The sequence below is a fragment of the Bacteroides sp. NSJ-48 genome, from assembly GCF_014287405.1.
GTDB classification, from domain to species: domain Bacteria; phylum Bacteroidota; class Bacteroidia; order Bacteroidales; family Bacteroidaceae; genus Bacteroides; species Bacteroides stercoris.
Window position 1 is genome coordinate 1 of the sequence record NZ_JACOOD010000019.1, and the last position, 57,671, is coordinate 57,671.

Here is a 57,671-nt window from a genome sequence, read left to right on the forward strand (position 1 = left end):
TTGATACGCAAATCGGTGACAAACGGTGCAATAGCATCTCTCATATGTTAAATCTTACTCTTTCACGGGTAATGATTTGCAAACCATTCTTCTTCTTAAATCCGCTTTTCTTTGCGTTTTCCGATTTTTCGGCTTGTCATCATTTGACATCGTAACGACTCTGATATTAAGTCATTTAGCGTCATTTCTCCCGTTTTTCGAGGTTATTCCAGAGATTTTTCTTATTTTTGTATAATTGTCTATATTTCTTCATTCCTTCAAGCATTTCCATTACAAATAAGTCAGGAACGCTTTTTTTCATTTCATTGTTTATTAAAAAAGAGAGTTCTTCGTGATAAACACTAAAATCAAGCGATAAAGAGTGTACGCCACTTAACAACATGGAAGTGCGAAAATCAGGTAGGCTTACATATCCAAATATTTTTTTTTGAACAAATGACGGAACTATGTTTTGCTTGAAGTCTATCTGATTAATATCTCCCTTGCCTATAAATTCCCATATTTCATAGTCTATATTCTCTAAGCCGGTATTTATCGCATTTAGCTGGTAGGAATATTCTTGCGGTGTTCGCATTGGCTTATAAGTTTTCATAATATTTTGTAAGGAGTAGCGGTTTTCTATTTTTCATTTCTTCTTTCTTGTATTGCTACATAGCCGATTTTATTGCAATTAGGTAGTTTTTTTTTCTTTTCTGCTAATTCTGTAAGAGCCAAATAAATATCGTCAAGTTCCTTGCGGGTGTCCTCTGATAGGTCGTTGATGGCCGCTAAGGTGTCTTCACTGCTTTCCTCTAATTCTTTGACACGTTGCTTTAAGTCCTCTATTTCCTGCGTTGGATTGTTTGCTGATAAGAGGTATTGCCGTACTGCTACAAAGGCTCGCATAATACCTATGTTTACTTGTATAGCTATTTTGGAGGTTAGCACAGAACTAAGCATTGCTACTCCAAGTTCCGTAAACGCATACGGATTTCGTCTTAGTCCCATCTTTATAGAATTGGTGGTCACAATCTGTGACTTCCAATTCTGCGTTTCTTCTGTGGTAAGTTGAAACATAAAGTCTTCGGGAAAACGTTCTATATTACGCTTTACAGCTTGGTTTAGAGCCTTTGTTTGCACTCCATACATTTCAGCTAAATCACGGTCAATCATTACTTTCTGACCTCTTATCTCGTAGATTTTGTTTTGGATTACTGCTATTTCCATGATAATATCGGTGGTGTTAAAAAATCAATAATGTATCTTCAAGCTCTCAAATTGTGACCTTGAATTTTAATCAATGAGTGAAACTACTTTTTTCTTTGTGTCCTTATCAATGGCTCGGTAGCGGGCAAAAGCTTTGCTTCCCTCTGCGTGTCCGCTCATGGATGCAATCAGATTGGGGTCTTGGACTTTTTGATACAGATTGCCGACAAAACATCTTCGTGCCATGTGGGATGAGGCTACTTCATTGATAGGTCGCTGAACTTCTTTCCCGGTAATGCTATCTACTACCGTAACATTACGGGTAACACCGCATATCGTGAATATCTCTTTGATAGCGTCATTGTACTTCTGTGAGCTGATAAAAGGCAGGATTAGCCCTTTCTTGGTATTCCCTTTGTAGCGGTTAAGTATTTCCATTGCTCTGTTGTTAAGGGGTACGCTGACCGTCTTTTGGTTTTCCCCTTTTGTTTTGGTAGGAATGTATTCCACCGCCCCATCAATGATGTTGCTTTCGGTAAGCCTCATCAAATCAGACACACGGCAACCGATGCAACATTGAAAAATAAAAATATCTCTTTGGGTAGCCAATGCAGGACGAGCGGATAAATCAAAGTCGGCTATTTGATTACGTTCCTCCAGCGTAATGTAATAGGGTGTGCCGTACTTTTCCGATGTTACACCCTCATAGCTCTTAAATGGGTCATTTGCGGTCTTTCCCTTTTCAATTGCCCAATTATAGAACGCTTTTAATTTGTTGAATAGGGCACAAATTGTATTGTTCCCTCTTGGTTGAGGCTTCGGGCTTTTACGCTTGGTGTCGGTATTTGCAGGGAACTTTGCAAAGATATTGGGGTATTCCTCTAACAAAGTATGTTCATTTCTTAAATAGCTTTCGATGTCCTCTAAGGTTTCTTTATCCATTGTATCAATATCCAAAGCGAAGCCTTTGCGCTTACAGTCTGATAAGCGGATAAAGTATTCATAGCGGTGCAATGCTCGTACCAATACATCAAAGTTCTTTTTCCATACGTCTGACTTGTCACCCTCACGCTTACCGTTCACTTTCTTCTTGGCATTATCCCGAAAGTCGTTCATGCAGTCGAAGAAAGAGGGTTTATTTGGTTGCTCGTCTTTTGGAATATATTTTTCAGGATGGTGGAATTTATCAATAACCATTTGTAGCCAATCACTTGATACTGCATCTTTATCTGCGATTTCATAACTTTCAAGGATGATTTGTTTTAATTCTTCAATCTTCTTTTTGGCATTGTCGTGATAGGTCTTATCTTCTGATGCTATTCTATTCCGAACAAACACATCACCACGTTCAAAAACTACATATCCATTTTTTACAGCTTCTTTCATTGTTACGGAAGTAGCCTTTTCAGGGACACTTACACCGTTTAAAAAGGTTCTCTTTCTGTCAATGAAATATTCAAAGTGTTCAGCTGTAACATAAACTCCACTTTTGGCACGAAGATTTAGTTTGCTACCTTGAAACAGGCGAAGAAGAATTTCACTGCGCCCTGTTTCCTTTTGGATTTTCGGGGATAATCTTAGTTCTATTGTTGCCATAATACCTTATGTTTTAAAACGCATTGCAAAGATATAAAACAATCACGCCAAATCTAAACTTTTGGCGTGTTTTTGGCGTGATAATTGCAATTTACTAAGATTTTATGCAATCAGTCTTAACTTTTCAAAAATATAAATAACTGATAATCATTTGAATTATAATGAGGTTTATTTTATGGCATTTTATACTTGATAATCCCGCTTCGAGTACTCATTTAAGGCTTTGTAAATCATTGATTTATGAAGCTTTTTTTATGCTCTTTATCTAAATCGGAAATCTTATTTTTTTTCGGACCGCTCTGTTTTTCAGCAAAAATAGAGTCGCATTTTACCTTGAATTATGCCGCTCATGTAAACCAAGATGTAAACCGAAAAAGTATATACGTTAGCTGTTTCAGTTGGAATCCCCTGTAAGAAATATCGTTGTCCATAGTGTATTATGTCGTAAAGGAGCATTGTAAATGCAGCTGTATATCAGCAAAAACCTCGTTTTGCAATTGCGGGCTCTACGGTTGCCAATTGCGGGCTGTACAGCCCGCAGATGGAAACTGTATGGTTCGCAGCTGCAAAACGGAATTTATCATGAGCTATGACGGCATAATATAAGGTGCAACGCAAGAAAAAGAACAAGGAGAAAGTGTATTTTCCTTGTGCATTTTGGGACAAAATGTAAGGGGTTGGGGTACTTTTTTCCCTTAATATGGGCAGAATGCCGCAAAATATGATGAGATGTGTATTATTGGGTAAAGTGACAGATAATTAAATAGTTATAGAAGATGAAATGCTGAAAAAGCGGATATTTTAGTGATGACCGATAGTTTCTCGTCACCGGTCGTCACACTTCTCGTCACCTCTGTATCGCCCTCTGGTAAAGGGATACGGGCAATAGGTGACGAGTGACGACCAAAAAACAGTTTTCTTTATTTCAATATCAGTTCATAATCTGCTACATCCAGCCATTCTCCGAACTTCATTCCTACTTCCTTGAAGTGGGAAACTTGTGTAAAGCCAAGTTTGCTGTGTAAGGAACAACTGGCCGTATTACAAGCGGTAATACAAGCTATCAGTGTGTGATAATTATGTTGCCGGCATTCTTTGATGAGAACCTGCATCAGCAGTTTGCCGAGTCCTTTTCCTCTATGTCGGGCAGACAGGTATACTGTCGTTTCGAGGGTATATCGGTAAGCCGTCCGTTGTTTCCAGGGATGTGCATAGCAGTATCCCACAACTTTATGGTCTGTTTCGCATACGAAAAAGGGAAAGTGGGGAAAAATTTCTGCTATACGCAGGCGCATCTCATCTTCGGATATCGGTTCTGTTTCGAATGTATAGGTACTGTTGAGGATGTACTCATTATAAATATCGGTGATGTACTTGACATCTTGAAGTTGTATAGGTCTAATCATACCGAAAAATCATTGTTTGGATAATTTAAGCAGGTAAGTGCTTGCTAATTAACGATACAGCCGGGGACGCCTGTTATTAAATCGATACCCTATACCCAGCATCAGATAGTTGGGCTCGTGGAAATCCTTCAGGTTGTAGCCGACATGCAGGAATGTGTCGCGGGTCATATCTATTTTGAGCGCCAGGATTTGGTAGAATGATTGCAAGTCGCCCCCGCCATGCAGGATATTGGCTCCGAAACCTATGCCCACGGTAAAGTAGGGCATTACCCATTCTCCGCGTGCCGATACACCCAGAGAGAGTTGTTTGCGAAGCGGGGGAGTGCCGAATGCCTCTTCCTCGCTGGCACCGTCGAGCTGGGTAGCGTAATCCTTTGTATAAATGTTGGCGCTGGCATCATAGACACCGTCTAGGGATACTCCTGCACGGAATTTATATCCGAAGTTATACATCGGAGCGAAACAGAACCCGGCTACGCCGTATTTGCCGGGAGCGGGGACTTGTCCGCCGGGAACGTCAACGGCTTTCCGTCTCCACGAACCGAACAGCATAAGGTCATAGCTGACATGCCGGGGGAATGCCGGAACCGGAATTTGCTGCAACGGTTGCAAGGTTTTGTCAATGTCCCGGTTGAAATTATATGCCACTCCGATTTTAAAATCTATCGTGTTCAGTCCGGTGTTGGGGTACCGGGTATTGCCGTTGGAGAAATGTACTGCCATTGCGCCGATATTGAGGTCGAACCGCGGGGAAAGTATCCAGTTCAGGTGAATGCCTGCGCTGAGATAGGCGTTCACTTTACTTCCCATTACAGTATTGTTGGGATTGCTGAGGTAGTCATACGGCTTCCAGCCGAAAGATGCGCCGAACCCCCATTCGTAGTTAAGCGACAAGCGGGGAGTGATTCCGGTGATGCGGGCGCCTTGGAAGGCGTAGAGAGCAACGGGAGTTCCCATTTCCCTGCGGTTGCCGAAATCGAAATAGCCCAATCCTATTCCCTGATAGGAACTTCCGTATACCCGGTCGGCGGAAGTACCCGGTGGCAGCCGGAATGAGTACTTCAAGTGGGCGGAGCAAGCGGACCTCATTATTTTGCGCATATCGTTTTCACCCCGCAGAAAGGAGCTGGTGGGGAAAATATATCCCGCCCGGCCTTCAATGCCGAGACGGTGGATATAAGCATCTTGTGCGCATATATTATCGGACAGGAACAGTATAATCATTAAGAGAATCATATCTCTTCCGGTCCGCATTTTACTATTCATGATGTCGTGGCGTTCTCTGAATCTTGTGCAAATATAGTCCTTTTATCTTTTTATTTGCATGAAAATCTTATATTTGCAAGGTTAATAATTCATCATCTATGTTATTCAAGAAATTTATGACTGCAATCTTTGCAATCTCTGCGCTTGCGGGGCAGGCACAGGAGAAACAGTTTGACATCATTCCCGAACCGGTGGAGATAACCGCTGCCGGAGAGGGTACGGTCTTGATTGAAAGAGACATGCTTGTCCGCGTGTCCGATTCTTCTCTAATCGCATCGGCTGATTTTCTTGCCGGTTATACAAACCGTTATTTAGGTATTCCCCTGCAGGTTGATGTGCCGAAGAAAGGCAAAAAACGCACGACAGCCAATGCGGTAAACAGTATCGTGCTGGTCAATCGGAACAACGGTGAAATTTCCGGCGGCTATCGGTTGGAAGTTATTCCCGGTACGGGTATCCGCATCGAGGGAAACGATGCGGCAGGCGTATTCTATGGAGTGCAGACCTTGATTCAGATGCTGCCTGCCCGTGCCGGAGTATTGCCGATTCTTGCGGCGGTAAAGGTAGTGGATTATCCCCGCTTTGCCTATCGGGGGATGCACTTGGATGTGGTACGCCATTTCTTTCCGGTAGAGTTTATCAAGAAATATATAGATTATCTTGCCTTACACAAGCTGAATTATTTTCATTGGCATCTTACGGATGACCAGGCTTGGCGTGTGGAGATGAAGTGCCGGCCCGAACTGACGGCAAAAGGTTCTGTGCGCGAAGGGGAAATAGAGGGACTGTATCCGGGAAAGTACCGGCCGCTTCCTTACGGCGGTTACTACACCCACGAGGATGTCCGCGAAATTGTGCAGTATGCTGCCGAGCGGTACATCACCGTCATACCGGAGATTGACATTCCCGGACATTGCATGGCTGTGCTTGCCACCTATCCCCAATTCAGCACTACGCCGGATGAACCGAAAAAGTGTGCGCTTACCTGGGGAATCTTCAATAAGTTCAATAATGTACTGGCTCCGAAACCGGAAGTTTTCGACTTTCTGAAAGACGTGTTTTCGGAATTGTGCGATTTGTTTCCCGGACAATATATCCATGTAGGCGGTGACGAGTGTGCCAAACGCTGGTGGCAGGAATCCGGGGAAACGCAGCAGTTCATGCGCGACCATGGCTTGGCTGACGAGAAAGCCTTGCAAAGCTATTTTATTCATTATGTACAGGATGTGGTCAATGCCAAAGGAAAAACGCTTGTCGGCTGGGACGAAATATTGGAAGGCGGCATATCCGAGGATTGCATTGTCATGAACTGGCGCCGTCCGGACTATGGCGTGAAAGCGCTGAAAACCGGACACCGTACCATATTTGCCTGCTCGTCGTGGTCGTATTTCAATACGAAAGAAAGCCGTACACAATCCGAGATAGGACCGAAAGGACCTTTGTCATTGGAGAAAGTGTATGAGTACCGGATTGTTCCTGATTCGCTGACTGCCCGACAGACTGAATTTATCTGGGGTGCTCAAGGATGCTTATGGACAGAGTATATCCCTACTACATGGAAAGCGGAGTTCTCACTCTTTCCCCGCATGGCGGCATTGGCAGAGAATGTGTGGTCGCCGGCAGAGAAGAAAAGCTGGGACAACTTTTCGCGTAAGGTGGAAACGCAGTGTGAAAGGTACGAATTGTGGGGAGCACGTTACTCGGATGCTTTTTTCCGTTTGCAGGATATAGTACGGAAGCTGTAGGCTTTATTCCAAAGAACAGGACAGCGGTTGTATCAATTATAGAATGACAGATAATACGTCAGTCATCATTTTGATACAACCGCTGTCTCTTTTACAAGCCATCTATGCTTCTGCTTATTCCGAAGCGGTTATTTCTCGTCGTTCTTCCGGATTTCCACACGGCGTATCTTACCGCTGATGGTCTTGGGAAGTTCGTCAACGAACTCTATGACACGGGGGTATTTGTAAGGAGCGGTCACTTTCTTTACGTGGTTCTGCAACTCCTTGACCAGTTCCTCGCCGGCACGGTTCTTATAGTCTTTGGACAATACGATGGTGGCTTTCACCACTTGTCCCCGTATTTCATCGGGAACTCCGGTGATGGCACATTCTATAACTGCGGGATGCGTCATCAGGGCGCTTTCCACTTCGAACGGGCCGATGCGGTAACCGCTGCTCTTGATAACGTCGTCGGCGCGGCCTACAAACCAGAGGTAGCCGTCCTCGTCCTTCCAGGCAACGTCGCCGGTATAATAGATGTTGTCGTGCCATGCTTCGCGGGTGCGGTTGGCATCGCGGTAATATTCCTTGAACAGACCGAGCGGCTTGCCTTTGTCGGTACGGATTACAATCTGTCCTTGTTCACCGGCCTCTACCGAACGGCCGTCATGGTCTATCAGGTCTACGTCGTATTGGGGATTGGGCAATCCCATGCTGCCCGGCTTGGGCTGCATCCACGGCATGGTGGCTACGGTAAGGGTGGTTTCGGTCTGTCCGAAACCTTCCATGAGGCTGATGCCTGTCAGTTTCTTGAATGTATCGAATACGGCGGGGTTCAACGCTTCTCCGGCAATGGTGCAATACTGCAATGAAGAGAGGTCGTACTTCGTCAGGTCTTCGTGAATCAGGAACCGGAAGATGGTAGGCGGTGCACAAAGCGAGGTGACGTGATAGTCCTGTATCTTTGTCAGAATATCGGCAGGAGTGAATTTCTCGTGGTCGTATACAAAGATGTTGGCTCCGGCTATCCATTGTCCGTACAGTTTGCCCCATACGGCTTTACCCCAGCCCGTATCGGCAATGGTGAGGTGCAGGCTGTTTTCGTGCAGGTTGTGCCAGAAACTTCCGGTAACGATGTGCCCCAACGGATACGTGAAGTCGTGCGCCACCATTTTGGGTTCGCCGGTAGTGCCGCTGGTGAAGTACATCAAAGAAATATCGTCGTTGCTGTTGGGATGCTCCGGTCGTGCGAAAGGGGCGGCATCGGCAATGCCTTTGTGGAAGTCCTCAAAACCTTCGGCTATCTCCGGGCCTACGCTGACCAGCTTCTTTACACTCGGAGAGTCGGGCATGGCAGCCGTGATGTGGTCGGTAATGACGCTTTCGCCGGCACAGACAATCATCTTGATGTCTGCGGCATTGCAGCGGTATACAATATCTTTCTTGGTAAGCAGGTGTGTGGCGGGGATAACGACGGCTCCCAGCTTATGCAGTGCGATGATGCTGAACCAGAACTCATAGCGGCGTTTCAGAATGAGCATTACCATATCGCCGTGGCCGATGCCGAGGCTCTGGAAATAGGAAGCCGTCATGTCCGTATAGCGTTTCATGTCGGCAAATGAGAACTGGATGTGCTCGCCCTTGTCATTGGTCCAGAGCAGTGCGGGCTTGTCGGGATGTTCGGCCGCCCAGGCATCCACTACGTCATAACCGAAATTGAAATTCTCCGGTACGTTAATCTTTAAATTCTTGATGAAGTCCTCTTGAGATGTAAAGGACGTTTGCGATAAAAATCTTTCTACCATAACTTTTGGAATTTCTTCATTCACCGTTCTTCATTTATGTGTTGTTACATGATTACGGCAAGGAAACGTACTTTCTTTCCGTCCAGTGCTTTCATGCCGTGAGGCAGTTTGGAGTTGAAATACAAACTGTCTCCTTCGTTTAAAATCAAGTCTTTGCCGTCGATGCTCAGCATCATGCGGCCTTCCAGTACAAGGTTGAATTCCTGTCCGGAGTGACTGTTGTAGTGTATCGGCTCGTTATCCGGTTTGGGTTCGACGGTGACGATGAACGGGTCGGCGTTGCGGTTCATGAAGCCGGCAGCCAGTGACTGGTATTTATAGGCTTTTGTACGCTCGATGCTGGTTCCCTTGCCGGCACGGGTAAGGAAGTAGCTGCTCATCTTCGGCTCTTCGCCGAACATCAGGGCATCTAGTGCGATGCCGTAACGGCGGGCTATCTTTTGCAGCATGCTTACGGAGATGTCGAATTCTCCCGTTTCGGCAAGACGGTACTCTTCTGCCGGGATGTCGCAATCGCGGGCGATGTCTTCGGCATTCAATTCCAATACGTCGCGCAGTCCGCGCAGGCGTTCGGCTATTTGTTTAATCTGTTCGTCCATGTGGTTTTTATTAAGTGGATTAGTACGGTTATTTACTTGCTTTGATGGCATTGATAATGGCGGAAGAGAATCCCTGATGCTCCAGCTCGTTGATACCCTTGATTGTAATTCCGCCGGGAGTGCATACCTTGTCAATCTCTATGGCGGGATGCGTGTCGTTGTTCAGAATCAGTTCGGCGGCGCCTTTTACCGACTGGGCTATCATGCGCATGCCGTCCTTGGGGTAAACGCCCAGTTCTATTCCGGCCTGCATGGCTGCCTGGATATACTTCAGTACATAAGCGATGCCGCAGGAAGTCATGGCGGTGGTTGCCGCTATCTTATCTTCGGGAATCAGCATGGCAAGTCCCATCTGGTTGAAGATGTCGAGCAAAAGCTGTTCCTGTTCCTTGCTGGCGTTACGGCTTGCAATGAGCGTCATGCTTTCCATCTCGCTGATGGCGGTGTTGGGGATGAGGCGGAACATGGTCATCTCCTTGTCTGCCACGTAGTGTGCCAGTTCTTCGAAAGGGATGCCGGCAGCTACGGAGATAAGTATCTGTTTGCTTTTGAGCTTGAGTTCGCTTACCACCGGTTTTATCAGCCACGGTTTGACGGCGAGTATGATAAGCTCGGCGCCGGTAACGGCTTCCTGATTGTCGCGTGTGGTTTGCAAAGCGGGGAACTCAGCCTTTAACGCATCCAGTTTGCCTTGCGTGGGATTAGAAACAATGATGTCGCTGGCGGGGATGATGGTTCCTTTTGCCAGACCGCGGGCGATGGAGCCGCCCATATTTCCTGCACCGATAATTGCTGTTTTCATATCATCTTGTCATTTAAAAAGTTGTCTTCGGGCAAAGGTAAAGATTTTAATGAAAAAACGACCGAAACAGGAAGGTATTCTTCTTTCGGTCGTATCTTTTGCCGGCTGATTATCCGTAAATTGTCAAAGTGCTTTCTTAAAACGTTCCAGGAAGAGGTTCGCTTCGTCCATGCCGAGACACAGGGGCGGCAACAGGCGGAGTACGTTCGTGCCGCTGACACCGGTAAAGACATGCTGTTCTTTCAGTAACCTCAAACGCAGTTCTTTGACAGGCTCTTCAAATTCGAGGCCAATCATCAGTCCGCGTCCGCGCACTTCCTTGATTTGCGGGAATTTCTTCAGCTCTTCCATCAGGTATGCGCCTACTTGGGCGGCATTGTCTACAAGAGCTTCCTGCTCTATGACATCCAGTACGGCAAGCGCAGCGCTGCAAGCCAGATGATTTCCGCCGAAAGTGGTTCCGAGCTGGCCGTAAACGGGAGTAAACATCGGACTGATAAGTACGCCCGCCATCGGAAATCCGTTGCCTATGCCTTTGGCTACGGTGATGATGTCGGCTTTGATACCGTTGTACTGATGGGCGAAGAACTTGCCGCTACGTCCGTAACCGCTTTGGATTTCGTCCAGAATCAGTACCGTATTGTGCTCTGTACAGGCCTTGCGCAAGGCTTGCATAAACTCATCGGTGGGCAACTGTATGCCGCCCACTCCCTGAATGCCTTCGATGATTACAGCGCATACATCGCCTTTCGCCAGCTCGGCTTTCATTGCCTCTGTATCATTCAGCGGGAGATAGGTAACGTGTCCGCAGTTGTTGATGGGAGCAATGATTTTGGGATTGTCGGTTGCCTCTACCGCCAATGAAGTACGTCCGTGGAAAGCTTTCGAGAAGGATACCACGCGGGTCCGTCCGTTATGGAACGAAGCGAGCTTCAACGCGTTTTCGTTGGCTTCGGCTCCGCTGTTAATAAGGAAAAGGGAATAATCATCGTATCCGCAGACCTTTCCCAACCGTTCTGCCAGTTGCTGTTGCAGTTCGTTGATAACGGAGTTGGAATAGAATCCAAGCGTGGCTACTTGCTTGCCGAGCATCTCTACATAGTGCGGATGTGCATGTCCGATAGAGATTACTGCATGACCGCCATAGAGGTCGAGGTACTCCGTACCTTTATCGTCCCATACATGGCAGCCTTTTCCTTTGACAATATTGATGTCAAAAAGGGGATATACATCGAATAGTTTCATTCTTTCAGTAACTGATTACAAATTAAAGATACTTTAGAAAGCACTGGGTTTCAGTCTCAAACCGACAGTCTCTTCCAGATTGAACATCAGGTTCATGTTATGTACGGCTTGTCCGCTGGCTCCTTTCAGCAGGTTGTCTATGCAGGAGATGATAAGGAGCTTGTCGCCGTGCTTTTCCAAATGGATAAGGCATTTGTTGGTGTTGACAACCTGCTTCAAATCGATGTTCTTGTCGACGATATGCGTGAAGGAGTCTTTGGCATAATACTCTTCATACATGCGGACAATCTCTTCCAACGCCACTTTGGTCTTTATCACGATAGTGGTAAAGATGCCGCGGGGAAAATCACCGCGATAAGGGATGAAATCAATGTCCGAATCGAAACTGTTCTGGAGCTGTTTGAGCGATTGCTTGATTTCGGGCACGTGCTGGTGCTCGAAAGCCTTGTACACACTCAGGTTGTTGTTGCGCCAGCTGAAGTGGCTCGTAGCTCCCGGCTTGACGCCTGCACCGGTGCTGCCGGTGATGGCATTCACCATAATATCGCCGTTCAGCATCAGATGCTTGGCAAGCGGAAGCAGGCCCAACTGGATGCAGGTGGCGAAGCAGCCGGGGTTGGCAACATGCTTTGCCGTGCAGGTGGCACGGCGGTTCAGCTCGGGAAGGCCGTAGATGAAGTCATGGTCGTCGCTCTTGATGCGATAGTCCATGGAGAGGTCGATTATCTTCAGGTCTTCCGGTACGTTGTGGCTTTCCATGAATTTTCTGGTGTCGCCATGCGCCGTGCAGAAGAAAAGCACATCGATTTCGTCCAACGGAAGTTCGTCGGTAAACGTTAGATCCGTCTCTCCGTACAGCCCTTCGTGTACGTCGGTTATTTTGTTGCCGGCATTGCTCGAACTGTTTACGAATACGATTTCCGCTTCGGGATGGTTCAGTAACAGGCGTATCAGTTCGCCTGCCGTGTATCCGGCTCCGCCGATGATTCCTACTTTAATCATGTTGATAATATCTATTGGGTTCTTCTGGTATTATAACTAATAGTATGATATATATAAGTGTACCTGCAAACGCAGTGAAGATCGTAGCAAAAACGTAGATGATGCGTACCAGTGACACGTCGAGTCCGAAAAAGTTTGCCAGTCCTGCACATACGCCGGAAAGCATTTTTCCGTTTCGGGGGCGCGTTAATTTTTGCTTCCGGTTCATCATTTAGATTTCTTCGTCTTTGTGGTTTGAGTAATAGGCACGCAGTGCGGTAGAAGTCACCTTAATGAAACCTTTGGCGTCTTCCGCAGTCCAGCCTTTCTGCATTTCACCGTATTCGCCGAATTTGTTCTTTACAAGGTCGTCGTCGCTTTCCACGCCTACGGTAGAGAAACAGAGCGGATGAAGTTCGAGAATCGCAGTACCGCTTACATTGCGTTGCGAGGACTCCAGCATGGCTTCGATGTCGCGCATTACCGGTTCCAGGTACTGGCTTTCGTGCAGGAACATACCGTACCAGTTGGCTACCTGGTCTTTCCAGTATTGCTGCCATTTGCTTAATGTGTATTTCTCAAGGAACTTGTGTGCGCCGATAATCAGCATGGGAGCGGCTGCCTCGAAACCTACGCGGCCCTTGATGCCGATAATCGTATCGCCTACGTGCATATCACGGCCGATGCCGTAAGCCGCACCGATTTCCTCTACCTTCTGGATAGCCTTGATGGGGTCGTCGAATTTTTCATCGTTGACCGCTTTAAGCTCACCCTTCTCGAAGGTCAGGCGCAACTGTTCGCTGCCTTCTTTGGTGCAATGTTTCAGATAGGCGCTTTCGGGAAGTCCCTGTGCGGAGTCCAGAATCTCACCGCCGCAAATGGAAGTACCCCACAGACCTACGTTATAGGAATATTTCAGTTTGGCGAAGTCGGCTGCAAAGCCGTGCTTGTTCAGATAATCTATCTCTTCCTGGCGGCTCAAAGCCATGTCGCGTGTCAGCGTGATAATTTCCACGCCCGGAGCCATGACAAGGAAAGTCATGTCGAAACGAATCTGGTCGTTACCCGCACCGGTCGAACCATGTGCAATGGCGTCTGCGCCGATTTCGTTGGCGTAGCGTGCAATGGCCAGCGCCTGGAATATACGTTCGGAGCTTACGGAAATAGGATAAGTACCGTTACGCAATACGTTGCCGAATACCATGTATTTCAAGCTCTTTTCGTAATATTCCTGCGTTACGTCCAAAGTAATATATTTTACAGCACCCAGTTTGTAGGCGTTCTCTTCGTTTGTCTTCAGCTGTTCGGGGCTGAAACCGCCGGTATTGGCACAAGCCGCATATACCTCGTATCCTTTCTCTTTGGCCAGATACATAACTGTGAATGAGGTGTCCAGACCACCGCTGAATGCAACTACTACTTTTTTCTTCTTTTCCATAATACTTATGAATTTTGAATGTTGAATTATAAATTGGGAATCAGGCTTGTAAACGAGTCTGTGTGTTCCCATTCATAATTCAAAATCTATAATTAATTATATTTTATCTTCCTCGTGTAACTTCGGGTCGTAAAGCATTGCCGTGCAAATGCAGAACTTCCGGTTTTTGGCTACCAGTATGTCATGGTTGATACAGCCCTCGCAGCCTTTCCAGAAAGCCTCGTCGTCTGTCAGTTCATTGAAAGTAACCGGTACGTAGCCCAGTTCGGTATTCATTTTCATAACGGCCGCTCCGCTGGTCAGACTGAATATCTTGGCTTTGGGCCACCGCAGGCGTGCCAGGCGGAAAGAAGCCGTCTTGATACGTTTGGCCAGTCCCAAGCCGCGGTAATCGGGATGTACGATGAGGCCCGATGTTGCCACATACTGCTTGTTTCCCCAGCTTTCTATGTAGGTGAAACCTGCAAATTCGTCTCCACATAAAGCTATGATAGCTTTTCCTTCTTTCATTTTAGTCGCCACATATTCGTGTGTGCGTTCTGCGATGCCCGTTCCGCGCACCTTGGCAGCTTCTCGGATGGTATCCAAAATCTTATCCACGTAAACTTCATGTGAGGCGTCGGCCACCATCACATCAATCTGTTTCGAATCCATTTCTTTTATTTCGTTATATATTCGTTGTAATATAGTTGTACAGGTTTACTTTATGTTAGGAATGATTTGTGACAGAAACATACGCACCTCTTCGTGGGATGCAGCCTCGTGCAGAACCATCATGATTGTATCGTCGCCGGCAATGGTGCCCAGTACGGCGGGACATTCGCGGTTGTCGATGTCATAAGCCATGCTGCTGGCATAGCCGGGCCGGGTGCGGATGACGGCAATGTTCTTGGAGAAATGGAGGGAAATGAAGCCGCTGGTCATCAGCATTTCGCTTGCACTCTGGTCGTTGCTGCGCTTGTACATGATGTTGTTGGGAAGAACATATACATATTTCCCGTTCATGTTGGCCGCTTTGGCTACTTTCAACTGTTTCAAGTCGCGTGACAAGGTGGCTTGTGTCAGCTCAAAGCCCTCTTTGCCCAAAGCCTGCAACAGCTCTTCCTGAGAACTGATGTCTTTGCTTGAGATAATCATCTTGATGGCATCTAACCGATTGGCTTTCTTTTTCATGTTTCTGTATAATTATTCTTAGGTTGGTGCAAAAGTAGGGAATATTTTGGAAAGAATATACAGAAATGGGATTTTTTTATTCTTTAATATGCAAAAAACGTAAAAAAGACGGTATATGTATGCAGGTTCGGAATATAATTAAAAGCCTTTTATCGGAAATCTTTTAATTATATCTTTGCGACAACTTCAGACAGGTAGCCTGAAAAACTCAGTGTGGGGTAAGTGCAAGCTGTCTGCGTGCGGTTTGTTCCTGGCTGCCGTAAGAGAAACGGCAAGTATAACCGTGTCTTGGGCGGGGTGGAGTTGGTGATAAACGACAAAAACAATAAGAGAACTGCCAAAAGGCTCAGAGTCCGTTTGCCGTGAAGCTCTTATTTTTGCAATACAGAATAAAGTTCATTTCTTAATTCTATTAAAACTATCAAAGGCACATGAAAAAACTACTTGGATTAATTTCCTTTCTTTTAGTATTGGCAGGTTCCGTTTCTGCCAAAGTGGTACTTCCGGCTATCTTTTCCGACAATATGGTATTGCAGCAAAACGCGCAAGTCAATCTGTGGGGAAAGGCAACGCCCGGTGAACGGGTTTCGGTAAAAGCGTCATGGACGGATAAAACCGTGACAACCAAGGCTGCGGCTGACGGCAAATGGACTGTGAAGCTGAAAACGCCTGCGGCTGCAAAAGGGCAGTCTGTTACGGTGAGCGGTGAGAATACGATTACTATTAATAATGTACTGGTAGGTGAAGTATGGCTCTGTACCGGACAATCCAATATGGAATATCCGGTTTGCAAGCATCCCGATAAAAAATGGATGACCGGTATGATAACGGAAGCCGAGGAGATGAAGGACGCGGATTATCCGGAACTTCGTCTGTTTCGGGTGGAACATCAGTTGGCTCCCGACGGTGAAATGGATGACTGTCAAGGCCGGTGGCTGGTGTGCACGCCGAAAAACCTGTATGACTTCTCGGCTGTGGGATTCGTTTTCGGACGCCGGTTGCATAAGGAATTGAATGTGCCGGTAGGTATGATACAGTCTACATGGGGAGGCACGCATGCGGAATCGTGGACGAAAATGAGTGTTATGAAGAACAATCCGCTCTATGCAGATGTACTTGAAGATTTTGCTTTGAAGAATGTGAAGCAGGAGAAGGGATATTGCAAGGTCCCCGCTACGCTTTGGAACGGTATGATTCATCCTATTCTGGGATATACGGTGAAAGGAAATATCTGGTATCAGGGAGAATCGAATGCCATTCGTCATGAAAAATATCAGCAGGTATTCACCAATATGATTAACAGTTGGCGGAAAGAATGGAAGCAACCCGACATGCCGTTCTATTTCATGCAGATTGCTCCGCATAAAGGACAGCCGGCCGGTATTCGTGAAGCACAGCTCAAAACATGGCAAAGCGGGCTGAAGAATGTGGGCATGGCGGTCGTTACGGATGCGGCGGATTCTACGGATATTCATCCGCGTAATAAGCGCGTGGCGGGTGAACGCATGGCTTTGTGGGCGCTTGCCAAACAATATGGGAAGGATGTGGCATACTCCGGCCCGCTCTTCAAAACGATGAAAGTCAGCGGCAATAAGGCTGTATTGAGTTTTGAATATGCCGAAGACGGTTTGATGACACCTGAGAATGCTCCGGTCAAGGACTTTCTGGTTGCGGGAGCCGACCGGCGTTTCTATCCGGCGGTGGCTGTGATAAAAGGCAGCCGGCTGGAAGTTTCCGCTCCGCAGGTGGCGGAGCCGGTTGCCGTACGTTACGGCTTTTGTAACTTCTTCCGTGTAAATCTTTATAATAAGTCGGGTTTGCCCGCAGTGCCTTTCCGTACGGATACATGGGAACAAGGCTCGTATGCGCGTTGGTTTGCCGACTCCGAGATGATGCGTTTCCCGCAGGCTTACCGGTTGGATCACGGCAAGCGCCTGTTCTTCGGTTATGCCCAGGGAGTGGGTTGCTGCGCCATGTTGCAGATGTGGAAAGCAACGGGCGAACGTCGTTACTATGATTATGTGAAGCAATGGGCCGACTCTCTGATTAATGAAAAGGGAGAAATCCATCTGTATGATAAGTCCACTTATAACCTGGATTTCATTAACTCCGGAAAGGTGCTGTTTGACCTTTACCGTGAAACCGGCGACCAACGATATAAAGCGGCAATGGATATCCTTATCAAACAGTTGAAGAACCAGCCCCGTACTTTGGAAGGTGGATTCTGGCATAAACTGATTTATCAGCATCAGATGTGGCTGGACGGACTGTATATGGCTTCTCCGTTTATGGCGCAGTATGGTGCGGAATTCAATAAACCGGAATGGATTGATGAGGCGGTGAAGCAGTTCCGTCTCTGCCATAAACATACCTATGATGCCAAGACAGGACTGTATCATCATGCGTGGGACGAAAGCAAGAGCCAGCGTTGGGCGAACCCGGAAACCGGACATTCTCCCAACTTCTGGGGGCGCAGTATAGGCTGGTGGTTTATGGCGCTGGTAGATGCTTTGGACTATATACCCGAAAATCATCCGGGACGTGCCGACATGATTGGCTATATCCGCGGATTGGCGGAGACATTGCCGAAATATCAGGATAAGGCGGGACTTTGGTATCAGGTTATCGACCAACCTAAACGCAAGGGTAATTTCCCTGAGGCATCCGTGACCACCCAATGTATGTATGCTTATGCAAAAGCAGTGAATAAAGGATATATCGATGCCAGATACCGCGCTGTAGCGGAAAAGGCTCTGCAGGGCTTGAAAGATAAATTGCTGGTGGAGAAACAGGACGGAACGCTGACTCTGACCCGTTGTTGCCAGGTTGGCGGTTTGGGCGGTCATCCGTATCGCGACGGAAGTTTTGAATATTACATAGGTGAAAAGATGAGGGATAATGACGCCAAAGCAACGGGACCGTTCATTATGGGATGTCTGGAACTGGAGAAAATAAAATAGGTATGAATCGATTGTTTTGTATTGCCATGTTTGCATTTTGTGCAGGTTTTTTGTCTGCACAAGATGTTTCGTGGCCGGAGATTGGTTTGGATGCCAAACCGGCTGCACGCTGGTGGTGGATGGGAAGTGCGGTGGATAAGGAAAACCTGACCCGTAATCTGGAAGCATATGCTGCGGCGGGAATGGGTACGATGGAGATTACTCCGATTTATGGCGTACAGGGAAATGATGCGAAGGATATTCCGTTTCTCTCCCCCCGATGGATGCAGATGCTGCAATATACGGAAAGTGAAGCGTCCCGTCTGGGCATGCAGATTGATATGAACACCGGTACCGGCTGGCCTTTCGGAGGCCCTGAAGTGGGGATAGAGGATGCCGCCTGCAAACTGTTTGTTACGGAATATCGGTTAGAAGGCGGGAATACGCTTGATAAGAGAATTGAGGTTGCCGATAAAAAACAAAAGCCTTATGCCAAACTGGAACGTCTGATGGCCTTTTCCGATATGGGGAAGTGTCTGGATTTGACGGATAAGGTAAAAGACGGAATGTTATGCTGGAAAGCTCCGAAAGGTAGCTGGCGTTTGATTGCCGCCTTTTGCGGCAAGACTTTGCAGAAGGTGAAGCGTGCGGCACCCGGCGGTGAGGGGTATGTGATGAATCATTTCTCGGCCCGTGCCGTGAAAAACTATCTCGGACGCTTTGAACGCGCTTTTGACGGAAAGTTCAAGGATACGGCAGGTGGTGCTACAGCTTATCCCCATAATTTCTTTAACGACTCCTATGAGGTTTACGGGGCGGACTGGTCGGAAGGACTTTTTGATGAGTTCCTGGCGCGTCGAGGTTATAAACTGGAAGAGCACCTGCCGGAGTTTCTGGCGGCAGGGGAGCGTTCGGACAAGACCCGGCGTATCATCTCCGATTATCGTGAAACTCTCGGTGAACTGTTGCAGGAGAATTTCACCCGTCAGTGGACGGAGTGGGCGCATCGGCACGGAGCTAAAACAAGAAATCAGGCTCATGGCTCGCCGGGAAATCTGATAGACCTTTATGCTACGGTGGATATTCCGGAGTGCGAAGGTTTCGGTTTGTCTGATTTCGGTATACGGGGATTGCGTAAGGATTCGCTGACGCGTCCCAATGATTCCGACCTCTCCATGTTGAAATACGCATCTTCGGGCGCTCATATTGCCGGTAAACCTTATACCTCTTCGGAAACTTTTACTTGGCTGACGGAACATTTCCGCACTTCTCTATCACAGTGCAAGCCGGATATCGACCTCATGTTCGTTTCCGGTGTCAACCATACTTTTTTCCATGGTACGACTTATTCTCCTGCTGAGGCTGCCTGGCCCGGCTGGAAGTTTTATGCTACGGTGGATATGAGTCCGACGAACAGCATCTGGCGTGATGCGCCTGCTTTCTTTCAATATATATCCCGTTGCCAGAGTTTTTTGCAGATGGGACAGCCGGATAATGACTTCCTTGTGTATTTGCCGGTATATGATATGTGGCAGGAGCAGGACGGACGTCTGCTGATGTTTGATATTCATAAAATGGCACGGCGTGCTCCGGGCTTTATAGAAGCGGTGCACCGCATTAACGATGCCGGTTATGATATGGATTATATTTCCGATAACTTCATTCGTACGGCCACTTGCCGTGATAAGAAAATTGTGACGTCAGGCGGAACAGCTTATAAAGCGTTGGTTGTTCCCGGTGCACGTTTAATGCCTGCGGACGTACTTGCCCGCCTGCTCGAATTGGCAAAAGAGGGGGCGACCGTTGTGTTTCTGGACCGGTATCCGGAGGATGTTCCGGGGTATGCCAGGTTGGAACAGCGCCGTACGGACTTTAAGGGTACTCTGGAGCAGGTAAAGAAATTAGGAAATAAGCAAGGTAAAGGTAAGACGGTGTTCTTCGGTACGGATTATGTCCGTACACTGGCGCAGACTGTTGCTATACCGGAAGCGATGAAAACTTCTTTTGATTTGAGCTGTATCCGTCGGAAGAATCCGGAAGGTTATCATTATTTCATTTCCGCACTGACCGGAAAAGATACGGAAAGTTGGATACCGTTGGCTGTGCCTGCACGTTCGGCCATGCTTTATAATCCGATGAACGGCGTTTCCGGCAAGGCTCGCTTGCGTCAGAAGGATGGAAAGACGGAAGTTTATTTGCAATTGGCTTCCGGAGAATCTGCCATATTGAAAACTTTTACGGAAGCTGACGTACAGGCTCCGGAATGGAAGTATCAGACTGCTGCACGGGGAGCTGTCGAACTGTCCGGCTTATGGAACCTGCGGTTTGTGGAAAGCGCTCCTGCGGTACATAGTGTGCCGGATTCCGTTGCTTTGGGCTCATGGACGGATTTATCCTTTGAAGGTGCTAAAACGGTGATGGGAACAGGCTGTTATACAACCACTTTTGTGATTGAAAATCCGGCCTCGGCCCAGGACTGGTTACTCTCACTTGGCGATGTCCGTGAAAGTGCCCGTGTACGTATCAATGGCCGGAATGTTGCCACTTTATGGGCTGTACCCTATTGTTGCTCCGTCGGGCAATACCTGTGTCCGGGAAAGAATACTTTGGAAATAGAAGTAACCAACCTTCCTGCCAATCGCATAGCCGATATGGATCGCCGTGGAGTGAAGTGGCGCATCTTCAAAGATATAAATATTGCAGCGCTTGGTTATAAAAAAGGGACTTATGCCGGCTGGGAACCTGTGCCAAGCGGATTATTAGGCCCTGTACGTATTATACCGCTGAAGATAACTAAAAACGAAATGCAATGAAAAAAATCAGTCTGGGCGGAGTAGCGCTTGTTTGCGCTTTCTGCTCCTTATATGCTCAAGACCCGCGTGAACGAAACTATTTCTATGAAATCCTTGATCCTAAGCATGAACCGAAACCGTTGGTAGAGGGATTTGCCCAAGAGCGGATTACTGAAAATTTAAATCGCGGACTGGCGGTTGCCCCTTCCCGGGACGGCAAATCCGTGTATCTCAGCTGGCGTTTGCTGGCATCGGATGCTCCCGCTACGGCTTTTCATGTATATCGTGAGGTGGGCGGAAAGGTTTGTCGCCTGACGAAAAAGGCCGTTGCCCGTACTTGTGACTTTGTGGACACCGCTCCTCATGCACAAGCCGTCTATTGGGTGGGAGCTGTTGCAAAAGGACAGAAGCCGGTTGTATCGGAAAAACGGAAGGTTGTGTTGTCCGATTTGAAGCCTTATACTTCTATCCGCTTGAAAGATAATGCAAAAGCAGGAAAGATAGCATTGGCCGACCTGAACGGGGACGGAACTTATGATTATATCGTCCGTACTCCCGAAACGAACGTAGATCCGGGCATGCCGGGTGATACTACCGGGAAAACGTATAAAATATCCGCTTATTTGAGTGACGGTACTTACCTATGGACATACGATATGGGACCGGGGATTGAACCGGGTATCTGGTACTCGCCTTTCATCGTATACGATTTCAATGGTGACGGTAAGGCTGAGGTGGCGATTAAAACAGCAGGCACTGACTATGTGAAAAACGAGAAAGGACGTGTTTGCGGCGGGAGTGAATATCTTTCCGTACTGGACGGCATGACCGGACAGGAGATAGACCGGGTGGATTGGCCTGAGCGCAATGACCGTTACGGAAATCTGATTCGTCAGAATCGTAATCAGATGGGGGTTGCCTATTTAGACGGAAAGACGCCGTTTATATTGGCGGCACGCGGCACTTACAAGCTGATGGTTGTGGATGCCTGGATGTTGAAAAACGGTAAATTGGAACGTGCATGGCGTTGGGACGGTGATGAGGAGAATCCTGTTGTCCGTAGTATGGGTGCGCACAGCATGGTTACTGCCGACGTGGACGGTGACGGCCGTGATGAGGTTATGTTAGGTTCCTGTATGCTGGATGATAACGGAACACTTTTGTGGTCTTCGGGCTTGGGACATAGCGACAAGGCATATCTTTGCAAGTTGCATCCCGATAGGGAAGGTATGCAGGTGTTTATGGTAAGTGAACCCAAAAAGGAAGATGGCCGTGGCGTTTCAGTAGTGGATGCGGCTACGGGTAAATTGATATGGAGCATCGGTCATACTACTTATCATGTAGGTGACGGTATGGTAACGGATTTTGATCCTGCTCATCCCGGTTTGGAGTGTTTTGCCAGCGAAGACCGTAAGGGGGGAAGTACCGACAGATATTTGCTTACTGCCGACGGGAAGAAACTGCAAGTAGCTCAAGATGAGATTCCCGGCTGCCGTAACTGGATATGGTGGGATGCTGATTTGTTGCGTGAGACATTTAAGGGAGACAATAACCGTTGGGGAGCAGGCTCTTCTTCCGGTGGACGTAGCCAGAGCATCTGGAAATGGAAAGGTGAGATATTAACGGAAAATATCAAGGGGGATATATTACTGATGGCTGATATGGAAGGTGACTGGCGTGAGGAACTGATAACGGCTTTGCCCGGCGAACTGCGTATTTACCGCACCGATATTCCTGCGACAGACCGTAGGGTAACGTTGATGCAGGACGCTTTGTACCGTAGTTATGTGGCTCATCGTAGCATGGGGTATCCTCAAGCACCCGTACCGTCTTATTATTTAGGAGATAATTAATACATGTATCGGAATAAGATGTTCCGGTATGTTTGCTAACTTTAAAACGCTATTAAGAATGACAAAATCATTGTATGTAATTGCTGCTGTTTGTTTATGGATATTCAGTTCTTGCCAGTCTGCGGACTATAAGTATGAAGCTGTCTATCGTAACCTGCCTTTTGACATGCCTCGTGTGGAAGCGCCGAGATTTCCCGACCGTACGGTCAATCTGAAAGAGTTTAATGCCGTCGGTAATGGGGAAACTCTATGTACATCGGCTTTTGCCGATGCAATCAATGCCCTTTCCGAACAAGGGGGAGGACATCTTGTTGTTCCTGCCGGTGTTTGGCTTACAGGGCCGATCGTATTGAAAAGCAATATTGACTTGCATTTGGAAAAAGGGGCTGTTATCCTTTTCTCTCCTGATGTGGATCTCTATCCTTTGGTGGAAACAGTATTTGAGGGGTTGGATACCCGTCGTTGCCAGTCTCCGATTTCCGGCCGTAACCTGGAAAATGTAGCTATAACCGGCGAAGGGGCAATTGACGGAAACGGTCATTACTGGCGTCCGTTGAAGCGTGAGAAGGTTACGGAGAGCGTCTGGAAGCAGACAACAGCCCGTGGCGGTGTATATAAACGTCCTACCTACTGGTTCCCTTATCCTGAAACTTTGAAAGGGGATACTATCAGCAATATGAATGTCCCCCAAAATCTGAAAACGGAAGAAGAGTGGCAAAGTGTCCGTCATTTCCTTCGTCCGGTGATGGTGAGTATGATAGAGTGTAAGAATGTGTGGTTGCAAGGGGTGATTTTCCAGAACTCTCCGGCATGGAACCTGCATCCGCTGATGTGTGAGAATGTGCTGGTTGAAGATGTGCAGGTGCGTAATCCGAGCTATGCGCAGAACGGTGACGGACTGGATTTGGAATCTTGTAAAAACGCGCTGATTGTGAATTCTACCTTTGATGTGGGGGATGACGGAATCTGTCTGAAAAGCGGTAAGGATGAAGATGGCCGCCGTCGTGCACGTCCTTGTGAAAATGTAGTGGTAGATGGCTGTACGGTATTTAAAGGCCATGGCGGTTTCGTTGTCGGCAGTGAGATGAGTGGCGGGGTACGTAATGTATCCGTCAGCAATTGCCAGTTCCTGGGAACGGATGTGGGACTGCGTTTTAAGAGCAAGCGCGGTCGTGGCGGTATTGTTGAAAATATATGGATTACCAATGTGTCTATGATGGATATTCCGACCGAACCGATTACTTTCAATCTTTATTATGGTGGAAAATCTGCCGTTGAAGTGTTGGAGAGCGGTGAAAAAGTTCCGGCTAAAGTAGAGCCTCTTCCTGTGGATGAAACAACTCCTTGTTTCCGGAATATTCATGTGAAGAATTTGGTATGCGCAGGCGCCCGTCGTGCATTGTTCTTCAACGGTATCCCGGAAATGCCGATTGAGAATGTGGTTTTGGAAGATGTTGATATAACTTCCCGATTGGGAGCTGAATTTGTTTATAGCAAGGCCGTTACGATGAAGAACGTAACCATCCGGAATACGGAAGGCGAGCAGATTGTCACCCGTTTTTGTGAGGATGTGAAATAGAAGACCGGATGTGGTAATAGCGGATGAAACGGATTGTCAAATCTGACACCCTTTCAGTCAAAATAAGTACAAGGAATAGGGGATGATTCCCCTATTTTTGTATCATGAAATAGCGACTAAAACTAATTACCATGAAACAATGTTTTTTTGCGGTCGATTTGGGAGCTACCAGCGGCCGTACCATCTTGGGAACTTTCACACCGGAAGGATTGGAAATGGAAGATGTGAATCGGTTCCCGAATCATCTGATTGAAACCGGCGGACATTTTTATTGGGATATATATGAACTTTACCGGCATATTATCGAAGGACTGAAAATAGTCGCTCAGAAGAAGGATGTGGAAATTACTTCCATCGGTATTGATACATGGGGAGTGGATTTTGTCTGTGTAGGTAAAGACGGCGGATTTCTTCGTCAGCCTTATTCGTACCGTGATCCTCATACGGCCGGAGCGCCTGAGGCTTTCTTTAAAAAGATTGCCCGCAAGCAGGTCTATGAGTGGACGGGTATTCAAGTGATGAATTTCAACTCTTTGTTCCAGCTTGATACATTGAGACGTAATAATGACAGTGCATTGGCTGCTGCCGATAAATTGCTTTTTATACCGGATGCTTTGAGTTATATGCTGACCGGTGAAATGGTAACGGAATATACCATTGCCAGTACGGCGCAGTTGGTCAATGCAAACACCCGTAAACCGGAAGATGCTTTATTGCGCGAACTCGGACTGACGGAAAGTAATTTCGGTCGTTTTGTTTATCCCGGTGAGAAAATAGGAACATTGACAAAGGAAGTACAGCGCATGACCGGATTGGGAGATATACCTGTAATTGCAGTTGCCGGGCATGATACGGCTTCTGCTGTGGCTTCGGTTCCTGCAATGAATCCTGATTTTGCCTATCTGAGCAGCGGAACCTGGTCTTTAATGGGAGTGGAAACGAAGGGACCGGTTATTACAGAGGAAACCGAATCTTTGAATTTTACGAATGAAGGCGGTGTGGATGGCACTATCCGTCTATTGAAAAATATTTGTGGGATGTGGCTGTTGGAACGCTGCCGTGCGGCGTGGGGACAGACATCTTATCCGGAACTGATAGCCGAAGCGAATGCCAGTGAGCCGTTCCGCAGTTTGATTAATCCTGACGATGTCCTGTTTGCCAATCCGGCCGATATGGAACAGGCTATACAGACGTACTGTTCGGATTCTCATCAGCCTGTTCCGCATACACGGGGGCAAATTGTACGTTGTATCTTTGAGAGCCTCGCTCTGCGCTATCGTCAGGTTTTGGATAATCTTCGCACTCTTTCTCCTCACCCGATAGAGACACTTCACGTTATTGGCGGAGGAAGCCGTAATGAATTATTGAACCGTTGGACAGCCAATGCAGTCGGTATTCCTGTTGTGGCAGGCCCGTCTGAGGCTACGGCAATCGGTAATATCATGATTCAGGCATTGGCGGCGGGAACGGCAAAGGATATTGCTTCCATGCGCCAGTTAATCAATCGTTCTATTTCTTTGGAAACTTTCTATCCGGAAGATACGGACGTGTGGGATGCCGCATATTTACACTTCAAACAGGTGACAATGAATCATTAATGTTTAAAATCATATTAAATAAATCAGTATCATGAAAGAAGAACTAATAACAAAGGCTTATGAAGTGGCAAAGGAACGTTATGCTGCTCTTGGGATAGATGTGGGAAAGGTAATGGAACAGCTCCAGAAGGTTGCAATCTCCATGCACTGCTGGCAGGCCGATGATGTTATCGGCTTTGAGTCGGGCAGCTCGCTGACCGGCGGTATCCAGACTACAGGTAATTATCCCGGTAAGGCCCGTAATATGGAAGAATTGCGTAGCGACATCTTAAAGGCCGCTTCTTATATACCGGGCAAACATCGCTTGAACCTGCATGAAATTTACGGTGATTTCGGCGGTACGTTTGTTGACCGTGACCAGGTGGAAGTGAAACATTTTGAAAGCTGGATGCAATGGGCGGCTGAAAACGGGATGAAACTGGATTTCAACTCGACTTCTTTCTCACATCCTAAAAGCGGTAACTTGTCTTTAGCCAATCCGGATAAAGGCATCCGTGATTTCTGGATTGAACATACCAAACGTTGCCGTGCCATTGCGGAAGAGATGGGACGTCGTCAGGGCGATCCTTGCATCATGAATCTTTGGGTACACGACGGTAGCAAGGATGTTACGGTAAACCGTATGAAATACCGTGAACTGTTTAAAGACTCTCTCGACCGGATTTTTGCTACGGAATATAAAAATATGAAGGACTGTCTGGAATCTAAAGTATTCGGTATCGGTCTGGAAAGCTATACAGTGGGCTCTAATGAATTCTGTGTAGGTTATAGCGTGCAGCACCAGAAACTGATAACAATCGATACGGGTCACTTCCATCCTACGGAGAGTGCTGCTGATAAAGTTTCGTCCATGTTGTTGTTCGTACCCGAACTGATGCTTCATGTAAGCCGTCCGATACGTTGGGATTCCGACCATGTGACTATTATGGATGACCCGACTCTCGAACTCTTCCAGGAGATTGTCCGTTGCAATGCCTTGGACCGTGTACACATCGGTCTTGACTATTTCGATGCTTCCATCAACCGTATAGGCGCTTATGTCATCGGTACCCGTGCCGCACAGAAATGTATGTTGCGGGCATTGCTGGAACCGTTGGCTAAACTTCGCGAGTATGAGGCTGCCGGTCAGGGCTTCCAGCGTCTTGCCCTGTTGGAAGAAGCTAAAGCTTTGCCTTGGAATGCCGTTTGGGATATGTTCTGTTTGAAGAATAATGTTCCGGTAGGTGAAGAATTCATTGCTGAAGTAGAGAAATACGAAGCTGAGGTTACATCCAGACGTAACTAAGTTTATCAGAGTTAGTGATAGTGTTTAGCGGGGAAAGCATATCTTTGCCCGCTACTTTCATTACTTATAGAACATTAACCGTTGATTATCATGAATACACTAATAGGATTATTAATTATCGCTGTGGGAAGTTTTGGGCAGAGCAGCTCGTATGTACCTATCAATAAAGTCAAGGGTTGGTCCTGGGAAAACTTCTGGTTGGTACAGGGCATTTTTGCCTGGCTCGTCTTTCCGTTGCTCGGTGCTTTACTTGCCATTCCTGCCGATGGCAGCCTGATAGAACTTTGGGGAGCCGGTGGTGCATTGTCGGCTATTATTTACGGTGTCCTTTGGGGTGTCGGCGGTCTGACATTCGGATTGAGTATGCGCTATTTGGGCGTTGCTTTAGGACAAAGTATAGCTTTGGGTACCTGTGCCGGTTTCGGAACTCTGTTTCCGGCTCTGTTTGCAGGGAAAGATTTGCTGCACGGTGACGGTCTGATGCTCCTTATTGGTGTTTGCATCACTTTGGCGGGAATTGCCATTATCGGTTATGCGGGCAGCCTACGCTCCAGAAATATGAGTGAGGAGGAAAAAAAGGCTGCCGTGAAAGATTTTGCGTTGACAAAAGGGCTGCTGGTTGCTTTGCTGGCAGGTGTGATGAGTGCCTGTTTTGCTCTCGGCCTGGATGCCGGAACGCCTATTAAGGAGGCGGCGCTGGCAGGTGGGGTGGCTCCGTTGTATGCCGGACTTCCTGTTATCTTTCTGGTAACTTTGGGCGGGTTCTGTACGAATGCGGCTTATTGTATCCAGCAAAATATAAAGAATAGGACGGGCAAGGAGTATTTGTCGGTTAGCGGCGATGTCCTTGTGAATAATGTTTTGTTCTGTGCTCTTGCCGGAGTATTATGGTATTCGCAATTCTTCGGTCTGGAAATGGGTAAGAGTTTCTTAGGCGGTAGTCCGATATTGCTTGCATTCTCCTGGAGTATACTGATGTCGCTGAATGTTACATTCAGTAATGTCTGGGGAATCCTGCTGAAAGAATGGAAGGGATGCGGTTCCCGTACAATAGGTGTATTGATATTGGGGGTGGCCGTTCTCATCGCTTCTATCATTGTAGTGGCGATGGCGCAAGCATAAAAATAATATCTAATAAACTGTAATTAAATAGACACATGAAATCAATTCTTGAAAATCGTCCCGAATTGGCTTATGAAGTCAATCAGGCGGCAGAAGTGGCCGGTTATCTTTGGCAAAAAGGTTGGGCGGAACGTAATGGTGGTAATATAACTTTAAACATCACTGAATATGTAGATGATGAAATCCGGGCTTTGCCGGCTATCAGCGAAGTAAAACAGATAGGAAAGGTACTCCCTTATCTGAAAGGTTGTTATTTTTATTGTAAAGGTACTCAGATGCGTATGCGTGATTTGGCACGTTGGCCTATGGCAAACGGTTCAATAATTCGTATTCTGGATGACTGTGCCAGCTACGTAATTATAGCAGACCAGCCTGTAATGCCTACATCGGAATTGCCTTCTCATCTTGCCGTGCATAATTATCTGCTTGAAAAAGGTTCTCCTTACAGAGCATCCTTGCATACACATCCTATCGAATTGATTGCTATGACCCATAACAAGAAGTTCCTGGAGAAGGATGTGGCTACCAATCTGCTTTGGAGTATGATTCCGGAAACAAAGGCGTTCTGTCCTCGTGGATTGGGTATAATTCCTTATGAATTGCCAAGTTCGGTAAAATTGGCTGATGCTACTATTGAGGCTTTGAACGATTATGATGTAGCTATGTGGGAAAAGCATGGAGTCTTTGCTGTAGATGTGGATATTATGTCTGCTTTTGACCAGGTAGATGTGTTGAATAAATCTGCACTGATTTACATTGCAGCTAAAAACATGGGCTTTGAACCGGACGGAATGAGTCAGGAACAAATGAAAGAGATGACTGTGGCTTTTAACTTACCCAAATAAGAGTGAAGTATATGTACAGAATGATATTGAACGAAACCTCTTACTTCGGAGCAGGATGTCGGGAAACAATTGCGGTGGAAGCCATGCGTAGAGGTTTTAAGAAAGCGTTCTTTGTGACAGATAAAGACCTGATCCGTTTTAAAGTCGCAGACAAAATAATTGAAGTTTTTGAAAAGAATCGTATTCCTTATGAGCTTTTCAGTGATGTAAAGGCAAATCCGACGATTGCGAACGTACAGAATGGCGTATCCGCTTTTAAAGCATCCGGTGCTGATTTTATTGTAGCGCTGGGCGGTGGCTCTTCCATTGATACGGCAAAAGGTATCGGCATTGTAGTGAATAATCCGGATTTTGCGGATGTGAAGTCATTGGAGGGTGTAGCTGAAACCCGTCATAAGGCTGTCCCGACTTTTGCATTGCCTACAACGGCTGGAACAGCCGCTGAAGTCACTATCAATTATGTGATAATTGATGAGGGTGCAAAGAAGAAGATGGTCTGCGTAGACCCTAATGATATTCCGGTTGTGGCGATTGTAGACCCGGAACTGATGTATTCCATGCCGAAAGGGCTGACTGCTGCAACAGGAATGGACGCTTTGACGCATGCCATTGAAAGCTATATAACACCGGGCGCCTGGGCGATGTCCGATATGTTTGAGTTGAAAGCCATCGAGATGATTGCCGCTAATCTGAAAGCTGCGGTAGACAATGGCAATGATACCGCAGCTCGCGAAGCGATGTCACAGGCTCAGTACATTGCCGGTATGGGTTTCAGTAATGTAGGTTTGGGTATTGTTCATTCTATGGCGCATCCGTTGGGTGCTCATTATGATACTCCGCATGGAGTTGCCAATGCATTGCTTTTGCCCTATGTGATGGAATATAATGCAGAGTCTCCGGCTGCTCCCAAATATATTCATATAGCTAAAGCTATGGGAGTAGATACGGTGGGTATGACCGAGGCTGAGGGAGTTCGTGCGGCTGTGGATGCAGTCCGGAAGCTGTCATTGAGCATTGGCATTCCTCAAAAGCTACATGAGATAAATGTAAAAGAGGAAGATTTGCATCAATTGGCTGTTGATGCTTTCAATGACGTTTGTACGGGCGGTAATCCTCGTCCTACTTCTGTCGAAGATATTGAGACTTTGTATCGTAAAGCTTTTTAATTATAATTTGAATTACCATGAAGAAAACTATTATTTCATGTGTGCTGTTTTTAACAGCTGTCACTGCTTTTTCGCAAACACCAATGAAGACGGCAGCAGAAGCTAAGCTTTCGGCTTCTGACCTTGCTGTGAAAATAGCAGACCGTATCCTTGCAACTACTACTTATGAGTTTAAGAATACCAAGACCGGTAAAACCTATAAGTCTGTCAAGAACTTGCCTTTGGATATGAATGTCAAGGTTGCATGTAAGTACAATAATTGGCATTATACCAATGGAGTAACCCATATCGCTTTAATGGAATTGGCCGATAAAACGGGAGCGAAGAAGTATGATGATTACGTTCTTAAAAATATGAATTTCGTATTTAACGAGGGTAATCTTGACTTCTTTAAGAAGCAGTATGAGCAGGCAATGAAAAATGAAGGATGGTATGGCGTTCGTAAGTTGAGTTGGCACATGATATTCCGTGGAAAGCGTTTGGATGATAACGGTCCTATGGGAGCCAGCCTGATTGACCTGCAGATAAAGCATCCGAATAATTCTTTCTTGAATTATATTAATGAAACAGCCGAGCACTTGAACTATGGCGAGCCTCGTTTGGCCGACGGTACTATTGCCCGTATCTGGCCTCATGAAAATACCATCTGGGCAGATGATGCTTTCATGGCTATCTCTTTCCTTGCACGTATGGCTAAGATGACCGGTGACATGAGTTATATCAATGATGCTGCCAATCAGGTAATCAAATATCACAAATATTTGTGGTGTCCCGAAAAACGGATTCTCTATCATTGCTATCATACGGATACGGACGAGCACGGTGTTGCTCATTGGAGCCGTGCCAACGGTTGGGTTTTCATGGCAACTGCCGATTTGCTTGCAGTGATGCCGCAGAATCATCCCATGCGTCCTGAGGTTCTGGAGTGCTTCCGCCGTCAATGTAGCGGTGTAGTGCGTTATCAGGGTAAGAACGGTCTTTGGCATCAGCTTCTTGACAAGGAAGATTCTTATGAGGAAATTACGGGTACGGCCATGTTTGTGTTTGGTATCGCACGTGGTGTAAAGCATGGTTGGCTGCATCCTGATTTCATTTATGCTGCCGAGCAGGGGCTGAAAGGAATGATGACACTGATGTCCGACAAAGGCGATGTGACCAAAATCTGTGTTGGAACGGGTATCATGCCGTCGCCTGCATACTACTACAACCGTCCTACCCAAGAGAATGATCCGATGGGTGAAGGACCTGTTCTCCGCGCATTGATTGAAATGATGGATGCGCCGAAGTATACAGAGATTAAGGCTGAACAGCAATACGATAAAATTGTAGTCAAAAAGTAATAATCCTTTTAGATAGTATGTTAATCCCGTCTGGAAACACAAAGATACTTCCAGACGGGACTTTTTTTATTAAATCTTCCATAGGTATCTCTTATTTCACAAATATTTCCTATTTTTGTCCCGAACCCATCATGAAGGACACGTGGTATGACTAAGAATTACAATGATTTAGGAGTGGAATTTAAGTATCTTATCGTAAATGACATGGACCAAAAGTTTGGTCTGTGGGTAAATACTGTCGGCTTTCAATCCATTCAGCCGGACTCTCCGTATCCATTGAAGGATCATCCTTCCGGTTATTTCTTTAATGCCCAGAAAGGACGTGTCTTGCGTGAGTATCAATTGGTTTATATCACGAAAGGACGGGGATTGTTTTCCTCGGAAACAACACCGGAAAAGCAGGTCTGCAAAGGACGTCTGATGGTATTGTTTCCCGGTCAATGGCATACTTATCACCCTTATCGCCAAACCGGATGGAACGAGTATTATATCGGTTTTGAAGGTCCTGTCATTGATAATCTGGTGAAAGGCGGTTTCTTGTCTAAAGACAATCAAGTGCTTGAGGTGGGTTTGAATGAGGAGTTGGTCTCTCTTTTTTCCCGTGCTTTGGAAATAGCGGAAGCGGATAAAATATCTTCTCAACAGTATCTTGGCGGTATAGTGCTGCACATAGTAGGTATGATACTGTCCATTTCTAAAAATAAAATTTTTGAGGTGGGCGATGTTGATCAGAAGATTGAGCAGGCCAAGATTATAATGAATGAGAATGTCTTTAAGGATATTGATCCTGAAGAGTTGGCTATGAAATTGAATATCAGCTATTCCTGGTTCCGGAAAGTATTCAAGGACTATACAGGTTATGCACCGGCTAAATATTTCCAGGAGTTGAAGTTGCGTAAAGCCAAACAATTATTGGTTGGTACTTCTCATTCCGTTAAAGAGATTTCTTTTATGCTCGATTATAAATCTACCGAACATTTCTTTTCATTATTTAAAAAACGCACAGGGTTTACCCCATTGGAATATCGTTCTTTTGGTCGGGAGACTGAGGTGGAGAACGAGGATTTTGATTAATGTCAAAAAGAATAGTCTACTATCAAAATTGTTATAAAAGCTTTGATTGTCAGATTTTTATTGGGTGAAAAGCTTCTTTTTTCTTAGGAGAAAGTCAAAAAAGAAAGTATTTGTGTCAGCAGTTATATTTTTGTAAGGTATGATTGTATTTATTTTTGCGCTTACAAGTTCGATACTCAATAATAGTTGTATCGGGCTGTTAATCTTGAATTAATTAATCAACCAATTTATATTAATAGTCTATGAGAATTTTACACAAAAAACTATGCTTGTTGATGCTTCTATTAATAAGCTTTCCTTTTAGTCTTTTTGCTCAGAACAAAACAATTACAGGTACAGTTCGTGATGCAGTGGATGTCGTGATTGGCGCTTCTGTTATGGTAAAAGGCAATACTGGTGTTGGTACTATTACTGACATGGATGGTAAATTTACTCTCTCTTTGCCAGCTTCTGCAAAGGAACTGGTCGTTTCGTTTATCGGTTATGATAACCAAACAGTGGTGATTGGCAACAAAACCCACTTTGACATTACATTGAAAGAATCTTCAGTAATGTTGGAAGAAGTGGTTGCAATTGGCTATGCAAAGGTAAAGCGTAAAGAATTAACAGGCTCTTCCGTTTCTGTGGGTAGTAAAGAATTGGCTATGGCTCCCGTTACAACTGCTGCACAGGCATTGGCAGGTAAAGCTGCTGGTGTTAATATAGTTCAGCAAAGTGGAGCTCCGGGTGCTGAAGTTAATATTACTGTACGTGGTGGTACATCTATAACACAAGGTACACAACCGTTATATATTGTAGATGGTTTTCAAATGGAAAACGGTCTTCAAAATGTTGACATAAATGATATTGAGAGTATTGATGTGATGAAAGATGCTTCTGCTACAGCTATTTATGGTGCTCGTGGTTCAAATGGTGTTGTTTTAATTACTACGAAATCTGGTAAATCGGGAAAAACCGAAGTTTCTTATAATGGATTTGTTAGTTTTGACCGTCTCGGCAAGAAATTAGATTTGCTGGGTGTAGAAGATTATGTAAAGTACCAGTATGAGTTTCAGTTGCTTCGCGGCAATCAAAGTAGTTTTGCCAATCTATTTGGAGGAAATATCAATGATGCAGATTTTTATACGGGTGCTTATAGCCGTATTGCTCAAGAATATGGTAATCGCGCAGGTATTGATTGGCAGGATGAAGTTTTTGGCTCTACAGGTGTTACGCAGAATCATAACGTAAACATAACCGGTGGTACTGAAAAGACTAAGTATATGTTAAGTTATAATTATACTGGTGAAGATGGTATTATGGATAAGCATGGCTATCAGAAGAATAGTATCCGTGCTAAAATCAATCACGAATTGTGGAAAGGTGTACGTTTTGATTTTTCTTCAAGTATGCAGATGACTAAAGTTGAAGGTGGTGGCTCTTTAGGTGGAAAATTGAAGCAGACTATTTTGCAACCAATTACAGGTGGTGTGAAGTTTACTGAAGAAGAAATGTTGAATAAGGATTTGTCTGACGCGTATTCTGATATGCCGGGTGCTGATAATTATGATATTAATAATCCTTTGTTGGACAATATGGCTATTGCACAAGAAAAGTATACCCGTATGGCTACTGTAAATGCAGGATTGGAAATTGATTTAATGAAAGATTTGACATTTCGTACGGCCGCTAGCTATATGTGGCAACAGATTCGCGAGGATTATTGGGATGACGGCTCTACCAGACAGGCTGATGCAAATCAAAGTCCTTATGGATATGGTTATCGTAATAACGGTGAAAAGTTTTCTTGGCAGGTTACGAATACATTAAACTATTCGTTTAATTTGGATGATAATAAACATAACTTTAGCGTTTTGTTGGGACAAGAGACTTATTATCAAGAGAAAATGAATTTAGATAATGAGTACCGTAAATTTCCTTCTGGTAATTTTGAGCTAAACGATGTGGCTATGGGTACTCCTTATGAATGGAAATCAGGAAAGAATAAGGAAGGTTTGGTTTCTGTTTTTGGTCGTTTGTCATATAATTTTAAGGAACGTTATTTATTTACAGGTACATTACGTGCTGATGGTTCATCCAAGTTTGCAAGAGGAAACCAATGGGGTATTTTTCCCTCTGCTTCAGCTGCATGGCGTATTTCAGAAGAGGAATTCTTGAAAGATGTTGATTTCTTGAATAATTTGAAATTACGCGTAGGTTATGGTACGGCCGGTAATAATAACATTGATGATAATATGTATACTACGGGCTATGGTTCAGGTCATTACGGTATAGCAGGTCAAGATTATATCACATTTGTTCCAGGTTCAACATTGGGAAATAAGGATCTGAAATGGGAAAAAACTACTACTACTAATGTAGGTTTGGATATTTCGTTATTCAACAGCCGTGTAAACTTAGCTTTGGACTGGTATAATAATGAGTCTTCTAATCTTTTGATTAAAAATAAAATTCCTACTACTACAGGTTATGCAGACCAATATCAGAACTTAGGTTCTATTCGTAACCGTGGATTTGAAATAGTATTGAATACAACCAATATTCGTACTAAGGATTTTACTTGGAGTACAGATCTTAATATTGCTATCAATCGCTCTAAAGTATTGGAACTATATGGAGATGAGAGTTTGGATTATTTTATACAAGACTATGAGTCGCGCATGGGGTATAAGATTGAGGTAGGAAAACCATTGGGACAATACTATGGACTTCTGTATGACGGAGTATATACAACTGATGACTTTAACCAGCAGGCTGATGGTACTTATAGAATAAAAGACGGTGTCGCTTCTTTGAAAGGACTTGATCGTAAGAAAATTAAACCGGGCGATGCCAAGTACGTTCCTACAGCTGGTGAAACAGATAGCAATGGTAATCCTGTATGGTCAACAAACGATCGTACTGTGATAGGAAATGCAGCTCCAAAATTTACCGGTGGATTGAATAACACTTTTACCTACAAAGGTTTTGACCTTTCTATTTTTATGAATTTTGTAGTAGGAAATGATGTTTTCAATATGAGTACACAACGTTTTATAGGCCCTTATCTGTCTAATCAGAACTCATTGGCGATTATGAAAAACCGTTTTACATTGGTTGATCCGCAAACAGGTAAGGAAACTACAAATTTGGCTCGTTTGGCAGAGTTGAATCCTGGGCAATTTGGCAAAAATGTAATGTGGAATATTTCAGAGAATAATAAGACTGCTATCAGTGATCATAGTAGCTATTATATTGAAGATGGTTCTTATTTACGTTTTAGTACAATAACTTTAGGGTATACGTTCCCTAAACAATGGATACAAAAAGCAAAATTAAGTAATGCACGTATTTATTGTACATTGAATAATATTGCTACAATTACAGGTTATAATGGTTACGATCCGGAAGTATCCGCTTCAAGTAGTGCATTGACTCCTGGCATTGACAATTCGGCTTATCCCCGTTCAAAGAGTTGGGTTTTAGGCGTTAATTTAACATTCTAATTATCGAAATGAAGGTCATGAAAAAAATAATAACTATTTTAACTGCGTCAGCATGCTTGTTGACATTTACTTCTTGTCAGGACTGGCTGGATATGCCTTCCGAATCAAAAGCTGATAGTGAGACACTGTTTGAAAATCTTGGACGTGCAGAAATGACTGTAGTTGGTGCTTATCCTAGCTTGTTTACTCAAGAATTAGGTTATCAACTATTAGAAGGAACAGATGAATCTAGTTCTTCAGAAACTAATTCTAAGTATAATGTTTCCAATTATGATTATACTTCTACTTCTTCGATGTTGAATTCTACATTTTCAAGTATGTATAAGGCAATAGAATACAGTAATGTCTGTATTAAAAATTTGCCGTTAATGAATGTGGCAGAAGGAGAAAAAAAGAAACGTGATGCTCTTTTAGGCGAAGCATTGGCTATTCGTGCCTATGCTTATTGGAATTTGGTACGTTTTTATGGTGATGTTCCTTATTCTAACATACCTACTTCTGAGTTGAATAGTTATAGTTCATCTCGTGTAAGTCGAGATGAAATTTGGGATAACTGTGTGAAAGATCTGCAAGATGCAATAGAATTGTTGCCTTGGAAAAGTGAAGGAATGGTAAGCACTCCGGAACGTTTCACTAAAAATTCTGCTTATGGTATTTTAGCGCGTGTGGCATTGTATGCAGCCGGATATTCTTTGCGCTGGGATTTGAATACTGTGCCCTATGATGCAGCAACTGTTAGAATAGCACAACGTGATGATCAAAATCGCATCAAAGAACTTTATCAGATAGCTGCTGATGCTTGTTACGAAATAATAAAGCAAAAGGAAAATGATTTGTTGGATAGTTATGAAGAGGTATTTCGTGATTTAGCAACCAAAGAGTATAATAAAGAAACGATGTTGGAATATGGTTGGTATGGTGCAAATTCGTCGGATGTACGTACTGGTTATGTAAATGGTATTCCTACAAATGGTTCTGGTGGCACTTTTGGTAAAGGTGGTGCACAAATGATAGCAATGCCTACTCTTTATTTTGAATATGCCGATGGTGACCAACGTCGTGATGTTTCTGTATGTAATTATGGCATTTATACAGATGGCAAGTATCAAATGAATACATATATTGGCGCAGGGGTAGGTAAATATCGTATCAATTGGTGTAAAGACAGAGGTACTTCCGATAGTCGCCGCGATATTAATTTCCCGTTATTGCGTTATTCGGATGTACTGTTGATGTATGCAGAGGCATTGAACGAATTAAATGGATATGCTACTCCAGATGCCGTTGATGCTTTGGAAAAAGTCCGTTTGCGTGCTTTTAAGAAAGATGCAAGTAAGATTAAGCCTATACCTACGGAGTATACAGCTTTCAAGAATGAAATTATTTTAGAACGCAAGTTGGAACTGTCTAATGAATCTTTGCGTAAAACAGATTTAACGCGTTGGGGAATTCTTTATGATCATTTGATGGCTGAAAAAGATAAATTATACCAGTTGGCAAGACGTGAAGGTAAATATGCAGATGTTGATGTCTACCGTGCCTATAAAGGCGGTAAAGCTGTTTACCAAGATCCTACAGTCGCTTTGCCTTATATTACATTAAAGGAATCAGATTTTTCAAAATTTGGTTTAACTAACGATGAAATCAAAACGCTGAAAATCCAAAATGATGGAGTAAACGGTGGTTTTGTAGAAAAGGAGATTTATGAGGATGTAAATGGCAATATTTATTTAACAAAAGATGACATGCCTGAGGCGCAGCAGGAGAATGCTACTGCCGTAACTTATACTATTTTAAATATGTTCGGTTGTCACACGATTAAAAACAAGGGTGGACTTTCTGTTGAGCAGGTGGAAGGTATAAGTGATGTAAATAACTTCATTACTAATATGTTCTATGGTTTGGAAAAGAATAAAGTAGAGATTCTTCCGTTCAGTACAACAGCTATTATTGATGTTAATCCTGGTTTAAAAGATCAGCAACATCCTTGTTACTAAAAGTAATGATTGGATATTAGATTAGTAAAGAGAAAAGGTGGATACTCGGTACTTGAGTTCCACCTTTTCTATATTATATTTAACCCAAAAACGGAATATACTTTATGCCTTTTCAATAAAAACTTGTTTTATGAAGAAAGTTTGTTTTAGCATTATCTTGCTTATTGTAGCTTTTTCTGTGCAAGCGCAATCTCTTGCTTTTCCTGGTGCAGAAGGTTATGGCAAATACACTACTGGCGGGCGTGATGGACGAGTGTTAATAGTAACCAACTTGAACGACAGCGGCGAAGGAAGTTTGCGGCATGCTGTAGAGCAAACAGGAGCGCGCATCGTAGTCTTTGCCGTAGACGGTAATATTGAATTGAAATCTCCACTTCGAATAAATAACGACAACATTACCATAGCCGGTCAATCTGCTCCGGGTGATGGAATCTGTTTAAAGGACTATCCGTTAATTGTTAATGCAAGCAATGTTATTATCCGTTATGTCCGAGTCCGTGTGGGCGATCGCTATCGCTTAGATAGTGATGGTTTGAGTGGAGGACGTTATGGGCAGAAGAATGTAATTCTGGATCATATTTCTGTAAGCTGGAGTATAGACGAATGTCTTTCTATCTATAAAACAGAAAATCTTACCGTACAATGGTGTCTGGTAACCCATAGTCTGAATTCTTCAGTCCATACGAAAGGTAATCATGGATTTGGTGGTATTTGGGGAGGGTATAAGGCTACATTCCATCATAACCTGTTGGCAAATCATGCCAGCCGTAATCCCCGGTTTTCTTCTGTTGATGGAACTAAATGGGTAGACTATCGTAATAATGTGGTGTATAATTGGGGATTTAAAACTGCCTATGGTGGTGGACATCATGGTGAGATAAATATGGTGGGTAATTATTATAAGCCGGGGCCTGCCTCTCAGCATCATCGTTTACTTGATGTGGCTGAAGACGGTACCGGCCGTTACTATGTGGCAGAAAACGTAATGGAAGGGGATGATACTGTGACTTATGACAACCATCGTGCTGTGATGGATAGATTTTCTTGTTTGGTTGATAGTCCTTTTCCGTATGAGCCCATTGAAGAAGATATACCGGTGGTGGCCTATCATAAAATATTAAAGGAGGTAGGGTGTAGTTTCTCGCGTGACATGTACGACAAAGAAGTTTTGCGCCAAGTAAAGAAAGGGCTTGGAACATTTGGTCTAAAGGGGATTATCAATTCTCCGAAAGAGGTAGGCGGATGGCCTGTGTTGAAAGTTGGAAAGCCTTTACGTGATACTGATGCGGACGGAATGCCTGACGTGTGGGAACGTCGGTACGGATTGAATGCGGATGATGCCTCTGATGCTTCCACCTATACGTTGGATAAGAATTACACTAATATTGAGATTTATCTGAACGGACTTTTGGAAAAATGAACATTATTTCCCTTGGTATTTCTGACTCTGTTCAAAATCAATATATTACTTACACTGATTTTATATTGAATTCAAATTTATTATTTTCGAGAATTAAAATCCATATAAAAGAAGTATGAATATAAGAATCTTTTTTACTGTTTTAGGACTATTGTCCGCTCTTTGCGTATGGTCTCAGCAGACAGAGCGCCGTTATCTTTCCGGTACCGGACTGGGCGATGGCGTAACCTGGCAGTTTTATTGTTCCGAGGGTAGGAACAGCGGGAAGTGGAGTAAGATAGAAGTGCCTTCTCAATGGGAGCTGCAGGGTTTTGGTGAATATACCTACGGGCGTTGGTATAAGAAGAAGGGGGTTAAGAATCCCAGTATGGAAGAGGGGATTTATCGTCATACATTTCGTGTACCGGAAGATTGGAGAGGTAAGAACATACGTTTGTGGTTTGATGGGGTTATGACAGATACGGATGTGATTGTAAACGGAGTTTCGGCCGGAGAAACACATCGGGGCGGATTTTATCGTTTTTCCTACGACATAACTTCTTTGTTGAAATATGGTGCTGCCAATAAGCTGGAAGTACGGGTAAAAAAACATTCCGGAAATAAGTCGGTGAATGCGGCCGAACGTAAGGCGGACTGGTGGTTGTTTGGGGGGATTTACCGTCCTGTATGGTTAGAAGCCAAACCTCAGACACGTATCGAACATATTGCAGTGGATGCGAAAATGGATGGAGAAATGAAGCTTTATACCGAGCTGAAAGGAGTGAAAGGGAAGGAAAAGTTAACGGCTGCTTTACATCCTTTGGGAGGAACGGACGTTTGTTCGGAGGTTCGGACGTGGGAAGTGGGGCATGACAGTGTGTTTGCTCATGTTTGGAAAAATGTAGAACCTTGGACTCCGGAAAAACCTCGGCTTTACAATCTCATTGTTACCTTGCGGAATGAAGAAGGGAAGGCTTTACACCGGACATCTGTCCGCGTCGGATTCCGTACCGTTGACTTTCGTCCACGCGACGGTGTTTATCTGAATGGTACGAAACTGGTGATGAAAGGCGTAAACCGTCATTCTTTTCACCCCGATGGCGGGCGTACCACCAATAAGGAACTCAGCATTCAAGATGCCCTGCTCATTAAAGAAATGAATATGAATGCCGTGCGTTCCCATTATCCACCCGATGAGCATTTTCTGGATGCTTGTGATTCGTTGGGATTGCTCTATATTGATGAACTTGCGGGCTGGCAGAATGCTTACGACACTGTTACAGGCAGCAAGTTGGTAAAAGAAATGATAGCAAGGGATGTAAATCATCCATGTATCGTACTTTGGAGCAATGGAAATGAGGGCGGGTGGAACATGGCTACGGACAAACTGTTCTACCGTTATGATCCGCAACGCCGTCATGTCATTCATCCTTGGGCGGACTTTGATGAATTGGATACACACCATTACCCGGCTTACCTGACCGGTGTAGGCCGTTTCACCAACGGATATAAGGTTTTCATGCCGACAGAGTTTATGCATGGTCTGTACGACCAGGGACATGGAGCCGGACTGGAGGATTTCTGGGCGCGATATACGGCACACCCTTTGTTTGCCGGAGGTTTTTTATGGGCATATAGCGATGAAGCTGTACGCCGGACAGACTGTAACGGCATTTTGGACAGTGAAGATTATAATGCGCCTGACGGTATTGTAGGTCCTTATCGGGAGAAAGAAGGCAGTTTCTATTCCGTACGGGAAATATGGTCGCCTATAAAGATAAAGCCTCTCCAGCTAACGCCTTCTTTCAATGGCCGTTTTTTAGTGGAGAACCGTTATCTGTTTACTAATTTGAAGGAGTGTTCCATGCGCTATCGCGTCCTTTCCTATCCTTCTCCGCTACAGAGCAGGGCTGAGGGATGCACAGTAGACAGCGGTCGGGTGAATTTGCCTGCTTTGGAACCGGGTGAAACCGGATATGCCTGTATAGCTGCATGGGAGAATCCGGAAATCCGGGAGAAATTCTTCTCTAAGGGAGATGTTTTGGAATTGGAGGCTATAGGACTGGATGGAAAGAGCGTGTGTACGCGTACGTATCCCATCAGTTTTGCGAGAAGCTATTTTGAAGGGCAACTGGCTTCTTTGAAAAGAACAGGAAAAGGTTGTTGCGTGAACGAGGCTGATTCTTTGATAACGTTGTGTTCCGATTGGGTGGACATATCCTTTCGCCGAAACGATGCTACCATATATTCTGTATTGCGGAAGAAAGACAACCGGATAATTCCGTTGAAAGACGGTCCGCTGCCTGTAGGAATGCAAATGAAACTGGTGTCCCTTTCCGCTCGTATGGAGCAGAGAGGTGATGCTATCCTTTGTGCCCGTTATCGGGGCGGAGCGGATTCCGTTGTGTGGCGTTTGCGTCCGGACGGGCTGTTGAAGATGGATGCCGTATTGCTGAACCGGGCATCGGGCGGTGGCGGCTTTGATGATGCTTTTACGGATAATGCCATACTTAACTTCGGGTTTACCTTCTCTTATCCTGAAAGCGAATGTACAGGTATGCGTTGGTTGGGGCGCGGTCCTTACCGTGTGTGGAAGAACCGTATTCCGGGTACGAATTACGGTATCTGGCAGAAAGACTTTAATAATACTGTTACCGGAGAGAGTGCGGACAAACTGGTCTATCCGGAATTTAAAGGGTATCACGCCAATCTTTATTGGGCCACAATTCAAGGCAAGCAGAATGCTTTTACCGTCTATGCGGCTACGGACGGAGTGTTCTTTCGTGTATTCACTCCGGATGAACCTCGTGGGCGTCAGGATGGTATCCGTACAATGCCGGACTTTCCGGCCGGGGATCTTTCTTTCTTATTGGATATTCCCGCCATTCGCTCTTTTAAGCCGATAAGTCAGCACGGGCCGCAGAGTCAGCCTGGAACTATCCGTATCAAAAAAGGGGATGAGGGGTTGAAACTGGAGTTGGCATTTGACTTTCTGTGACAGCTTGGGCAGTGTATGCCCGATAATCATTTCTCTTAGCATTTCCGCCAAACCGGACAGAATCGGTTTGGCGGAAATGCGTTATCTTTGCTTCGTTCACAACTATGAGATATATTACTTACACTAAAAATACCATGAAAAAACTGTTTTATTCTCTACTTGCAGTCGTCTTGGCAGCTTGCGGTTCGGAAAAGCAAGCGCCGATAGATCGTGAGGCGCTGGTTGCCCGTAACAACCCTCAGGTATCTTCGTTTGATTCATTGGCATCATTGTCGGTCGGCAACGGTGAGTTTGCCTTTACAGTGGATGCTACCGGTCTCCAGACTTTTCCCTTAGTATATAAGAAAGGTGTGCCATTGGGTACGCAAAGTCAATGGGGCTGGCATAGTTTCGGTAATCCCAATAAATACAAACCGGAAGAATACTTGAAAGAACACGATTTCGGTCGTGGACATAAAGAAATATACGCTTGTCAGTTTAAAGAAGACGGACGTCAGAAAGAAGCTTCCAATTGGTATCGCATGAACCCTCATCGCCTGCATTTGGGTATCGTGGGACTGGAGTTGGGCGATGATGTGAAGACTTCTGACATTACCGATATTGCCCAGACATTGGATATGTGGAACGGTGTCATCAACAGTCACTTCACACTGAAAGGCAACGCCTTTGATGTACAGACCGTATGTCATCCGCAAATGGACATGATTTCAGCCAGTATCACCAGTCCGGCACGTGGTGGGGTGAAACTGCATTTTCCATACCCTACGGGCGCTCATGCCGATGATGCCTGCAATTGGGATGCCAACAACAAACACACTACAGATATAGTCTTTGAGAATGCGCAAAGTGCAGTTCTCAAACGTACACTCGATTCTACCGTTTATTATGTATCTCTGCGTTGGGAAGGAAAAGCTTCCCTCAAGGAGAAGTCTGCAAACTATTTTGTACTGACACCGGCGGAAGATAAACTCGCTTTTTCTTGCAAGTTTACGTCCGCTTTTCCCGGAACTGTATTCGAGAGTGAACCGGCTGTCTATACTTCTGCCGATACTCTGCCTACTTTCGCCGAAACTCTGGCAGCCGGCAACAGCTATTGGAACAATTTCTGGAAGAACGGTGCGGCTGTAGACTTCTCACATTGTACCGACCCGCGTGCCAAAGAATTGGAACGCCGTGTCGTATTGAGCCAATACCTGCTCGCCATTCAGTCGGCAGGCAGTGTTCCGCCGCAGGAAACAGGGCTAACCTACAATTCATGGTTTGGCAAGTTCCACCTCGAAATGATATGGTGGCATCAGGCTTGGCAGGCACTTTGGGGGCATCCCGAATTGCTGGACCGTACACTCGGCTGGTACGAAACGGTCGAACCTGTTGCCCGTGAGATAGCCCGCCGTCAGGGATTCGACGGAGTGCGTTGGATGAAAATGACCGATCCCAGCGGAACGGAAGCTCCGTCTAATGTAGGCAGTTTCCTGATTTGGCAGCAACCGCATTTTATCTATTTGGCCGAACTCGTTTACCGTGCCAATCCTTCGGATGAGGTGATTAAGAAATACAATCATCTGGTGCAGGAAACTGCAAAGTTCATGTATTCTTTCGCCACTTACGATGAATTCCATGGACGTTTTATCCTGAAAGGCGCTATTCCCGCACAAGAAACATTGCGTGCGGCTACTACCATCAATCCGCCGTTCGAACTCTCTTACTGGCATTATGCCATGAATGTGGCTCAGCAGTGGCGTGAACGTGTCGGTGAAAAGCGTAATCTGGAATGGGATGAGATGATAGACAAACTCTCTCCGCTGGCCTATAATGAAGACAGCCTTTATCTGGCTGCCGAAAATGCAGTGGATACTTACAAGGATATCCGTTTCACCAGCGACCACATGGCAGTGCTTGGCTCTGTGGGTATCCTGCCGATGAACAAGCTGATACGTGCCGACTATATGAAGAATACGCTTCATTGGGTGTGGGACAACTGGAACTGGGGCAAGACATGGGGCTGGGATTACCCGATGACCGCTATGAATGCCACTCGGCTGGGTGAGCCAGAAAAGGCTGTAGGCGCCTTGCTGATGGATAAGCGCACCAATACTTACTTGTTGAACGGACACAATTATCAGGACGGACGTCTGCGTTGCTACCTGCCGGGCAATGGCGGCTTGCTGACTGCCGTGGCGCTGATGTGTGCCGGTTGGGACGGGTGTGAGGTGAAAAATCCCGGTTTCCCGCAAGACGGTACATGGGATGTGCGTTGGGAAGGTTTGAAGCCGATGCCGTAATCGCCTCTTTGTATATAAATATTATTATATATAACTAATCTGGGACTACTCCGTACTATCCCCTTTATGAATAGCTTGCAGAAGGATGCATTCAGTATACGACTGATATAGGTTCAGTCGTATACTGAATGTGTTTCAATCGTATAGTGAATGGCTTTCAGTTATGCTTTCATCCTTTGAACTAAATAAAACCTTATGAACCGTATTTCTGTTTTTGCAATTATTTTTACTCTGTTTATCCCTTTGGGTTCTTACGCGCAATATGCTTCTTCGTCTAAAACTCCGAAGAAAGCAGGCGATTTGATAGAATCCACTTCCTACAATGACCATAAGCGGGGAGCTCCCCGTATGTTGCAATACTTGCCGTCCGGTGAAGAGTTTGTCTGCGTCAACGGCAAGAACCGCTACACACGTGCTTTGTATGGCGGACATACGGCATGGCGCCTGGAAACCGGCGACCGTCCGATATTTGCCACGTATGTCAAGAACGACTGCCGTAATATCCGTTTTCGCTTGCATCTGCCGGACGGTACGGTTACACCGTTGGAAGAAACCGATTGGTGCGAGGCGCGTTATAATCCGGGTACGCGTACGTATGTCTTGAAAGACAAGGCATGGGGAGAAAATTGCAGCCTGAAAGTTTCCGTATTGGCAAGTCTTACGGAAGAGATGGCCGTTTGGGAGCTTTCCGGTGAGTTGCCTGCCGGCTGCGAGCTGGAAGTGTTGAATTCGCCCATCCGCCGGAAGAAGCTTTCCCGTAGCGGAGATATGGGGGCAGACCCTCCGGGATGTTTTGAGCCGGCAGAAGACGGCACAGTGCTGCAAACACTGAAATGCCGCTTTCCGGCCGACGGGCATTTGTATGTGGGCATTTCCGGTAATGAACTGAAGGAAATACGGGATGGTGGTGTACAGTATCTTGCCCTTCAAAAGGCTTGCCGTGAACTGGCCGAACGCATCAGAATCACTACTCCCGATCCTTATTTCAATACGCTTGGCGGTGCACTTGCTGTTGCTGCCGACGGTATCTGGGGGGAAGAGGGCGTGTGGCTGCATGGAGCTGTCGGCTGGCGTATGCCGTTGAGCGGCTGGCGTGCCGCATACGTAGGCGATGTGTTGGGCTGGCACGACCGCGCACGCACTCATTTTGACAACTATGCTGCCAGTCAGGTGACCGAAGTTCCCAATGCGATTTCGCATCCGGCACAGGATTCTGCCCTTGCGCTTGCACGTTCGGCCAAGATATGGGGAACACCGCAATACAGCAACGGATATATCTGCCGCAATCCTCGCCGTAACAATCAGATGCACCATTATGACATGAATCTCTGTTACATAGACGAACTGTTGTGGCACTTCAACTGGACGGGCGACCTTGAGTATGCCCGCCGCATGTGGCCGTTGCTGACACTGCATCTTGCTTGGGAAAAACGCAACTTCGACCCGGACAACGACGGCTTGTACGATGCCTACGCCTGCATTTGGGCAAGCGATGCGCTGTATTATAACAGTGGCGCCGTTACGCACAGCTCTGCCTATAACTATCGCGGCAATAAACTGGCTGCACTGATTGCTGAGAAGATAGGCGAAGACCCCACACCCTATCGGGAAGAGGCCGATAAGATATTGAAAGCGCTCAACACCCGTCTCTGGTTGCCGGAGAGAGGACATTGGGCGGAATTCCAAGATTTCATGGGTCATCGCCGTCTGCATGAAGATGCTGCCGTATGGACCATCTATCACGCTCTCGACAGCGATGTGGCCGATCCGTTTCAGGCATATCTTGCCACAAGTTACATAGACCGTGAAATTCCTCATATTCCTGTCGTGACTTCGGATGATGTGCTTGCCGCCGATGCTGCTTTGCCTGTCAATGCAGGCCCGTACGCTCATTGGCAGGAACAGTTGACGGCAGCGAGTGCTGCCGTCAATGCCGGAAAGTATGCCACTGTGGCCACTACCGACTGGATGCCGTATTCATGGAGCATTAACAATGTAGCCTTTGCCGAAGTGATGCACACGTCGCTCGCTTATTTTCAGGCAGGACGCAGAGAGGCAGGCTTCAAATTGCTGAAAAGTTCTGTTCTGGACGGCATGTACCTGGGCGATAGTCCGGGCAATTTCGGGCAGATAAGTTTCTATGATGCTGCCCGGGGCGAATGTTACCGCGACTTCGGCGACCCTATCGGAGTGGCTTCCCGCGCATTGATTCAGGGGCTTTACGGAATCTTGCCCGATGCTTTGAACGGTCGTCTGCTGATAAAACCCGGTTTCCCGGAAGAGTGGGAGTATGCTTCACTGCATACGCCGGATATAGACTTTGACTTTAAAGCGGGCGAAGTGGCTACCGGTAAGTATTCTTCCCGCGACTGTTCGCTTTATACCGTTACACACCGTTTGCCTGCCGTACGGAATCTGGAATTGCAATTCCCAGCACGTCGTTCGGCTGTGGCGCGTTTGACAGTAAACGGCCAGAATGCAGCGTGGAGACTGGTTGAAAATTCAGTTGGACGGCCCATGCTTTCCGTTTCCGTTCCTGCTGCTTCCGATGAGGAGGTAACAATCAATGTCGCTTGGGAAGGAGAGTTGCTTGAAGCTCCTGCTTCTGTCGATGCTTATCCTGCAACTCGCGTCCGTAAGGCGGGACCCGTCAGTTTCATTGCTATGGAACAGGGACAGATGAAATGGTGGGCGCCGGTAGAGCACCCGGTATCCGATAAGGGTAAGAAACCTGTTCCGGTAGGTGATTTTAAAGCAGTCGATTCAGCCCGATGCACTCCAGTCGATATGCAGAAAGTGTTCAATGCGAATGTAACGGATATTTTCCGCAATGAATACCTGTCGCCGCGTTCTCCGTACACCACGTTGCAGTTGCCCAAACAGGGAATAGGCGAGTGGTGTCATCCGCTGAAGACAGCAGATATAGATGATTCGGGTTTGCGTGCCACTGTGCGTAAAGGCTTGTTGGAGACAAAGCTCGGGATACCTTTCCGTACTCCTGCCGAAGGGCATAACATAGCTTTCACCTCTCTTTGGGACAATTATCCGGACAGTCTGCAAATTCCCCTGCAAGGCAAGGCTTCCCGTGCCTATTTACTAATGGCAGGCAGTACTAACCACATGCAGTGCCATATCGACAATGGCGTAATCCGTGTGTATTATGAAGACGGTACTTGCGACACCTTGTCTTTGGTAAATCCGGATAACTGGCCGCCCATCGAACAGATATTCTTTGAAGATGGAAAGTCTTTTAACCGTCATGCACCGTCTCTCTATCGCCTGCGTCTGAAGACCGGTGAACTGAGCAATAATTTCGGTGAGGAACTTGGCTTTACCGGCGTGTCTCGCGAGGTGGACGGTGGTGCCGCCGTACTGTTGGAAATGCCGTTGAATGCAGGGAAAAAGCTTTCTCATCTTGTACTGGAGACACTCTCCAATGAGGTGGTGATAGGAATAATGGGCATTACGCTTCAACGATGAAGTGTACAAAACTACATGGATTCCGAATATTCATGGTTGTTGTATATGGAGGTGTATCCTTATCTTTGCTGTAAGAAACACTTAAATATAGAATAACCATGAAAACTTTTTTGATTACCCTTTTATGCGTATTTTTTTATTCAGGTTTCTCATCCGGAGCGGATTGGCATGTATCTGTCGCCAAGTACAGGCACGATAAAGTTTGTGCCATCAGTTACACTTTCGATGACGGGTTGGCAGAGCATTATACACTGGCGGCTCCGCAATTGGAACAGCGGGGCTTTCGCGGAACATTTTTCATTAACGGCTCCAAAGTGAATAAGGATGAGCGGCACATAAAAGATACCACTCGTGTGACGTGGCCTCAGTTGAAGGAAATGGCGGAAAAGGGGCATGAAATTTCCAATCATGGATGGGCACACCGTAACTTTGCCAAGTTTCCGTTTGAAGTACTCAAGGAAGATATACTGAAAAACGACAGTGCGATATATGCCCATGTAGGCGTTATGCCCCGTACGTATGCCTATCCCAATAATACGAAACAGGGAGAGGCAATGGCGTTTGTAGCCCGAAACCGTGTAGGTACGCGCCTGAAACAACGTTCCGTAGGCAGTAAGCGTACAGCCCGCGATTTGGAGAAGTGGATGGAAACACTGATTAAGACAGGAGATTGGGGCGTGGGCATGACGCACGGTCTGACCTACGGGTACGATGCCTTCGGCAATCCGCAATGCTTATGGGAACATTGGGAACAGGTCAAAGCCAATGAAGACAAGATATGGGTAGGTACTTTCCATGAAGTTGTCTCTTATCTCAAAGAGAGGGAAGCAATCCGCCTCACTGTAACGGAGAAGAAGAATAAGTTACATGTCGTTCCCGAACTGCCATTGGACAAAGAACTTTTTACCGAACCGTTGACAATGGTTGTCGAAGGCGGAACAATGAAAAAAGTATCCGCCAGACAGGGAAAAAAGAAACTCTCCGTACAGCTTCGTTCCGATAAGGCTTTTTTCGATTTCGACCCTTTTGGCGGTGAAATTATAGTAACTATTAGATAGAAGTTCCCCATGGTACGGAGAAAATCATTATTTTTGCCGTAACGACATCGAAACTTATGAGGAACATGAAACAAAGAGCCTGCGGGAGAAGAATTTATACCTTTCTGGTTACGTGCCTTGTTGCAGTAATGAATCTGCAAGGATATGCTTCCGTCAAGGTACATGTGCAGTATCTGACTACGGCGGACGGATTGTCCAATAACTCCGTCCGTTACATCCATCAGGACAGTAAAGGTTTTATTTGGATGAGTTCGCTGAACGGGCTGAACCGTTATGACGGCAATTCATTCCGCACTTTCCTGCCGAAGAACAACGGGCAGATGTCACTTGCCGACCGGCGTGTAAAGCATTTGTATGAAGACGCCAACGGCTTCTTATGGATATCCACCTCTGCCGACCGTTTCAGTTGTTACGACCTGAAGAGAGATTGTTTCGTGGACTTTACCGGATGTGGGGAACATGAAGACCATTACGGCTATATTACCGTACTGCCTGATGCGGTTTGGCTGTGGGGGCGGGGACAAGGTTGCCGGCTCATACAATATAGGGACGGTAAGTTTGCTTCAAAAGTTTTTAATGCGAAAGACGGGCAGCTTCAATCGGATAATGTCCAGTTTGTGTTGCAGGACAGTGCCCGGCGGGTATGGATCGGTACGGATAAGGGGCTTTATTGTTGGAAAGATAATGCGTTGCAGTGTGCCGATAAGTCACACAGTTTCCAGCGTGCCTGTAGCTTTAAAGGCAAGACTTGTTTTATAACCGTTGACGGGGAAATTCGGACTGCCGATAAGGAAGGCAGGCTTTCTTTGGCGGCAAAGTTGCCGGATGTATCTTACGGATTGGACTTGCCGGGTAACTTGGCTGTCGGAAGCCAATGGGTTATTTTCACTTCAGAGGGGAGCTTTGTTTTTGATACGGAGAGTAATATGCTGAAGCCCTCACCCCCGGAATGGAATATTCCCGGTGGTGAAGTCTCTGTGGATAACCGGGGGAATTATTGGGTACACAACAAGACGGGCAAGTTGTATTATATCCGGTCGGGGACGGGTGCTGTGAAAGTATTTCAGCTGATGCCTCGGGAAAAGGTGGGCTATATTGATATGGAGCGGTATCATGTAGTGCACGACTCACGTGACATCCTTTGGATTTCAACTTATGGCAACGGACTTTTTACCTACGACCTGCGGACTGACGAGCTCCGCCATTTCAAAGCGGACGACAGCCGTTCTTCATTAATATCGTCCAATGCCCTGCAGTATATTATGGAAGACCGTTCGGGCAGCATCTGGCTAAGCTCCGAATATACGGGGGTGTCTCATTTGAAAGTAGTAAATGAGGGCGCCGTACAATTTTATCCGGAACCGGTGGAATACGACACGGAAACGCATGTAAATAATATCCGTATGCTGGCTACTGCCACTGATGGGGATATTTATCTGGGCACCCGCGATGGAAAGGTGTATGTGTACGATGCCGCCTTGTCCCGTCCGAAAAAGAAAGAAGTGTACGGCAAGAACATATATGCCCTTTGTGAAGATGCCGCAGGCACTCTTTGGTTGGGGAGTCGTGGCAACGGCTTGTATGTGGACGGTAAAAGGTACACCCACCGGGCAGATGATGCGAACTCGCTTGCTGCCAATGAAATCTTTTGTATGTTGCATGACAGTAAAGGACGGATGTGGATCGGCACTTTTGGTGGTGGTCTGGAACTTGCCGAACCCGACGGACAGGGCGGTTATAAGTTCCGTCATTTTCTCAATGAATACTATTCGCAGAAACGCATACGCATATTGATTGAGGACAGACAAGGTTGGATTTGGGCGGGAACGAGCGACGGCATATTCGTGTTCCGTCCCGAAGAACTGTTGGCAAATCCTGAAGCCTACCATCATTACAACTGGAGCAATCGGAGCTTGTTGAGCAATGAAGTGCGGCATATAATGCAGGACAGCAAGGGAAATATCTGGATTGCCGAATCCGGTGCGGGATTCTGTATCTGTACGCCCGGTAATGATTACGGAAAGTTGGAGTTTACTCATTACGGCGTTGCCGATGGTTTGGTAAACAGTATGGTACAGGCTTTCGTGGAAGATGCGGAAGGCAAGGTGTGGATTACCACCGAATATGGCGTTTCCTGTTTTTTCCCCGATTCAAAGACTTTTGAGAATTATTTCTTTTCCAGCGACATGCTGTGCAATGTATACAGCGAAAGCAGTGTGTTGAGACTGCAGGATGGCAGGATTGCCATGGGAACCAACCAAGGGGTCACTGTTGTCAATCCTTTGCAAGTGGAGAGTGTGCGGAATATTCCTTCCGTCACTTTCACGGAACTGAAGCTGAATGGTGTTTCGGTAGCTTCCGATGACCCTAATTCGCCTTTGGAGTATTCTCTTGCTTATGTCCGGGACATCCATCTGCGGCATAATCAGAATTCATTCGGAATTAATTTCTCCACGTTGGATTACTCTGCTACGATTCCGCCGAAGTTCAGCTATAAACTGGAAGGGTACGATAAGGAATGGAGCGTTCCGTCCGCTTTGACTTTTGCCGCCTATAAGAATTTGAAACCGGGTACTTACGATTTTCATGTGAAAGCATGCAACGCCGCCGGGCAATGGGGCGAACAGGATACAACACTCCGGATTGTCATTGCGCCGCCTTTCTGGCGTACCGCCTGGGCCTACCTGCTTTATTTCCTGTTGTTGGCTTTTGTACTTTATACCGTCTATCGCATCATCCGTAACATGAATGACTTGCGCAATAAGATAAAAGTAGAGGAGCAACTCACGGAATACAAGTTGGTGTTCTTTACCAATATCTCCCATGAGTTCCGTACTCCGTTGACACTGATTCAGGCTGCTTTGGAGAAGATGCACCGTGTAGGCAAGATACCCAAAGAGATGGCTTATTCCGTGAAAGTCATGGATAAGAGTACGCAGCGCATGCTGAGGCTTATCAACCAGTTGCTTGAGTTCAGGAAAATGCAGAACAACAAGCTTGCGCTTTCATTGGAAGAAACCGATGTCATATCGTTCCTTTACGAGATTTATCTGAGCTTCAAGGATGCCGCCGAGTCCAAGAAGATGGATTTCAGGTTTATACCTTCCGTGGCGTCTTATAAAATGTTCATCGATAAGGGTAATCTGGATAAGGTGACTTATAATCTGCTTTCCAATGCATTCAAATATACTCCGTCGGGTGGGAAGATAGACTTTTCCGTACAGGTGGATGTTACTGCACATAAGCTGGTTATTAAGGTAACCGATTCGGGAGTCGGCATTCCCAAGGAGAAACGCGACCAGCTTTTCAAACGTTTCATGCAGAGCAATTTCTCCGGTAGCAGTGTGGGGGTAGGGCTTCACCTGACCCATGAATTGGTAAATGTCCATAAAGGAACCATAACGTATGATGAAAATCCGGAAGGCGGTTCTGTCTTCACGGTGACGCTTTCTACCGATATTTCGGTGTACGGGGAAAAAGACTTTCTGATACCCAACAATGTCCTGCTCCGTGAGGAGGAAATGGCGCAGAAGCATTTGTCGGACATAGAGAGAGATGAGGTGATGGCTTCCGCTATAAGTGCGGATACCACACCGGATAGGGAAGAGGCGCAGGAGGAAAACCTGCCGGTTGTGCCTTTGAATAAACGGAAGCTATTGATTATAGAAGATGATACGGATGTGCGTGAGTTCTTGAAAGAGGAACTCTCCGTTTACTTTGAAGTAGTGGCAGAAGCCGATGGAAATGCAGGGTTGGAGCGGGCTTATTCGTATGATGCCGATTTGATAATCTGTGATGTCCTGATGCCGGGCCTGTCGGGATTTGAAGTTACCCGGAAACTGAAAAGCGACTTCAATACAAGCCATATTCCTATTATCCTGCTTACCGCCCTGAATGCGCCCGAAAGCCATTTGGAAGGAGTGGAAAGCGGGGCGGATGCCTATATCACGAAGCCGTTCAGTACAAAGCTGCTGTTGGCACGCGTGTTTAAACTGATTGAACAACGGGATAAGCTGCGCGAGAAGTTCTCAAGCGACCTTTCCATGGTACGTCCGGTTATATGCACGACAGATAAGGACAAGGAATTTACCGACAAGCTGACACGTATCGTAGAGGAGCAATTGGAGAATCCTGATTTCACCGTAGATGATTTTGCCTCTATGATGGCATTGGGGCGGACTATATTCTACCGGAAAGTGAAAGGAGTTACCGGTTATGCTCCCAAAGAGTATCTGCGTGTGATGCGTATGAAGAAAGCTGCGGAGTTGTTGCTGAAAACGGACGTCACTGTTGCGGAAGTGGCCTATCAGGTAGGCATCAATGATCCTTTCTATTTCAGCAAGTGCTTCAAGGCACAGTTCGGCGTGTCTCCTTCGGCTTATCAGAAGAATAAGGACAGTGTGTCACAGGCTTGACGGGAGTCGTTGGATGGTATATACCGTCTGTTCCGGCATTGCTATTTGGATAATAGCAATGTGCCTGTTTTTTCGTCTTTTTGGAAATGGATATTGTAATACATTCCGTCGATATCTTCTATGAGCAGTTTGTCGAGCAGGATGGTTTGCAGTTTCTTTCCGGCTTCGGCTATCCTCAGGACACCGCTTGTCTTTTCTCCCGCACCGGAACCACCGTTCCATGAGAGGTGGTACTGGCGCTTTTGACTAAAGTTGCTAAGTGCAATACGGTTGGAAAAGCGGGTAATTCCCCAGCCGTTATCCGTTTCCAACAGAAATGAATTCTCTTCCCAAGAGAATGCGGGAGTGACTTCTTGAAGCGGGGAAATATTGCCGCCGTCATCTTTACAGGCGGTAAACACGGCCGGTAAGATGATAAACTGAAAGGCGAGGATGAATGTATGAATGATTCTTCTCATGATTATGCTGTTTATATGAATTGTTAAGTATTTATTTGTTCAGGGTAAGTTTCAAGATACCGCCGTAGGTAGAGGTGGCTTTTAAATCCAGTTTGCCGTTGTACGCGGACAAATCGACTGTTCCGTTACTCATGTTTACTTTTTGCCCGTTGATGTAGAATGTGGTGAACTCTTCCGCTCCCGGTCCTTCTATGCAGGCAGTGTTGTCGCTGACGTGAATGGCGGCTTCCATGAGCCAGTCCTTTTCGCCTTCGAACGAATAGCCTATTCGGGCGGCATAAAGCCGGCTGCTTTCCGAAGGTTGCAGAAATGTGATATCCGGCAGACTGCCGTCCGCTTTCCGTTCTGCTGTCAATTGGCCGGCGTCCAGACTAAGGAAATCCGCTTCCGTAAGTGTCATGGCTGTGGGCAGGAAACTGTTATTGGCTATTTGGCAACGGCTTTCGTTAATATCGATGATATGTTTTCCCGCACTTCGCGGGCTGTAAGAGAGATTGTTCGTTAGGATATGTCCGTATCCGGCTACATCGACAGCCTCTTCTATCGACTTGCGGTTGAGCATACAATAATTGGACGGATTCATATAGCTGCTGTTGTTCGACCAGAGAATACCGCCCGGATGATGATTGGCATAGAAACCTTTGTTGCTGTTGTAATAGGCAATGCAGTTCTTTACTTCGTGCATCGGTATGACTTCGGGGGCCTTGGGAGTGCTGCTCATACCGTATCCGCCTGCCTTGAAGCCGGTACCGTCTCCTGCTTTGTCGGACATGCCGCCCGGCCGGTAACCGTTGTAAAAAGCCCAGCACTGTTCTATCACGACGGCTTGTCCGGAGTGGATGAGGTCGAAGCCGTCGTCGCTGTTCCACCACGCGCGGCAACCTCTGAATACGTTACCGCTGCCGTTGTTGTCGGGGTGTCCGCCGAATCCATCTACATTACCGCCTTTGCCGCCGTCCGAAACGGTATCATAGTTATTGTAAGCGTCACAGTTCAGTATAAGATTGCCGGCCCCCTTTACCAGATAGAAGCCGATTCCCATACCGTCGTGCATGGACAGGTTTTCATAGATGTTGTTATTGCCGCCTCGGTTGCTGAAACATTCCGATTGAGTGTGTCCCACAATGGTAACTTGCGTACCCACCACTTCGATATTCTTGAAATGCAGGTAGGAACCGCTGACATAGAATACGCTGATACGTTTTCCGGCGGGCTTTACGTGAGAGAGGTCGAACACCGGACGTTCGCCCGGGTAGCCGATATAGCAGATGCGATGCTCATTGTCCGTTCCGCTTTTGTCCATCAGGAATACGCAGGCGTAGATGTTTTCTTTCTCTCCCATGATTTGCGATTCTTTTATGGTGTATTTTCCGCCGCGTATATATACGATGTCGCCGGGCGCCGCTTCCGATTGTGCACGTGCCAGCGTTGCGAAGGGAGAATCGATGCTGCCAGCATTGGCATCGTTGCCATTGGTCGCTACGTAATACTCTTTGGCGTTCAGCATTATCGGCAGGCAGAGCAGAAGGAACAGGATTTTTAATATTTTCATAATGACAGTTGTTTTTTAATGCTATGGATGCAGTCGGGTTTCTTCAGAGGGAACGGCCGTTTCCCTTAAGGGAAACTTCATTTTCCTTTAAGGGAAACTTTGGTTTCCTTGAGGAGAAACGTGCGTTTCCCTTAGGGGAAACAGTTGTTTCTGTCCGGAGAAACGCTCGTTTCCTTCAGGGGAAAACTGCAATCGCTTGTTGTTTAGAACTTTATTCCTTAAATCGGTATCCTCTGAATGTACCTTTCAAATCCGCTCCGAAGTAGAATCCGGGTTGGGTAGGCTGGTTGTAGCCTACATCCTGGGTGGCTATGCTGATACGGTACACAGGGTCTTCGAGGAATGTGTGGAAACGGTATTCCGTGGGAATGGTGCTTACGTATAGACGTAATGCTGTGTTGTCGGTGGTACGTAGCAATACTTCTTCGCGCCAGTCGCCGATGATGTCACCTTGCAGACATGGATTGGATTTGGTTCCGTTATTGCTGGTTGCACCTTCGAAAGTGACAAGTGGCGTACAGGTTTCCACTCTCCAGTTGTATTTACTGATGACATTCCTGTCGAGCATCTCCCGTAGCAAATCTCCGTCCCACCATACAGCCATGTTTATCGGGAGCTTCTTCACTTTGGGTGCCACAACCTCTCCCTTTATATTGCGTATGCCTTCGGAGCGTGCCGACCACATTTCCACTCCGTGCTGGGTGGGGTCGATGTCCGCTGCCATGCAGCGGCCTACATCCGTGCTGTGTGGCAATTGGAAGATGACCTTTCCGGTGGCTGCGTCTCTGAATGTAGAACCGTCTTTCTTGTTTTCGTGACAAGCCCATAGTTGCAGTTGCGGATTGTCGGGGTCGAATTGTGTAAGATGCAGTGCGTCACCGTGTCCCATGCCTGTGGAGTATAATCCTTTTCCGTTGTGGTCTACGGTCATGGAACCGTACACTATTTCATCGCAACCGTCGCCGTCTATATCCGCCACGCGCAGGTTATGGTTGCCTTGACCGGCAAAGTGTTCATTGCCCGGTTGGTCGGTATCGAAAGTCCAGTGATTTTTAAGGTTCTTCCCGTCCCAGTTGAAAGCGGCAAGGACGGTGCGGGCATAATAACCGCGGCACATGACTACGCTGGGATGTATGCCGTCCAGGTAGGCGATACATGCAAGGAAGCGGTCGCTGCGATTGGCACGGTTGTCGCCCCAACCTTTCAGTTCGCCCCGTTGGGGAATGTATTCGATGGATTGCAGGGCTTCTCCCGTCATGCCGGAGAATACGGTGAGGTATTCTTTTCCTTTAAAGATACGTCCCTGGTTGCGGAGTCTCGGTGCGGGGGATCGGGTATCTCCTTTCTTCTTCCGGGGAGTGTACATTTCTCCCGGTTCGCGGTAGTCGGCTGTGGTATCGCCTATGACATTGCCTTTGCCGTCTATGCTTCCGTCGGCTGTGCGCATTACTATTTCGGCCTTACCGTCATTGTCCAGATCGTAAACCATAAACTGGGTGTAATGGGCACCGGCACGGACGTTCTTTCCGAGATTGATGCGCCACAGTTGTTCGCCGTTCAGGCGGTAACAATCTATCAGAACTTCGCCGGTATAGCCGTCGTGGGCGTTGTCGTGAGAGTTGCTCGGGTCCCATTTCAAGATGATTTCATATTCTCCATCTCCGTCTACATCGCCTATGGAAGCATCATTGGGCGAATAAGTGTAGGTATCTCCCGCAGGAGTGACACCGTTTG

At 46.2% G+C, this 57,671-nt stretch carries 37 protein-coding genes (1 of these 37 running past the window's edge); 20 read left to right on the forward strand and 17 right to left on the reverse strand.

Annotated elements, in window-relative coordinates; translation table 11 throughout:
- Positions 1-181 precede the first annotated feature (181 nt).
- From H8S52_RS10600 to H8S52_RS10620, 5 genes are all read right to left on the reverse strand, one after another.
- Positions 182-592, reverse strand: coding sequence for a hypothetical protein (locus H8S52_RS10600; RefSeq protein WP_186909773.1), 411 nt, complete (start codon positions 590-592; stop codon positions 182-184).
- A 26-nt stretch (positions 593-618) separates the two neighbouring features.
- Positions 619-1,206: an ORF6N domain-containing protein gene (locus tag H8S52_RS10605; RefSeq protein WP_186909774.1), complete on the reverse strand. Its 588-nt coding sequence runs from the start codon at positions 1,204-1,206 to the stop codon at positions 619-621.
- Between the two features lie 66 nt (positions 1,207-1,272).
- Positions 1,273-2,781 (reverse strand): site-specific integrase, encoded by a 1,509-nt coding sequence (locus tag H8S52_RS10610; protein WP_255470044.1) that lies wholly within the window; start codon positions 2,779-2,781, stop codon positions 1,273-1,275.
- 920 nt (positions 2,782-3,701) lie between these two features.
- Positions 3,702-4,187 carry a GNAT family N-acetyltransferase gene (locus H8S52_RS10615; protein ID WP_186909775.1) on the reverse strand — a complete coding sequence of 162 codons (486 nt, stop codon included), beginning with the start codon at positions 4,185-4,187 and terminating at the stop codon, positions 3,702-3,704.
- 48 nt (positions 4,188-4,235) lie between these two features.
- Positions 4,236-5,453, reverse strand: a complete 1,218-nt coding sequence (locus tag H8S52_RS10620; protein ID WP_186909776.1) for an acyloxyacyl hydrolase — start codon at positions 5,451-5,453, stop codon at positions 4,236-4,238.
- 116 nt (positions 5,454-5,569) lie between these two features.
- Here H8S52_RS10620 and H8S52_RS10625 point away from each other — a divergent pair, with 116 nt between their 5' ends.
- Positions 5,570-7,198: a beta-N-acetylhexosaminidase gene (locus H8S52_RS10625; RefSeq protein WP_255470045.1), complete on the forward strand. Its 1,629-nt coding sequence runs from the start codon at positions 5,570-5,572 to the stop codon at positions 7,196-7,198.
- A 128-nt stretch (positions 7,199-7,326) separates the two neighbouring features.
- On the opposite strand, the gene H8S52_RS10630 is transcribed toward H8S52_RS10625, so the two are convergent.
- From H8S52_RS10630 to H8S52_RS10670, 9 genes are all read right to left on the reverse strand, one after another.
- On the reverse strand, positions 7,327-8,982 hold the full coding sequence (locus tag H8S52_RS10630; protein ID WP_117740476.1) for an AMP-binding protein: 1,656 nt from the start codon (positions 8,980-8,982) through the stop codon (positions 7,327-7,329).
- A 44-nt stretch (positions 8,983-9,026) separates the two neighbouring features.
- Positions 9,027-9,581: a helix-turn-helix domain-containing protein gene (locus H8S52_RS10635; protein WP_005652831.1), complete on the reverse strand. Its 555-nt coding sequence runs from the start codon at positions 9,579-9,581 to the stop codon at positions 9,027-9,029.
- Between the two features lie 28 nt (positions 9,582-9,609).
- The gene (gene proC, locus H8S52_RS10640) at positions 9,610-10,383 is read right to left on the reverse strand and encodes a pyrroline-5-carboxylate reductase (protein ID WP_016661175.1); all 774 of its coding nucleotides are present in this window, start codon (positions 10,381-10,383) and stop codon (positions 9,610-9,612) included.
- Positions 10,384-10,506: 123 nt separating this feature from the next.
- Positions 10,507-11,628, reverse strand: a complete 1,122-nt coding sequence (locus tag H8S52_RS10645) for an aspartate aminotransferase family protein (RefSeq protein WP_117940868.1) — start codon at positions 11,626-11,628, stop codon at positions 10,507-10,509.
- A gap of 33 nt (positions 11,629-11,661) precedes the next feature.
- A complete protein-coding gene (gene argC, locus H8S52_RS10650; protein WP_117955673.1) occupies positions 11,662-12,630 on the reverse strand; it encodes an N-acetyl-gamma-glutamyl-phosphate reductase in 969 nt (322 codons plus the stop codon).
- A complete protein-coding gene (locus H8S52_RS10655) occupies positions 12,623-12,841 on the reverse strand; it encodes a PspC domain-containing protein (RefSeq protein ID WP_186909778.1) in 219 nt (72 codons plus the stop codon). The genes argC and H8S52_RS10655 overlap by 8 nt, the downstream gene beginning before the upstream one ends.
- Positions 12,842-14,050, reverse strand: a complete 1,209-nt coding sequence (locus H8S52_RS10660; RefSeq protein WP_186909818.1) for an argininosuccinate synthase domain-containing protein — start codon at positions 14,048-14,050, stop codon at positions 12,842-12,844.
- Between the two features lie 93 nt (positions 14,051-14,143).
- A complete protein-coding gene (locus H8S52_RS10665) occupies positions 14,144-14,701 on the reverse strand; it encodes a GNAT family N-acetyltransferase (RefSeq protein WP_005652819.1) in 558 nt (185 codons plus the stop codon).
- Between the two features lie 45 nt (positions 14,702-14,746).
- On the reverse strand, positions 14,747-15,220 hold the full coding sequence (locus H8S52_RS10670) for an arginine repressor (protein WP_016661177.1): 474 nt from the start codon (positions 15,218-15,220) through the stop codon (positions 14,747-14,749).
- A gap of 431 nt (positions 15,221-15,651) precedes the next feature.
- Between H8S52_RS10670 and H8S52_RS10675 the strand changes: the two genes are divergently transcribed.
- The 19 genes from H8S52_RS10675 (at position 15,652) to H8S52_RS10765 (ending at position 53,927) form a co-directional block, all read left to right on the forward strand.
- Positions 15,652-18,180, forward strand: a complete 2,529-nt coding sequence (locus H8S52_RS10675) for a glycoside hydrolase family 88 protein (RefSeq protein ID WP_186909779.1) — start codon at positions 15,652-15,654, stop codon at positions 18,178-18,180.
- 2 nt (positions 18,181-18,182) lie between these two features.
- On the forward strand, positions 18,183-20,972 hold the full coding sequence (locus H8S52_RS10680) for a glycosyl hydrolase (RefSeq protein ID WP_186909780.1): 2,790 nt from the start codon (positions 18,183-18,185) through the stop codon (positions 20,970-20,972).
- Positions 20,969-22,804: a silent information regulator protein Sir2 gene (locus tag H8S52_RS10685; protein ID WP_186909781.1), complete on the forward strand. Its 1,836-nt coding sequence runs from the start codon at positions 20,969-20,971 to the stop codon at positions 22,802-22,804. The genes H8S52_RS10680 and H8S52_RS10685 overlap by 4 nt, the downstream gene beginning before the upstream one ends.
- A gap of 58 nt (positions 22,805-22,862) precedes the next feature.
- Positions 22,863-24,383: a glycoside hydrolase family 28 protein gene (locus H8S52_RS10690; protein WP_186909782.1), complete on the forward strand. Its 1,521-nt coding sequence runs from the start codon at positions 22,863-22,865 to the stop codon at positions 24,381-24,383.
- A gap of 131 nt (positions 24,384-24,514) precedes the next feature.
- Positions 24,515-25,981, forward strand: coding sequence for a rhamnulokinase family protein (locus H8S52_RS10695; RefSeq protein WP_186909783.1), 1,467 nt, complete (start codon positions 24,515-24,517; stop codon positions 25,979-25,981).
- Between the two features lie 31 nt (positions 25,982-26,012).
- Complete coding sequence (locus tag H8S52_RS10700) at positions 26,013-27,266, forward strand: L-rhamnose isomerase (protein ID WP_186909784.1); 1,254 nt, start codon at positions 26,013-26,015, stop codon at positions 27,264-27,266.
- 90 nt (positions 27,267-27,356) lie between these two features.
- The gene (gene rhaT / locus H8S52_RS10705; RefSeq protein WP_186909785.1) at positions 27,357-28,388 is read left to right on the forward strand and encodes an L-rhamnose/proton symporter RhaT; all 1,032 of its coding nucleotides are present in this window, start codon (positions 27,357-27,359) and stop codon (positions 28,386-28,388) included.
- A gap of 35 nt (positions 28,389-28,423) precedes the next feature.
- Positions 28,424-29,233, forward strand: a complete 810-nt coding sequence (rhaD, locus tag H8S52_RS10710) for a rhamnulose-1-phosphate aldolase (RefSeq protein WP_005652802.1) — start codon at positions 28,424-28,426, stop codon at positions 29,231-29,233.
- A gap of 11 nt (positions 29,234-29,244) precedes the next feature.
- Positions 29,245-30,399, forward strand: coding sequence for a lactaldehyde reductase (gene fucO / locus H8S52_RS10715; RefSeq protein ID WP_186909786.1), 1,155 nt, complete (start codon positions 29,245-29,247; stop codon positions 30,397-30,399).
- A gap of 17 nt (positions 30,400-30,416) precedes the next feature.
- Positions 30,417-31,739, forward strand: a complete 1,323-nt coding sequence (locus H8S52_RS10720) for a glycoside hydrolase family 105 protein (protein WP_186909787.1) — start codon at positions 30,417-30,419, stop codon at positions 31,737-31,739.
- Between the two features lie 147 nt (positions 31,740-31,886).
- Entirely contained in the window at positions 31,887-32,813 is a 927-nt protein-coding gene (locus tag H8S52_RS10725; protein WP_005652799.1) for an AraC family transcriptional regulator, read from the forward strand.
- Between the two features lie 242 nt (positions 32,814-33,055).
- On the forward strand, positions 33,056-36,298 hold the full coding sequence (locus H8S52_RS10730) for a TonB-dependent receptor (RefSeq protein WP_117741578.1): 3,243 nt from the start codon (positions 33,056-33,058) through the stop codon (positions 36,296-36,298).
- Positions 36,299-36,315: 17 nt separating this feature from the next.
- A complete protein-coding gene (locus H8S52_RS10735) occupies positions 36,316-38,295 on the forward strand; it encodes a RagB/SusD family nutrient uptake outer membrane protein (protein ID WP_186909788.1) in 1,980 nt (659 codons plus the stop codon).
- 130 nt (positions 38,296-38,425) lie between these two features.
- Complete coding sequence (locus H8S52_RS10740) at positions 38,426-39,715, forward strand: polysaccharide lyase family 1 protein (RefSeq protein WP_117955660.1); 1,290 nt, start codon at positions 38,426-38,428, stop codon at positions 39,713-39,715.
- A gap of 115 nt (positions 39,716-39,830) precedes the next feature.
- The gene (locus H8S52_RS10745; RefSeq protein ID WP_186909789.1) at positions 39,831-42,692 is read left to right on the forward strand and encodes a glycoside hydrolase family 2 TIM barrel-domain containing protein; all 2,862 of its coding nucleotides are present in this window, start codon (positions 39,831-39,833) and stop codon (positions 42,690-42,692) included.
- A 134-nt stretch (positions 42,693-42,826) separates the two neighbouring features.
- Positions 42,827-44,974 (forward strand): hypothetical protein, encoded by a 2,148-nt coding sequence (locus H8S52_RS10750; RefSeq protein WP_186909790.1) that lies wholly within the window; start codon positions 42,827-42,829, stop codon positions 44,972-44,974.
- Positions 44,975-45,169: 195 nt separating this feature from the next.
- Positions 45,170-48,454 carry a DUF4450 domain-containing protein gene (locus H8S52_RS10755; protein ID WP_186909791.1) on the forward strand — a complete coding sequence of 1,095 codons (3,285 nt, stop codon included), beginning with the start codon at positions 45,170-45,172 and terminating at the stop codon, positions 48,452-48,454.
- 98 nt (positions 48,455-48,552) lie between these two features.
- Positions 48,553-49,512 (forward strand): polysaccharide deacetylase family protein, encoded by a 960-nt coding sequence (locus H8S52_RS10760; RefSeq protein WP_186909792.1) that lies wholly within the window; start codon positions 48,553-48,555, stop codon positions 49,510-49,512.
- Between the two features lie 56 nt (positions 49,513-49,568).
- The gene (locus H8S52_RS10765) at positions 49,569-53,927 is read left to right on the forward strand and encodes a hybrid sensor histidine kinase/response regulator transcription factor (RefSeq protein ID WP_186909793.1); all 4,359 of its coding nucleotides are present in this window, start codon (positions 49,569-49,571) and stop codon (positions 53,925-53,927) included.
- Positions 53,928-53,968: 41 nt separating this feature from the next.
- Here H8S52_RS10765 and H8S52_RS10770 read toward each other — a convergent pair whose 3' ends face one another.
- The 3 genes from H8S52_RS10770 to H8S52_RS10780 form a co-directional block, all read right to left on the reverse strand.
- Complete coding sequence (locus H8S52_RS10770) at positions 53,969-54,385, reverse strand: hypothetical protein (RefSeq protein WP_117906668.1); 417 nt, start codon at positions 54,383-54,385, stop codon at positions 53,969-53,971.
- 31 nt (positions 54,386-54,416) lie between these two features.
- Positions 54,417-55,937 carry a right-handed parallel beta-helix repeat-containing protein gene (locus H8S52_RS10775; protein WP_186909794.1) on the reverse strand — a complete coding sequence of 507 codons (1,521 nt, stop codon included), beginning with the start codon at positions 55,935-55,937 and terminating at the stop codon, positions 54,417-54,419.
- A gap of 211 nt (positions 55,938-56,148) precedes the next feature.
- Positions 56,149-57,671, reverse strand: partial view of a rhamnogalacturonan lyase gene (locus tag H8S52_RS10780; protein ID WP_186909795.1) — the 3' portion only. The gene runs 397 nt beyond the window's last position; 1,523 of the gene's 1,920 nt are visible here — the last part of the coding sequence; the start codon falls outside the window, past its right edge — the gene reads right to left on this strand; it ends in the stop codon at positions 56,149-56,151.

Excerpts from the sequence above, each read along its gene's own strand:
- H8S52_RS10600 (WP_186909773.1), bottom strand. The coding sequence starts at position 592 with ATGAAAACTTATAAGCCAATGCGAACACCGCAAGAATATTCCTACCAG.
- H8S52_RS10605 (WP_186909774.1), bottom strand. The coding sequence starts at position 1,206 with ATGGAAATAGCAGTAATCCAAAACAAAATCTACGAGATAAGAGGTCAG.
- H8S52_RS10610 (WP_255470044.1), bottom strand. The coding sequence starts at position 2,781 with ATGGCAACAATAGAACTAAGATTATCCCCGAAAATCCAAAAGGAAACA.
- H8S52_RS10615 (WP_186909775.1), bottom strand. The coding sequence starts at position 4,187 with ATGATTAGACCTATACAACTTCAAGATGTCAAGTACATCACCGATATT.
- H8S52_RS10620 (WP_186909776.1), bottom strand. The coding sequence starts at position 5,453 with ATGAATAGTAAAATGCGGACCGGAAGAGATATGATTCTCTTAATGATT.
- H8S52_RS10625 (WP_255470045.1), top strand. The coding sequence starts at position 5,570 with ATGACTGCAATCTTTGCAATCTCTGCGCTTGCGGGGCAGGCACAGGAG.
- H8S52_RS10630 (WP_117740476.1), bottom strand. The coding sequence starts at position 8,982 with ATGGTAGAAAGATTTTTATCGCAAACGTCCTTTACATCTCAAGAGGAC.
- H8S52_RS10635 (WP_005652831.1), bottom strand. The coding sequence starts at position 9,581 with ATGGACGAACAGATTAAACAAATAGCCGAACGCCTGCGCGGACTGCGC.
- proC (WP_016661175.1), bottom strand. The coding sequence starts at position 10,383 with ATGAAAACAGCAATTATCGGTGCAGGAAATATGGGCGGCTCCATCGCC.
- H8S52_RS10645 (WP_117940868.1), bottom strand. The coding sequence starts at position 11,628 with ATGAAACTATTCGATGTATATCCCCTTTTTGACATCAATATTGTCAAA.
- argC (WP_117955673.1), bottom strand. The coding sequence starts at position 12,630 with ATGATTAAAGTAGGAATCATCGGCGGAGCCGGATACACGGCAGGCGAA.
- H8S52_RS10655 (WP_186909778.1), bottom strand. The coding sequence starts at position 12,841 with ATGATGAACCGGAAGCAAAAATTAACGCGCCCCCGAAACGGAAAAATG.
- H8S52_RS10665 (WP_005652819.1), bottom strand. The coding sequence starts at position 14,701 with ATGGATTCGAAACAGATTGATGTGATGGTGGCCGACGCCTCACATGAA.
- H8S52_RS10670 (WP_016661177.1), bottom strand. The coding sequence starts at position 15,220 with ATGAAAAAGAAAGCCAATCGGTTAGATGCCATCAAGATGATTATCTCA.
- H8S52_RS10675 (WP_186909779.1), top strand. The coding sequence starts at position 15,652 with ATGAAAAAACTACTTGGATTAATTTCCTTTCTTTTAGTATTGGCAGGT.
- H8S52_RS10680 (WP_186909780.1), top strand. The coding sequence starts at position 18,183 with ATGAATCGATTGTTTTGTATTGCCATGTTTGCATTTTGTGCAGGTTTT.
- H8S52_RS10685 (WP_186909781.1), top strand. The coding sequence starts at position 20,969 with ATGAAAAAAATCAGTCTGGGCGGAGTAGCGCTTGTTTGCGCTTTCTGC.
- H8S52_RS10690 (WP_186909782.1), top strand. The coding sequence starts at position 22,863 with ATGACAAAATCATTGTATGTAATTGCTGCTGTTTGTTTATGGATATTC.
- H8S52_RS10695 (WP_186909783.1), top strand. The coding sequence starts at position 24,515 with ATGAAACAATGTTTTTTTGCGGTCGATTTGGGAGCTACCAGCGGCCGT.
- H8S52_RS10700 (WP_186909784.1), top strand. The coding sequence starts at position 26,013 with ATGAAAGAAGAACTAATAACAAAGGCTTATGAAGTGGCAAAGGAACGT.
- rhaT (WP_186909785.1), top strand. The coding sequence starts at position 27,357 with ATGAATACACTAATAGGATTATTAATTATCGCTGTGGGAAGTTTTGGG.
- rhaD (WP_005652802.1), top strand. The coding sequence starts at position 28,424 with ATGAAATCAATTCTTGAAAATCGTCCCGAATTGGCTTATGAAGTCAAT.
- fucO (WP_186909786.1), top strand. The coding sequence starts at position 29,245 with ATGTACAGAATGATATTGAACGAAACCTCTTACTTCGGAGCAGGATGT.
- H8S52_RS10720 (WP_186909787.1), top strand. The coding sequence starts at position 30,417 with ATGAAGAAAACTATTATTTCATGTGTGCTGTTTTTAACAGCTGTCACT.
- H8S52_RS10725 (WP_005652799.1), top strand. The coding sequence starts at position 31,887 with ATGACTAAGAATTACAATGATTTAGGAGTGGAATTTAAGTATCTTATC.
- H8S52_RS10730 (WP_117741578.1), top strand. The coding sequence starts at position 33,056 with ATGAGAATTTTACACAAAAAACTATGCTTGTTGATGCTTCTATTAATA.
- H8S52_RS10735 (WP_186909788.1), top strand. The coding sequence starts at position 36,316 with ATGAAAAAAATAATAACTATTTTAACTGCGTCAGCATGCTTGTTGACA.
- H8S52_RS10740 (WP_117955660.1), top strand. The coding sequence starts at position 38,426 with ATGAAGAAAGTTTGTTTTAGCATTATCTTGCTTATTGTAGCTTTTTCT.
- H8S52_RS10745 (WP_186909789.1), top strand. The coding sequence starts at position 39,831 with ATGAATATAAGAATCTTTTTTACTGTTTTAGGACTATTGTCCGCTCTT.
- H8S52_RS10750 (WP_186909790.1), top strand. The coding sequence starts at position 42,827 with ATGAAAAAACTGTTTTATTCTCTACTTGCAGTCGTCTTGGCAGCTTGC.
- H8S52_RS10755 (WP_186909791.1), top strand. The coding sequence starts at position 45,170 with ATGAACCGTATTTCTGTTTTTGCAATTATTTTTACTCTGTTTATCCCT.
- H8S52_RS10760 (WP_186909792.1), top strand. The coding sequence starts at position 48,553 with ATGAAAACTTTTTTGATTACCCTTTTATGCGTATTTTTTTATTCAGGT.
- H8S52_RS10765 (WP_186909793.1), top strand. The coding sequence starts at position 49,569 with ATGAGGAACATGAAACAAAGAGCCTGCGGGAGAAGAATTTATACCTTT.
- H8S52_RS10770 (WP_117906668.1), bottom strand. The coding sequence starts at position 54,385 with ATGAGAAGAATCATTCATACATTCATCCTCGCCTTTCAGTTTATCATC.
- H8S52_RS10775 (WP_186909794.1), bottom strand. The coding sequence starts at position 55,937 with ATGAAAATATTAAAAATCCTGTTCCTTCTGCTCTGCCTGCCGATAATG.